Origin of the sequence: Latilactobacillus sakei subsp. sakei DSM 20017 = JCM 1157 (assembly GCF_002370355.1) — a bacterium.
GTDB lineage: Bacteria > Bacillota > Bacilli > Lactobacillales > Lactobacillaceae > Latilactobacillus > Latilactobacillus sakei.
In genome coordinates this window covers 115343-173013 of sequence record NZ_AP017929.1, presented here as the reverse complement: position 1 = coordinate 173013, position 57671 = coordinate 115343, and the positions used below count along the sequence as shown (strand labels likewise).

The 57671-nt window shown below is 41.6% G+C and carries 53 protein-coding genes, 1 tRNA gene, 2 rRNA genes, 1 other RNA gene, 2 pseudogenes and 1 riboswitch (2 of these 60 running past the window's edge); of the genes and pseudogenes, 49 read left to right on the top strand and 10 right to left on the bottom strand.

Annotated features, from left to right (window positions below; all coding sequences use genetic code 11):
• The 3 genes from LEUCM_RS00970 to trxA form a co-directional block, all read left to right on the top strand.
• Positions 1-2487, top strand: a 23S ribosomal RNA gene (locus LEUCM_RS00970); it begins 432 nt to the left of the window's first position.
• 91 nt (positions 2488-2578) lie between these two features.
• Positions 2579-2695: ribosomal RNA gene (gene rrf / locus LEUCM_RS00965) — 5S ribosomal RNA — on the top strand.
• A gap of 70 nt (positions 2696-2765) precedes the next feature.
• Complete coding sequence (trxA, locus tag LEUCM_RS00960) at positions 2766-3101, top strand: thioredoxin (protein ID WP_011374017.1); 336 nt, start codon at positions 2766-2768, stop codon at positions 3099-3101.
• A gap of 50 nt (positions 3102-3151) precedes the next feature.
• Here the strand turns inward: trxA and LEUCM_RS00955 are convergent, their stop codons facing one another.
• Positions 3152-4333, bottom strand: a complete 1182-nt coding sequence (locus LEUCM_RS00955) for a multidrug effflux MFS transporter (RefSeq protein WP_025016429.1) — start codon at positions 4331-4333, stop codon at positions 3152-3154.
• Between the two features lie 233 nt (positions 4334-4566).
• On the opposite strand from LEUCM_RS00955, the gene LEUCM_RS00950 reads away from it, so the two are divergent.
• From LEUCM_RS00950 to LEUCM_RS00925, 6 genes are all read left to right on the top strand, one after another.
• Positions 4567-5325: a threonine/serine exporter family protein gene (locus LEUCM_RS00950; RefSeq protein WP_011374019.1), complete on the top strand. Its 759-nt coding sequence runs from the start codon at positions 4567-4569 to the stop codon at positions 5323-5325.
• Positions 5326-5342: 17 nt separating this feature from the next.
• Entirely contained in the window at positions 5343-5810 is a 468-nt protein-coding gene (locus LEUCM_RS00945; RefSeq protein WP_016264595.1) for a threonine/serine exporter family protein, read from the top strand.
• A 390-nt stretch (positions 5811-6200) separates the two neighbouring features.
• Positions 6201-7598 (top strand): L-cystine transporter, encoded by a 1398-nt coding sequence (locus LEUCM_RS00940; RefSeq protein WP_016264596.1) that lies wholly within the window; start codon positions 6201-6203, stop codon positions 7596-7598.
• Positions 7599-7619: 21 nt separating this feature from the next.
• On the top strand, positions 7620-8954 hold the full coding sequence (locus LEUCM_RS00935) for a CoA-disulfide reductase (RefSeq protein ID WP_016264597.1): 1335 nt from the start codon (positions 7620-7622) through the stop codon (positions 8952-8954).
• Positions 8955-9152: 198 nt separating this feature from the next.
• Positions 9153-10664: a C40 family peptidase gene (locus LEUCM_RS00930; RefSeq protein WP_025016430.1), complete on the top strand. Its 1512-nt coding sequence runs from the start codon at positions 9153-9155 to the stop codon at positions 10662-10664.
• 100 nt (positions 10665-10764) lie between these two features.
• Positions 10765-11376: a hypothetical protein gene (locus tag LEUCM_RS00925; protein WP_035147303.1), complete on the top strand. Its 612-nt coding sequence runs from the start codon at positions 10765-10767 to the stop codon at positions 11374-11376.
• A 92-nt stretch (positions 11377-11468) separates the two neighbouring features.
• Here LEUCM_RS00925 and LEUCM_RS00920 read toward each other — a convergent pair whose 3' ends face one another.
• Positions 11469-12110 (bottom strand): SDR family oxidoreductase, encoded by a 642-nt coding sequence (locus LEUCM_RS00920; RefSeq protein WP_016264600.1) that lies wholly within the window; start codon positions 12108-12110, stop codon positions 11469-11471.
• Positions 12111-12483: 373 nt separating this feature from the next.
• Here LEUCM_RS00920 and sdaAB point away from each other — a divergent pair, with 373 nt between their 5' ends.
• From sdaAB to LEUCM_RS00890, 6 genes are all read left to right on the top strand, one after another.
• Entirely contained in the window at positions 12484-13134 is a 651-nt protein-coding gene (gene sdaAB / locus LEUCM_RS00915) for an L-serine ammonia-lyase, iron-sulfur-dependent subunit beta (protein WP_025016432.1), read from the top strand.
• Between the two features lie 16 nt (positions 13135-13150).
• Positions 13151-14044 (top strand): L-serine ammonia-lyase, iron-sulfur-dependent, subunit alpha, encoded by an 894-nt coding sequence (sdaAA, locus tag LEUCM_RS00910; RefSeq protein ID WP_016264602.1) that lies wholly within the window; start codon positions 13151-13153, stop codon positions 14042-14044.
• Positions 14045-14073: 29 nt separating this feature from the next.
• Positions 14074-16011 carry an OPT family oligopeptide transporter gene (locus LEUCM_RS00905; protein WP_016264603.1) on the top strand — a complete coding sequence of 646 codons (1938 nt, stop codon included), beginning with the start codon at positions 14074-14076 and terminating at the stop codon, positions 16009-16011.
• Positions 15992-16345 carry a PqqD family protein gene (locus tag LEUCM_RS00900; protein WP_016264604.1) on the top strand — a complete coding sequence of 118 codons (354 nt, stop codon included), beginning with the start codon at positions 15992-15994 and terminating at the stop codon, positions 16343-16345. Before LEUCM_RS00905 ends, LEUCM_RS00900 begins: the two co-directional genes overlap by 20 nt.
• A 57-nt stretch (positions 16346-16402) precedes the next feature.
• Positions 16403-17824 (top strand): C69 family dipeptidase, encoded by a 1422-nt coding sequence (locus tag LEUCM_RS00895; RefSeq protein WP_016264605.1) that lies wholly within the window; start codon positions 16403-16405, stop codon positions 17822-17824.
• 74 nt (positions 17825-17898) lie between these two features.
• Complete coding sequence (locus tag LEUCM_RS00890) at positions 17899-18750, top strand: YitT family protein (protein ID WP_016264606.1); 852 nt, start codon at positions 17899-17901, stop codon at positions 18748-18750.
• A gap of 49 nt (positions 18751-18799) precedes the next feature.
• Here the strand turns inward: LEUCM_RS00890 and LEUCM_RS00885 are convergent, their stop codons facing one another.
• Positions 18800-19015, bottom strand: coding sequence for a DUF2187 family protein (locus LEUCM_RS00885; RefSeq protein WP_016264607.1), 216 nt, complete (start codon positions 19013-19015; stop codon positions 18800-18802).
• Positions 19016-19211: 196 nt separating this feature from the next.
• On the opposite strand from LEUCM_RS00885, the gene LEUCM_RS00880 reads away from it, so the two are divergent.
• Both LEUCM_RS00880 and LEUCM_RS00875 read left to right on the top strand, forming a co-directional pair.
• Complete coding sequence (locus LEUCM_RS00880) at positions 19212-20054, top strand: Cof-type HAD-IIB family hydrolase (protein ID WP_016264608.1); 843 nt, start codon at positions 19212-19214, stop codon at positions 20052-20054.
• A gap of 64 nt (positions 20055-20118) precedes the next feature.
• Positions 20119-20191: transfer RNA gene (locus tag LEUCM_RS00875), tRNA-Thr, on the top strand.
• Between the two features lie 70 nt (positions 20192-20261).
• On the opposite strand, the gene helD is transcribed toward LEUCM_RS00875, so the two are convergent.
• On the bottom strand, positions 20262-22559 hold the full coding sequence (gene helD / locus LEUCM_RS00870) for an RNA polymerase recycling motor HelD (protein ID WP_016264609.1): 2298 nt from the start codon (positions 22557-22559) through the stop codon (positions 20262-20264).
• Between the two features lie 356 nt (positions 22560-22915).
• Between helD and trpS the strand changes: the two genes are divergently transcribed.
• The 19 genes from trpS (at position 22916) to LEUCM_RS00775 (ending at position 38919) form a co-directional block, all read left to right on the top strand.
• Entirely contained in the window at positions 22916-23932 is a 1017-nt protein-coding gene (gene trpS, locus LEUCM_RS00865) for a tryptophan--tRNA ligase (RefSeq protein WP_025016433.1), read from the top strand.
• A gap of 153 nt (positions 23933-24085) precedes the next feature.
• A complete protein-coding gene (locus LEUCM_RS00860; protein WP_016264611.1) occupies positions 24086-25453 on the top strand; it encodes an MATE family efflux transporter in 1368 nt (455 codons plus the stop codon).
• The gene (locus tag LEUCM_RS00855) at positions 25446-26243 is read left to right on the top strand and encodes a DNA/RNA non-specific endonuclease (RefSeq protein ID WP_025016434.1); all 798 of its coding nucleotides are present in this window, start codon (positions 25446-25448) and stop codon (positions 26241-26243) included. The genes LEUCM_RS00860 and LEUCM_RS00855 overlap by 8 nt, the downstream gene beginning before the upstream one ends.
• Before the next feature lie 64 nt (positions 26244-26307).
• Entirely contained in the window at positions 26308-26943 is a 636-nt protein-coding gene (locus LEUCM_RS00850; RefSeq protein WP_226474418.1) for a pentapeptide repeat-containing protein, read from the top strand.
• A gap of 86 nt (positions 26944-27029) precedes the next feature.
• Positions 27030-29651 carry a bifunctional lysylphosphatidylglycerol flippase/synthetase MprF gene (mprF, locus tag LEUCM_RS00845; protein WP_025016436.1) on the top strand — a complete coding sequence of 874 codons (2622 nt, stop codon included), beginning with the start codon at positions 27030-27032 and terminating at the stop codon, positions 29649-29651.
• Positions 29652-29660: 9 nt separating this feature from the next.
• Positions 29661-30266, top strand: coding sequence for a class I SAM-dependent methyltransferase (locus tag LEUCM_RS00840; RefSeq protein WP_016264615.1), 606 nt, complete (start codon positions 29661-29663; stop codon positions 30264-30266).
• Between the two features lie 72 nt (positions 30267-30338).
• On the top strand, positions 30339-30683 hold the full coding sequence (locus LEUCM_RS00835; protein WP_016264616.1) for a hypothetical protein: 345 nt from the start codon (positions 30339-30341) through the stop codon (positions 30681-30683).
• 80 nt (positions 30684-30763) lie between these two features.
• Positions 30764-31282, top strand: a complete 519-nt coding sequence (gene tadA / locus LEUCM_RS00830) for a tRNA adenosine(34) deaminase TadA (RefSeq protein ID WP_011374044.1) — start codon at positions 30764-30766, stop codon at positions 31280-31282.
• Between the two features lie 7 nt (positions 31283-31289).
• Positions 31290-31387: signal recognition particle sRNA small type (ffs, locus tag LEUCM_RS00825), an RNA gene on the top strand.
• A gap of 318 nt (positions 31388-31705) precedes the next feature.
• Positions 31706-33424 carry a DNA polymerase III subunit gamma/tau gene (gene dnaX / locus LEUCM_RS00820; RefSeq protein ID WP_025016437.1) on the top strand — a complete coding sequence of 573 codons (1719 nt, stop codon included), beginning with the start codon at positions 31706-31708 and terminating at the stop codon, positions 33422-33424.
• A gap of 26 nt (positions 33425-33450) precedes the next feature.
• A complete protein-coding gene (locus LEUCM_RS00815; RefSeq protein WP_016264619.1) occupies positions 33451-33759 on the top strand; it encodes a YbaB/EbfC family nucleoid-associated protein in 309 nt (102 codons plus the stop codon).
• Positions 33760-33784: 25 nt separating this feature from the next.
• A complete protein-coding gene (recR, locus tag LEUCM_RS00810; protein ID WP_011374047.1) occupies positions 33785-34381 on the top strand; it encodes a recombination mediator RecR in 597 nt (198 codons plus the stop codon).
• Positions 34382-34397: 16 nt separating this feature from the next.
• Complete coding sequence (locus LEUCM_RS00805) at positions 34398-34652, top strand: YaaL family protein (protein WP_011374048.1); 255 nt, start codon at positions 34398-34400, stop codon at positions 34650-34652.
• 143 nt (positions 34653-34795) lie between these two features.
• The gene (gene tmk / locus LEUCM_RS00800) at positions 34796-35440 is read left to right on the top strand and encodes a dTMP kinase (protein WP_025016438.1); all 645 of its coding nucleotides are present in this window, start codon (positions 34796-34798) and stop codon (positions 35438-35440) included.
• A 14-nt stretch (positions 35441-35454) separates the two neighbouring features.
• Positions 35455-35784, top strand: coding sequence for a cyclic di-AMP receptor DarA (gene darA / locus LEUCM_RS00795; protein ID WP_011374050.1), 330 nt, complete (start codon positions 35455-35457; stop codon positions 35782-35784).
• A 3-nt stretch (positions 35785-35787) separates the two neighbouring features.
• A complete protein-coding gene (gene holB, locus LEUCM_RS00790) occupies positions 35788-36780 on the top strand; it encodes a DNA polymerase III subunit delta' (RefSeq protein WP_025016439.1) in 993 nt (330 codons plus the stop codon).
• A gap of 51 nt (positions 36781-36831) precedes the next feature.
• Positions 36832-37185 (top strand): DNA replication initiation control protein YabA, encoded by a 354-nt coding sequence (locus LEUCM_RS00785; protein WP_011374052.1) that lies wholly within the window; start codon positions 36832-36834, stop codon positions 37183-37185.
• 98 nt (positions 37186-37283) lie between these two features.
• On the top strand, positions 37284-38162 hold the full coding sequence (gene rsmI / locus LEUCM_RS00780; protein ID WP_056936483.1) for a 16S rRNA (cytidine(1402)-2'-O)-methyltransferase: 879 nt from the start codon (positions 37284-37286) through the stop codon (positions 38160-38162).
• Between the two features lie 10 nt (positions 38163-38172).
• Positions 38173-38919, top strand: coding sequence for an acyl-[acyl-carrier-protein] thioesterase (locus tag LEUCM_RS00775; protein WP_025016440.1), 747 nt, complete (start codon positions 38173-38175; stop codon positions 38917-38919).
• Positions 38920-39268: 349 nt separating this feature from the next.
• Here LEUCM_RS00775 and LEUCM_RS00765 read toward each other — a convergent pair whose 3' ends face one another.
• Complete coding sequence (locus LEUCM_RS00765) at positions 39269-40243, bottom strand: asparaginase (RefSeq protein WP_011374056.1); 975 nt, start codon at positions 40241-40243, stop codon at positions 39269-39271.
• A gap of 145 nt (positions 40244-40388) precedes the next feature.
• A riboswitch (THF riboswitch) is annotated at positions 40389-40487 on the top strand.
• A 40-nt stretch (positions 40488-40527) separates the two neighbouring features.
• On the opposite strand from LEUCM_RS00765, the gene LEUCM_RS00760 reads away from it, so the two are divergent.
• On the top strand, positions 40528-41064 hold the full coding sequence (locus tag LEUCM_RS00760) for a folate family ECF transporter S component (protein ID WP_011374057.1): 537 nt from the start codon (positions 40528-40530) through the stop codon (positions 41062-41064).
• A 130-nt stretch (positions 41065-41194) separates the two neighbouring features.
• Here the strand turns inward: LEUCM_RS00760 and LEUCM_RS00755 are convergent, their stop codons facing one another.
• Positions 41195-42361 carry a LysM peptidoglycan-binding domain-containing protein gene (locus tag LEUCM_RS00755; RefSeq protein ID WP_016264626.1) on the bottom strand — a complete coding sequence of 389 codons (1167 nt, stop codon included), beginning with the start codon at positions 42359-42361 and terminating at the stop codon, positions 41195-41197.
• Between the two features lie 145 nt (positions 42362-42506).
• On the opposite strand from LEUCM_RS00755, the gene LEUCM_RS00750 reads away from it, so the two are divergent.
• From LEUCM_RS00750 to tsaD, 4 genes are all read left to right on the top strand, one after another.
• Positions 42507-42836, top strand: coding sequence for a helix-turn-helix domain-containing protein (locus tag LEUCM_RS00750; RefSeq protein WP_016264627.1), 330 nt, complete (start codon positions 42507-42509; stop codon positions 42834-42836).
• A gap of 88 nt (positions 42837-42924) precedes the next feature.
• Complete coding sequence (gene tsaB / locus LEUCM_RS00745) at positions 42925-43650, top strand: tRNA (adenosine(37)-N6)-threonylcarbamoyltransferase complex dimerization subunit type 1 TsaB (RefSeq protein ID WP_016264628.1); 726 nt, start codon at positions 42925-42927, stop codon at positions 43648-43650.
• A gap of 61 nt (positions 43651-43711) precedes the next feature.
• Positions 43712-44179, top strand: a complete 468-nt coding sequence (rimI, locus tag LEUCM_RS00740) for a ribosomal protein S18-alanine N-acetyltransferase (RefSeq protein WP_016264629.1) — start codon at positions 43712-43714, stop codon at positions 44177-44179.
• A 10-nt stretch (positions 44180-44189) separates the two neighbouring features.
• A complete protein-coding gene (tsaD, locus tag LEUCM_RS00735) occupies positions 44190-45224 on the top strand; it encodes a tRNA (adenosine(37)-N6)-threonylcarbamoyltransferase complex transferase subunit TsaD (protein WP_016264630.1) in 1035 nt (344 codons plus the stop codon).
• Between the two features lie 324 nt (positions 45225-45548).
• Here tsaD and LEUCM_RS00730 read toward each other — a convergent pair whose 3' ends face one another.
• The gene (locus tag LEUCM_RS00730) at positions 45549-46808 is read right to left on the bottom strand and encodes a chloride channel protein (RefSeq protein ID WP_016264631.1); all 1260 of its coding nucleotides are present in this window, start codon (positions 46806-46808) and stop codon (positions 45549-45551) included.
• A gap of 277 nt (positions 46809-47085) precedes the next feature.
• On the opposite strand from LEUCM_RS00730, the gene LEUCM_RS00725 reads away from it, so the two are divergent.
• Together LEUCM_RS00725 and LEUCM_RS00720 are read left to right on the top strand one after the other, a co-directional pair.
• Positions 47086-47403: a PTS sugar transporter subunit IIB gene (locus LEUCM_RS00725; protein WP_025016444.1), complete on the top strand. Its 318-nt coding sequence runs from the start codon at positions 47086-47088 to the stop codon at positions 47401-47403.
• A gap of 99 nt (positions 47404-47502) precedes the next feature.
• The gene (locus tag LEUCM_RS00720) at positions 47503-47865 is read left to right on the top strand and encodes a YccF domain-containing protein (protein ID WP_011374063.1); all 363 of its coding nucleotides are present in this window, start codon (positions 47503-47505) and stop codon (positions 47863-47865) included.
• A gap of 39 nt (positions 47866-47904) precedes the next feature.
• Here the strand turns inward: LEUCM_RS00720 and LEUCM_RS00715 are convergent, their stop codons facing one another.
• A complete protein-coding gene (locus LEUCM_RS00715) occupies positions 47905-49851 on the bottom strand; it encodes an ABC-F family ATP-binding cassette domain-containing protein (protein ID WP_011374064.1) in 1947 nt (648 codons plus the stop codon).
• Between the two features lie 197 nt (positions 49852-50048).
• Between LEUCM_RS00715 and LEUCM_RS00710 the strand changes: the two genes are divergently transcribed.
• On the top strand, positions 50049-50696 hold the full coding sequence (locus LEUCM_RS00710) for a redox-sensing transcriptional repressor Rex (RefSeq protein ID WP_011374065.1): 648 nt from the start codon (positions 50049-50051) through the stop codon (positions 50694-50696).
• A 48-nt stretch (positions 50697-50744) separates the two neighbouring features.
• Here LEUCM_RS00710 and LEUCM_RS00705 read toward each other — a convergent pair whose 3' ends face one another.
• Positions 50745-51377, bottom strand: coding sequence for a CPBP family intramembrane glutamic endopeptidase (locus LEUCM_RS00705; protein WP_025016445.1), 633 nt, complete (start codon positions 51375-51377; stop codon positions 50745-50747).
• 171 nt (positions 51378-51548) lie between these two features.
• Between LEUCM_RS00705 and groES the strand changes: the two genes are divergently transcribed.
• The 4 genes and pseudogenes from groES to LEUCM_RS00685 form a co-directional block, all read left to right on the top strand.
• On the top strand, positions 51549-51833 hold the full coding sequence (gene groES / locus LEUCM_RS00700) for a co-chaperone GroES (protein WP_011374067.1): 285 nt from the start codon (positions 51549-51551) through the stop codon (positions 51831-51833).
• Positions 51834-51886: 53 nt separating this feature from the next.
• Positions 51887-53512, top strand: a complete 1626-nt coding sequence (groL, locus tag LEUCM_RS00695; protein WP_025016446.1) for a chaperonin GroEL — start codon at positions 51887-51889, stop codon at positions 53510-53512.
• A gap of 753 nt (positions 53513-54265) precedes the next feature.
• Positions 54266-56095 carry a potassium transporter KimA gene (kimA, locus tag LEUCM_RS00690; RefSeq protein ID WP_016264636.1) on the top strand — a complete coding sequence of 610 codons (1830 nt, stop codon included), beginning with the start codon at positions 54266-54268 and terminating at the stop codon, positions 56093-56095.
• A gap of 174 nt (positions 56096-56269) precedes the next feature.
• Positions 56270-56608 (top strand): annotated as a pseudogene (locus LEUCM_RS00685) (YmdB family metallophosphoesterase); the annotation flags it as partial.
• Positions 56609-56623: 15 nt separating this feature from the next.
• Here the strand turns inward: LEUCM_RS00685 and LEUCM_RS00680 are convergent.
• Positions 56624-57553 carry an IS30-like element ISLpl1 family transposase gene (locus LEUCM_RS00680; RefSeq protein WP_085391442.1) on the bottom strand — a complete coding sequence of 310 codons (930 nt, stop codon included), beginning with the start codon at positions 57551-57553 and terminating at the stop codon, positions 56624-56626.
• Between the two features lie 93 nt (positions 57554-57646).
• On the opposite strand from LEUCM_RS00680, the pseudogene LEUCM_RS00675 reads away from it, so the two are divergent.
• Positions 57647-57671: pseudogene (locus LEUCM_RS00675) on the top strand (YmdB family metallophosphoesterase); its annotated part runs 452 nt beyond the window's last position; the annotation flags it as partial.

The following is a 57671-nucleotide window of genomic DNA, read 5'->3' as shown; positions in this document are numbered from 1 at the left end:
AAATTCCGTCGGAATCCGGGAGGACCATCTCCCAAGGCTAAATACTCCCTAGTGACCGATAGTGAACCAGTACCGTGAGGGAAAGGTGAAAAGCACCCCGGAAGGGGAGTGAAATAGATCCTGAAACCATGTGCCTACAATTAGTCAAAGCTCGTTAATGAGTGATGGCGTGCCTTTTGTAGAATGAACCGGCGAGTTACGTTTATATGCGAGGTTAAAGTGAAAAGCTGGAGCCGTAGCGAAAGCGAGTCTGAAATGGGCGAGTGAGTATATAGATGTAGACCCGAAACCAAGTGACCTACCCATGTCCAGGTTGAAGGTGTGGTAAAACACACTGGAGGACCGAACCCACGTCAGTTGAAAATGGCGGGGATGAGGTGTGGGTAGCGGTGAAATTCCAATCGAACTTGGAGATAGCTGGTTCTCTCCGAAATAGCTTTAGGGCTAGCCTCGGAATATTGGATCATGGAGGTAGAGCACTGTTTGGACTAGGGGCCCGTCATGGGTTACTGAATTCAGATAAACTCCGAATACCATTGATTTAGTTCCGGGAGTCAGACTGCGAGTGATAAGATCCGTAGTCGAAAGGGAAACAGCCCAGATCACCAGTTAAGGTCCCAAAATTTATGTTAAGTGGAAAAGGATGTGGCGGTGCACAGACAACTAGGATGTTGGCTCAGAAGCAGCCACCATTTAAAGAGTGCGTAATAGCTCACTAGTCGAGTGCCGCTGCGCCGAAAATGTACCGGGGCTAAACATAATACCGAAACTGTGGGTGGACACGTAAGTGTCCGCGGTAGGAGAGCGTTCTAAGGGCGATGAAGCTAGATCGTAAGGACTAGTGGAGCGCTTAGAAGTGAGAATGCCGGCATGAGTAGCGAAAGATCAGTGAGAATCTGATCCACCGTATGACTAAGGTTTCCTGGGGAAGGCTCGTCCTCCCAGGGTTAGTCGGGACCTAAGGCGAGGCCGAGAGGCGTAGTCGATGGATAACAGGTTGATATTCCTGTACTAGTTTATTTTGTTTGAATGATGGAGGGACGCAGGAAGCTAAGGAATGCACACGACTGGAAATGTGTGTCCAAGCAATAAGTCTTGAGTTGAGTGAAATGCTTGATTCTTTAAGGACAAGTTGTGATGGGGAGCGAAATTAAGTAGCGAAGTTCCTGATGTTACACTGCCAAGAAAAGCTTCTAGTGAGAAATAAACTACCCGTACCGTAAACCGACACAGGTGGTCGAGGAGAATATCCTAAGGTGAGCGAGTGAACTCTCGTTAAGGAACTCGGCAAAATGACCCCGTAACTTCGGGAGAAGGGGTGCTGACCGTCAGGTCAGCCGCAGTGAATAGGCCCAAACAACTGTTTATCAAAAACACAGGTCTCTGCAAAATCGTAAGATGACGTATAGGGGCTGACGCCTGCCCGGTGCTGGAAGGTTAAGAGGATGAGTTAGCGCAAGCGAAGCCCAGAATTGAAGCCCCAGTAAACGGCGGCCGTAACTATAACGGTCCTAAGGTAGCGAAATTCCTTGTCGGGTAAGTTCCGACCCGCACGAAAGGCGTAATGATTTGGGCACTGTCTCAACGAGAGACTCGGTGAAATTATAATACCCGTGAAGATGCGGGTTACCCGCGACAGGACGGAAAGACCCCATGGAGCTTTACTGTAGCTTGATATTGAGTGTTTGTACAGTTTGTACAGGATAGGTAGGAGCCGTAGAAATCGGAACGCTAGTTTCGATTGAGGCGTTGGTGGGATACTACCCTAACTGTATGACCACTCTAACCCGCGCCACTTAGCGTGGCGGGAGACAGTGTCAGGTGGGCAGTTTGACTGGGGCGGTCGCCTCCTAAAGTGTAACGGAGGCGCTCAAAGGTTCTCTCAGAATGGTTGGAAATCATTCGTAGAGTGTAAAGGTATAAGAGAGCTTGACTGTGAGATTGACAAATCGAGCAGGGACGAAAGTCGGACTTAGTGATCCGGTGGTTCCGTATGGAAGGGCCATCGCTCAACGGATAAAAGCTACCCTGGGGATAACAGGCTTATCTCCCCCAAGAGTCCACATCGACGGGGAGGTTTGGCACCTCGATGTCGGCTCATCGCATCCTGGGGCTGTAGTCGGTCCCAAGGGTTGGGCTGTTCGCCCATTAAAGCGGTACGCGAGCTGGGTTCAGAACGTCGTGAGACAGTTCGGTCCCTATCCGTCGCGGGCGCAGGAAATTTGAGAGGAGCTGTCCTTAGTACGAGAGGACCGGGATGGACATACCTCTGGTGTACCAGTTGTGCCGCCAGGCGCATCGCTGGGTAGCTATGTATGGCAGGGATAAACGCTGAAAGCATCTAAGTGTGAAGCCCCCCTCGAGATGAGATTTCCCATTCCTTTATGGAAGTAAGACCCCTGAAAGATGATCAGGTAGATAGGCTAGGAGTGGAAGTACAGCGATGTATGGAGCGGACTAGTACTAATCGGTCGAGGACTTAACCAAAGGTGCAATGTTTGGCTTTTGAAATGAAAATATTACTTATTATGCAGTTTTGAGAGAACGAAGTTCTTCTCAGTGCGAAAACACAAAATAGTGTGGTGGCGATAGCAAGAAGGATACACCTGTTCCCATGTCGAACACAGTAGTTAAGCTTCTTAGCGCCGATAGTAGTTGGTGGGAAACTACCTGCGAGGATAGGACGTTGCCACGCAATTTAAAAAGGTTGAACCTCAGGTTCAGCCTTTTTTGTTAGTTATATTTTAATTAGAAAGGAAAAAATAATGACTCAAACAATTACAGCTAACAATATAGAGGCCTTTGTTGCTGAAAAACCGTTAGTTATTTTAGACTTTTGGGCGGATTGGTGTATGCCTTGTAAAATCATGACACCAATGATTCAAGAATTGCATGCAGCTTCTAATGACGCATTTAAGCTCGGGATGGTGGATGTTGAAGATCAACCTGAATTAGCAGAACGATATGATATTCAATCCGTACCAACCTTATTAATTTTTAAAAAAGGTAAGGCAGCTGAAAAAGTAACTGGTGCTTTCCCTAAAGAAAAATTAAAACGGTATTTAGATAAGAAGATAGCAGAATCTAATCATGAAGGCTAAATAAAAGGCGAGACATCCAAATGGACGTCTCGCCTTTTATTTTGTTAAGCTTAAACAATACGACGGACATAGCGATAAAGTAATAATGCGCTAAATTCGCAGAGTAAGATAAGAACGGCTAATGGGAGGTAAGTGTAACTACCCATGATACCGACAAGTGGTGATAAGAAAATACCAAAGACATACATGCCTAATCCTAAAACGGATGAAGCGATACCGGCTTGCTTGCCCTGTCGTTGAAGTGCTAATGAGGTGACAACGGCATTGATAAGACCAAGGGTTGAAACGACTAGGAATAAACCAATCAATGCCAACCAAAGTTTGTTAGGGCCTAAGCCACTGATTAAAATGCAGAAGCCACCGATGAGCCCACCGATAAGGCCTAACTTTAGTTGTTCTAATTCGGTGAACCGGTTAATCAAAACGGTTGATAATTCTGCCATTAGGATAATCCCAATGCCATTAATCCCGTAGATGAGACTAAAAGTTGACTTCGAAAGTGAAAAGACGTTTTGTAACATAAAACTAGAGCCAGAAATATAACAGAACATTGCACCGTAGACGAGCCCTTGGATAAGTACGAAACAGATAAAAGGACGGTCTTTAAAGACTGTTTGAACATTGAGTCGGGTACTGGTTGCCTTTTGATCGGCTGGGGATAACTTGTGCGTTTCTTTAAATCCGAAAATTAAACCGAGTAATAAGAGCAGGCCGGTACAACCGATGAAACCGAAGATACCTTGCCAGGAAGTATACCGTAATAGTAGACTACCAATTAATGGTGAAATAATTGGGAAAATCCCGTTAACGGCCATCAATAATGCGATAAACTTAGTTAGTTGTTTGCCGTTAAAGAGATCCTTGGCAACGGCCCGGGTGACAACTTGGCCAGCAGAACTTGCAAGTCCTTGGATAAATCTAAGTAAAAAGAATAACCAGATATTATGTGTAACAAGTGATAGAAAACAAGCGATAATAGCCAGTGATGTCCCAATCACCAACGGCTTTTTGCGACCGACGCGATCACTCCAGGCCCCCATGAAAATGGGACCAATTGCCAAACCGGCTAAACACATTGTTAAACTGATCTGAATCATGGAAGCGGAAGTGTGAAAATCAGACTCCATAATTGGAAATGCCGGTAAATACATATCGACTAATAATGGACCATAAGCGCTCAAAGAGCCGAGTAGAACGGATAGCCAGATGATCCTTGATTTTGAATAATGCATGAAAACCCTCCTAGATAAGCTGGAAAAAAGTCCAAAAAAATAGCCCGTCATAAACGTAGCTCTCGCAGTACGTATTCGAATAGGTGCTATAAATGTTGCTTCCCTACTAGATTAACATAGATGGGGAAGAATGAGGGGCTCTATGAGCAATTTTTAATCAGATTTGTTGTTTCTATTTAAGTTTAAACAAGTTATGATGGAGATATTGAGAAAAGAATTGAGTGAGGGTTTGTATGAAAATTGCACAAAAAAATAAAATTCTAGAAACCTGCTTAATTGCGGGGCGCATCATGATCGAAAGTGGTTCTGAAATGTACCGAGTTGAAGATACGATGAATCGAATTGCTTATAATGCCGGTATTCAAAAGAGTGTGGTCTTTACGACACCGACTGGCTTATTTATCGGGATCGAAAATCAACCTTATGTGCAATTGGAATCAGTTGCAGTGCGTACGATTAACTTAGAAAAAGTTGAAAATGTCAATACAGCTTCGCGACAGTTTGCGACAAAGGAGATTACGTTAGATCAGTTGAGTACCCGCTTGAAACAAATTGACCAACATACGCCGTATTTTCCATTATGGATTCAAATTATTGCGGCGGCCTTTGTATCAGCGCTATTAATGATTATTTTTTCCGGTGAATATGACTGGGCTGATTTATTACCAGCGGCTTTAGTGGGGGCATTAGGTTATGCCGTTTTCTCTGAAATAAACCGTTTGACTAGCATTCGGTTTATCGGCGAGTTTTTAGGGGCCGTTTCAATTGGCGTGTCAGCTTACTTATTAACGAAGTGGCACCTAGGGGTCGATCTTGATAACATTATTATCGGGGCCGTGATGCCACTTGTGCCTGGTGTGGCAATTACGAATTCAATTCGAGATATGTTGGCCGGACACTTATTATCCGGAATGGTCCGTGGTGTTGAGGCGCTTTTAAGTGCCTTTGCGATTGGGACTGGGATTGCGTTAATCTTTAGATTTTTAATTTAATGAAGGTGGTGTGACGTATGCCATATTGGCTACAGTTTATTGTCCAAGCGATCTTTAGTTATTTTTCAACGGTCGCCTTTGGAATCTGTATTAATTTACCGCGCCGAGCATTAGTTTGGTGTGGGATTGCTGGCATGCTCGGCTGGCAAGTTTACTGGGTGTTGTTCAATCTTGGTAGTGGTCGGATGATGGCTAATTTATTTGGTGCGTTAGCCGTCGGCATTGTCGGGAGTATTTTGGCCCGTTACAAACGCATGCCCGTTATTATTTTCAATATCCCGGGACTGGTACCATTAGTGCCCGGTGGAACAGCTTATCGGGCGGTTCGGAATCTTGTTTTAGGGAACATCTCACAGGCTGTGACGCAGAGTATTTCAGTCATTATGGTGGCCGGCGCAATTGCAGTTGGCTTTATGTTTGCACAAATTCTAGCGGATATTACAAGAAAAAGAAGTAGTGTGCCAATTTGGCTTTCAAGACACTAAAAAGTATGTTATACTATTGTTATGCGATGAGTCGAGTAAGTCTCGGTAGGCAACTATTCTGCGAAAGCAGCTAGGAGACCCAAAGATACAGGATACCACGATTATTAATTTAATCACTTACCGTATTGTAAGGGTGTTTTCGCCCGCTGTGTTGTGGAGCACATGGTGTTTATTCTTCGGAATACTGTCGAGAAAGATCTTTCCTTTTAGGAAAGGTCTTTTTTTGTGGCTTAAATCGGGTTTTCTGTAAATTTTAGCTTAAAAATTGAAAGAAATAATGTGATTTAATGGCTTATTGCGAATTATTTCAGAAATTAGGGCTTACTTAATGCAAAAAAAGTGGTTTTCGTTTACAATAAGTAAGTATTGAAAAGGAAATGAGGGATAGAGATGACTATTACATATGTTGTGATCAATATTATCATTATGTTGATCATGTTATTTGTTCTAAATAAGATGGCGCGGATTCACGTTAAATTCAGTCGACGGGTTTTCACGGCATTAGGTGTCGGTATTTTGTTTGGTGCTATTTTACAATTAATTTTTAAAACCGACTCACAAGTAGTGAAACAAACGGCTGATTGGATTGGGATTGTCGGGAATGGTTATGTATCATTCTTGAAGATGATCGTGATGCCGTTAGTCATGGTTTCAATCATTCAAGCTATTACCAACTTGGAATCTTCTAAGGGCTTAGGTAAAATGGCCGGAATGGTTATTGGTTTATTAGTTTTCACAACGTTAATTGCTGCAACTGTCGGTTCAGTAACGTCAAACGTGTTTGATTTAAATGCCAGTTCAATTCAATCAGGACAAGTTGAAAAGGCACGTTCAAAAGAATTAGAAACAAAATTAGGGGATGTCCAAGAACAAACCGTCCCTGAAAAGATTGTCAGCTTCATTCCAGAAAATCCATTTATGGATATGACTGGTGCACGACCAACGTCAACATTAGGGGTTGTTATTTTCTCAGCCTTCTTAGGCTTAGCAGCCTTACAATTACGACGGAAGAAACCAGAACAAGCAGAGACGTTTAATAAAATCGTCAATGCCTTTTACGCCGTTATCATGCGAATGGTAACCTTAATCTTGAGAATGACACCGTACGGGGTTTTAGCATTAATGACAACGACGGTGGCCCAAACAGATGTCCAAGGTATCTTGAACTTAGGGAAGTTCGTGATCGCCTCGTACGTCGCTTTAATCATCATGTTTATCGTTCATTTCCTATTGATCACCTTTACGGGCTTAAACCCAATTAATTACATTAAAAAGGTTATTCCAACCTTAATCTTTGCCTTTACCTCACGGACAAGTGCGGGCTCAATTCCAATGAATATTGAAACCCAAACAAAACGTTTAGGGGTCGAAGAAGGCATCGCCAACTTATCAGCTTCATTTGGCGCTTCAATCGGTCAAAACGGCTGTGCTGGTGTTTACCCAGCCATGTTAGCTGTTATGATTGCACCAACGGTTGGGATTAATCCTTGGAGCATCGGCTTCTTGGTTAAATTAATCTTAATCGTGGCTATCAGCTCATTTGGGGTTGCCGGTGTCGGTGGTGGCGCAACATTTGCCGCTTTAATTGTTCTTTCTTCAATGAACTTACCAGTTGGATTAGCCGGTCTTTTAATCTCAATCGAACCATTAATCGATATGGGTCGGACAGCATTGAACGTTAATGGTTCAATGACTGTTGGGGTGTTGACGGCACAATTCTTAGGTAAACTAGATAAGCACAAGTTTAATGACATGACGTTAACAGAAGATTCTGACGATATTGCTTAATTTTAAATTGGAGGGATAACAATGCGAACTATTATTGTAGGTGCAACGGCAGCTGGCACGAGTGCAGCGGCTAAGGCTAAACGAATGAACCCAGAACTAGAAGTTGTAATGTATGAAATGCGGGATTACGTCTCCTTTGGTGCGTGTGGCTTACCATACTTTGTTGGCGAGCATTTTGATAATCCCAACCAAATGATTGCTAGAACGCCTGAAGCCTTTGCTAAACAAGGCATCGACGTGCAATTAGAACATGAAGTCGTTGCGGTTGATTTTGACACACAGATGGTTACTGTTCGTGATTTAAAAACAAAGCAAGCCAAAACAGAGCATTACGATCAATTAATGTTAGCGACTGGGGCAACCGCAGTCATGCCACCGTTTGAAAATGGTCAGTTAGATAATATTTATCATTTACGGACGTTGGCTGATGGTGAAGTACTCCGTCAATTAGGCCAAACACCTGAAATTCAATCCGTAACGGTGATTGGTGCTGGCTTTATTGGCTTAGAAATTGCTGAAGAGTTCCATCAATTAGGTAAAAAGGTACGGGTTATTCAATTAGAAGATCGCGTCTTGCCACTTGCATTTGATCCAGAATTAACGGCTATGATGGCCGCTGATTTACGCGATAATGGTATCGAGTTACGATTATCAGAAGCCGTTCAGTCATTTGAAGGGCAATCGAAGGTAACGGGTGTTGTAACTGATAAAGGCCGCTACGAAACAGACTTGGTCGTTGTCGCAGCTGGGATTCGCCCTAATACGCAATTTATTACGGATGATCGGCTTAAAAAACTTAAAAATGGTGCGATTGTCGTCGATCAAACAGGGCGGACATCAATCGAAAATGTTTTCGCAGCAGGCGATAATGCCACGGTAATTAACAGTGTGACCGGCGAGCCCATGTATTCTGCTTTAGCCACTGGTGCTAACAAGTTAGGTCGCGTTGTGGGCGTTAATTTAGCGGGGCAACAAGCGCAATTACCAGGGATGCTAAATTCAGCCGGGGTCAAGTTAGTGACCCTTGAAGCTGGACGGACAGGATTAACTTCTGCCGAAGCACAAGCAGCTGGCATTGATTATGATACTGTTTTGATCCACGATAAGAATCATACCGATTATTATCCAGGACAATCAGAACTGACGATTAAATTAGTTTATAAAAAAGCAGATCATGTTTTAATTGGTGGTCAAATTATTGGGCAAAAGGATGCAGTTTTGCGGGTTGATGTACTTGCAACTGCCATTCAAGCGCAAATGACAACTGAGCAATTGGGACTGTTAGACCTCGTCTACGCACCGCCATTTGCAAGAACTTGGGATGCATTAAATGTTGCCGGAAACGTAGCACATTAAGAAAAAGGTGCGACAAATTAAATTTTGTCGCATCTTTTTTTGTTGCGTTTCAAAAAGTGTGAAAGCGCGTAAACTTGATTAACGGGGCTAAATTGTGCTAAGATTGCTTTTAGAAATTATTTTTTTTAAAGATATTTAGGATTTACTTACGAATATTAAAAAATGCCAAATATAAAATCACGATTAGGAGATAAGTTAATGAACAACACGAAGAGTTTAATTGCACTTGGTTCAGGTATCTTAGGAGTTGCTGGGATTAGTTTACTCAGTGCAGGTCAAGCCAACGCCGCAACCGCAACGGTCAATTACTCAGCTGGTGCAACGACAGTTTGGACAAGTCCTGAAACCGGCCAAGCAGCTAAAAGATACATTTTTAAAGGGCAATCAGTTAATCTACTCGCTTCACAAAAAGTAGGTGCTGAAACTTGGTATCGGATTGGTAACGGCGAATGGGTGCCAGAACGCTATTTGACGACTGCTAAGGAAACACCTAAGGCACAAACAGATGCTGCTAAAACGATTCGTGTTGCTTTTGCGGATGGTGCAACAACTGTCTGGTCATCACCAACTTATACACAACCTACCGGCCGTTATATGACTTACGGTCAAACTGAAGGCATTGTAAAAACACAAACTGTCTCAGGTGAAGAATGGTACCAATTAGCTAATGGCGGTTGGATTCCTGCTCGTTTTACAGGTGAAGGCCAATTGAAGAGCACACCTGTTGTTAAACAAGCAGCAACACCAACGCAAACAACACCTACTCAAGCACCAGTTCAATCAACGACTGCTGCTAAGGTAGTGACACCAGCTGCTGAAACAGCAACATCAGAAAGTACATCGGTAGCAACACCAGCGCCAGTTGCCTCATCATCAGTTTCAGAAAGTGTTGCTTCAAGTACACCTGTCTCAGAATCAACAGCAGCTCCTGTTGCATCAGAAAGCCAAGCTGAATCTATTTCAGCGCCAGCGGCCTCATCATCTGTCGTTGAAAGTAGTAGTGTAACGTCAGAATCAACAGCGCCGGTTGCTGAAAGTAGTGTGACATCAGAATCAACAGCACAAAGCTCATCTGCATCAGCAGTAGAAGTACCTGCTAAAGAAGCGGTTGAATCAGCACCACAAGCGACACCAATTCAAGCAGAATCTGCGACTGTTTCATCAACGACACCTTCAACACCAGTTGTTGAAAGTAGTACACAACAAACAACACCTAAAGCACCAGCACAACAATCGTCTGTTGCCGAAAGCAAACCAGCTGTTGTTGAAAGTACTAAACCAACAACGCCAACACAAACAACACCTACACCAGCGCCTACAACACCAAAACCTGCAACACCAGCACCAACAACTGGTAATGCACAAGCTGTTATCAATTTAGCAATGGCTCAAATTGGTAAACCTTACGTTTGGGGTGCTCATGGCCCAAGTAGCTTTGATTGTTCTGGTTTGATGGACTATGTCTTCCAAAATGCAGCCGGTCGGAGTATCGGTGGCTGGACAGTTCCTCAAGAAAGTGCCGGTTATTCTGTTTCATTAAGCAGTTTACAACCTGGTGACTTATTATTCTGGGGTGCACAAGGCAGCTCATACCACGTTGCTTTATATATCGGTGGTGGTCAATACGTCCACGCACCACAACCTGGTGAAAATGTTAAAATTGGTTCAATGCAATATTACACACCAAGCTTTGCTAAACGTGTCTTCTAAACACTTAAAAATTAAAACATCTCACGTTCTGTGGGATGTTTTTTGTGTTTTAGATCAAAATAAGCTATGCTAGGTAGAACATCAAAAAAGGACTGATGAAATGAAAATCGGCGTACAAGCATTTATTAATGAAATTCAAGATCAAACTTATTTAACAGATGAATATGAAATAGCAACACCCAACCCATTTGTGGCAGCTGACTTTTTGGCACAGTTGAAACCCGCTGTCAGTAAGGCTGTTGAAAAACAAGCATTGGCTTCTTTTTCAGCGTTGACCACTTATGAAGGCGAACAAGTGAAGGTGACGCTAGAAACTGGCGTTGTGAATTTACCATTACAATACATCAAAAAGGTTAACCAATTTTTAGAATTAGAAGCACAAGCAGAAGTGAATATCTATCTCTATGTGACGTCACCACTAGTGAACCGCTCTGGAATGCGGATTGATCTCATTGGAACTGTTGTTGACTTTGAAGCACAAGCTGATCAAGCATGGGCCAAAGTCGAACAACTATTAACACAGGATCTAGAAGCTGTTGAAGCAGGCGCTAAGTTAGCCAAAGAAGCGCCAGTTGAAGCTCCTAAGACCCCTGCTAAGAAAAAAGCAGCACCTAAGAAGAAAACGGCGGCTAAAAAAACAACGACTAAGAAAAAGGCGACAACCACCAAGAAGAAACCTGCGGCAAAGAAAACAACCACTAAAAAAAAGTGATGCTTAAAGCATCTATTAAAAAAGGGTCTGGGACAAAAGTAAATTTTGTCTCAGACCCTTTTTTGATACTTGAATATTGATGGTACATTTTTTTAATCTGCTTGTTCAATTGCTTGTTGGATTGGTAAGTCACCATTTACAAATGAATACTTGTGGTGAATTGTTTGGGCTGGATTTTCAAGAACGGCTTGAATCATTGCTGCAACATCAGCACGGGCAACTTTCCCGCCAGTTGGTTGCATAGTGAATTGCGCTGTACCGGCATCATTGGTTAATGTGCCGGGTCTGAGGATAGTCCAGTCCAAACCAGAGAATTCAAGCCAGTGATCAGCATAGTATTTAGCGGCATAATAAGGCTTGATGCTTTCTGGCCATTTTGCACGTTCTTCAACAAAGAGGGCACTGACCATTACATAGCGCTTAACATCGGCGATTTTAGCAGCTGCCATACTTCTAACAGCACCGTCTAAATCGACTAGTAGCGTTTGGTCGTCGCCAGTTTTACCACCAGAACCAGCGGTAAAGACGATGGCGTCATGGTCAGCAAAAAGAGGTGCTAATTCTTTTGGTTGTTTCGTTAAGTCAAATGAAACGGGTGTCGCACCTAATGCTGTCATTTCAGATGCTTGTGCATCATTGCGAATACCTGCAGAGACGTTGTGACCTGCTGCAACGAGTTTGGGGATTAGTAATTGACCAATGTTACCATGGGCACCAATAACAAATATTTTCATAATAGAGACTCCTTTACTGATTATCTTAAGATTCATTATAGTAGTTATTATTAGTAAGTGCAAAGTAAAAGGTCCGTGTTATAGCACAATTAGTAAAACAATTATAAACCGTTTTTTCTAATGACATTTATGAGATTTAAATAAGAAATATAGACGATGCATAGACGTTAAATAAACCTTTTTATATAATTAACATGGTGAAGCTTGCCAACCATTTAATAACCTTCTCATAATCACAGAAATATGCTTATTGTAATATAATGAACTGTTATTCAATTTGTGTTATGGTACAGGTATAAGGATTGTGATGTATTTTACAATAACCTAATCTAACAAGCTGTTATTTAATTTTTCTTGAGGAGAGGCGTTTAGAATGACAAACCAATATCGTAGTGTTTTTGATATTATTGGACCGATTATGATTGGGCCTTCTAGTTCACATACTGCAGGTGCAGTTGCTATCGGACACGTTGCCAATCGACTTTTTCATGCGCCAATTAAAAAGGTGATTGTGCGCTATTATGAATCTTTTGCACAGACACACCAAGGACATGGAACCGATTATGCCATTATTAGTGGCGTTTTGGGATTCGATCCCGCGGATCAACGGGTACCAATGGCGGTTGATTTAGCACGACGCCAAGGGATTGAAGTCGAATTTATTGAAGACCCTGGTGACAGTCCAGTCAATCATCCGAATACTGCTGAATTAACACTTATTAATTCGCAAAAATCATTAACGATTTGGGGTTGTTCAATTGGCGGTGGGACGATCGAAATTCGGAAGGTCGATTTAAACGGCATTATCTTCCAACCAGATGGCCCACCACCCATTATTTTCGTCGAATCTGATCAAGAAATTGGGACAGCTTTGGACCACATCTTCAAGGATAATTATCGGGGTGCTCGGATTTCGGTTCGTGTACCAGGTCGGTTCTTGTATAAATTAGAATTACTTGATAAGCCTTATCCAGAACAGGTTGAACAGGTTCGTGGTATGAGTAAAGATATGATTGTATTATAGAAGGCGGTGAAATGTGATGTACACAAAAATTCATGAATTAGTTCAAACAGCGCAAGAACGGCAGTTACCTATTTCGGAATTAATTATTGAGCAAGAAATCCAGATGAGCCATTCTAGTCGAGAAATTATCTGGGCAACGATGGGCAAAAACTTAGATGTGATGCTTGCTGCTGAAGAAAAAGGGGTAACCGGTGAAGGCGTTCAGTCAGCAACTGGAATTACCGGTGGTGAAGCCGTTTTGATGAAACGGTATCGTGAAAAAGGGCAATCACTATCAGGCGATATCATGTTGGAAGCTGTTCAAAATGCCATTGCGACAAATGAAGTCAATGCGTCCATGGGGATTATTTGTGCAACACCAACGGCAGGTTCTGCTGGTACTTTACCAGGTATTTTATCAGTGATTACGAAACAGTTATCACTAGACCGTGATGCGCAAATTCGTTTCTTATTTTGCGCGTCAGCTTTTGGGATGGTCGTTGCTAACGATGCCATGATTGCTGGTGCAACGGGTGGTTGTCAAGCAGAAGTCGGAAGTGCCTCAGCAATGGGTGCGGCCGCAGCAGTCGAAGCAGCTGGTGGAACACCACAACAATCTTCAGAAGCTTTTGCAATGGCTATGTCTAATTTATTAGGCTTGGTTTGTGATCCCGTTGCAGGGTTAGTTGAAGTACCTTGCGTTAAACGGAATGTGATTGGTTCAGTCAACGCTTTAACAAGTGCTGATATGGCACTTGCTGGTTTAGTAAGTAAGATTCCAGCCGATGAAGTCATTAGTGCAATGAAGAGTATTGGTGAAAACCTACCTTCAACGCTAAGAGAAACGGGCTTAGGGGGCCTAGCGGCAACACCAACTGGGATTGCGCTTAAAATGCAAATTTTTGGTCAAGATATGAGTATTGATAAATAAATAGCTTTGCTATTTTAGGAGGAAATTCGATGCAAAAGAAGCTTTCAAAATCAGCATACGGTGGCGTTTCGGGAGAAAAGTATGTCCCGTATGTCAGCCAAGGTAATAAGAAAGTCGGTAATACAGCCATTTTAATTATGGGGAGCTTATTAGCTATTATTTTCGCAGCTTCCACAGCTTATTCAGGAATGAAGGCCGGTTTAACTGTTGCGGCCGGGATTCCGGGTTCAATTATTGGTTCAGGTTTAGTTGGGGCTTTCGCTAAATCAAAAGGGATTTTAGGTAAAAATATCATGCAAGGGATGTCCAGTGGTGGGGAATCAATCGCCAGTGGGATGATCTATGTTTTACCAGCTATTGTTTTAATCGGTGGTCATATTAACTTTATCGAAGGGTTAATTGTTGGGATTTTAGCAATTCTCTTTTCAATTGGGACATCTTCATTAGTGCATAACTACTTAGTTGTTGAAGAACATGGTAACTTGGTTTATCCAGAAGCCATGGCGATTTCAGAAGCGTTAGTTGCTTCTGATACTGGTGGCGATTCTTTGAAATATATGGGAATTGGCTTTGGTATCGGTGGCGTTATTACGATGTTAACAACTTCTGTTTTTGGTGTTGTTAACAACATGATGAACTATGTTGGCTCATCATTTTATAAATGGAAATTAGACGTTGAAGTTAACCCCTTACTAGCTGGGATTGGGTTCATCGTTGGGTTAGAAGTTGCATTAACAATGTTTGCGGGTGCTTTATTATCAAACTTTGCCATTGCACCACTTATCGGTTACTTTACTGATATGGCTGGCAACGGCGCTCACGTTTGGAATAACGCAAGCTTAGCTGTTAACCAAATGACAGTTAACGATTTAGCAAGTTCATACGTTAAATATATTGGTGCTGGGATGATGCTTTGTGGTGGTTTAATTGGTGCCATTAAATTAATCCCAACAATTGTCACATCAATCAAGAAGACATTAAACGCTAAAAACACAACAGGTGAAGATAAAAACACACTTGGCATGGTTTCAATTGTACTTGGTGCTGTTGGGATTTTTGTAATTGGTATTATTATTGCCCAAAACTTCATGATGGGGATTGTCGGTGCATTATTAGCTGTTATCTTAAGTTTATTATTTGTTATCGTATCAGCTCGAATTGCCGGCACAATTGGTTGTTCTAACTTACCTGTATCAGGGATGACAATTGCTTCATTAGTGATTATGACGGTTGTCTTCGTCTTATTCGGTTGGACAAGCAATGCGCATACACAAATCTTATTAATGTTTGGGACTTTCGTTGTGACAGCAATCGCTGTTGGTGGTGGCTACATGCAATCACAAAAAGTAACTTATGTTATCGGTGGTTCTAAATCAGAAATGATGAAATACTTCATGATTTCAGCATTTATCGGTGTTGTTGTTGTTATTGGGACAATCAGTATCTTATCACCACAATTTGTTACAGACAGTGCAACACCTGCTTTTGGTTTGCCACAAGCTAACTTAATCGCAACGTTAACATCAGGGATCATGTCTGGTGAATTACCATGGATTATGATTATCGTTGGGGTTGCAATGGCCATTGTATTATACTTCTTAGAATTACCAATTATGACTGTTGCAATTGGTTTTTACTTACCAATTTCAACAACATCAATCATTTTAATCGGTGCTTTAATTAAAGTGTTCATCGATAAAGTTACTGGTGATGAAGCTGTTAAGAATAACCGAATCCAAAGTGGGATTAGTTTATCTTCAGGGTTAATCGCTGGTGGTTCAATTATCGGCTTAATCGGGATTATCCTCCATGTCACAGGTGTTCTAAAAGACCGCGTGATTTCAGGGTTTGCAAGCAGTAATGAAATGGCATTGATTCTCTTAGTTGTCATGATTGTTGCGATTGCAGCACCATTGATGATGATCAAAAAAGGAGGAGATAGCGAAGATGAGGAAGCAAAAGGCTGAGGTTGATTTAAATCAACTAATCTTTGCTAAAGTACCAGAAGTTAAGTTTCAATTAAAAGCGGGACAGGTAACTATTATTCGTCCTCAGGATCATTGGATTCAACGATTCTTTAGACGGTTACACATCAGAATTCCAGCTGAATCAAAATTGACGCTGGATGATTATGGTAGTTTCGTATTTAGACACGTTAATGGTCAGCGGAGTGTTTATCAGATTGGCCAAGCACTCGCAGCCGAATATGATGAAACAAACGACTATCTATATGAACGATTACTCGTTTATTTAAATCATTTAGAACAAACTGAACATTTAATCAAACGTGTGACGGATTGAGTTAATTAAAGTTGTGAATCATGATTAAAATAGCTTATAGATGAAGGAGTTTTTCAAATGACAGACAGAATCGAGTTATCCGCATGTACTTCAATGATGGTGGGCAAGAATGCGTCAATTGATGGCTCTACGATGATTTCGCGTAATGAAGATCGCTTTTATGCGATCCACCCTAAACGTTTCTTCGTACAACCAGCAGTGCACAATCGGCATGAAACATATGTTTCTAAATATAACGGGTTAACCATGCCATTACCAGAAGAAGGTTATCGTTATACTTCTACCCCTAATGGTGATTTAAGTGATGGTTTGAATGAAGAAGACGGCATTAACGAAAAAAACGTCGCACTTTCTGCAACGGAAAGTGTCTACGCTAACGAACGGGTTTTAGCATACGATCCGTTGATTAAGAATGGTTTAGCAGAAGACTCAATGTGTTCACTCGTATTACCATACATTAACTCAGCACGTGAAGGGGTTAAATTGATGGGCGATATCGTTACGAAATACGGCTCAGCCGAAGGTAATGGTGTTCAATACAGTGACGAAAATGAAGTTTGGTATCAAGAAATTGTGACAGGTCACCACTGGGTAGCTGTTAAGATTCCAGACGACTGTTACGCAGTTGCAGCAAACCAAGTTGCAATTGAAAATATTGATTTTAATGACCCTGATAACTACATGTGGTCAGAAGGCATTCAAGAATTTGTTAGTGAAAATCACTTGAACCCAAGTGAAACAGAATGGAATTTCCGGAAAATTTTTGGGACAGATACGGAAAAAGACCGTCACTATAACACACCACGTGTTTGGTACGCACAACGTTATCTCAATCCAGAAATCAAACAAGAACCAGAATCAAGTGATTTACCATTTATCCGGAAAGCAAACCGCAAATTAAGTGTGGAAGATGTTCAATATGTGTTAAAATCACATTATAACGAAACAGAATACGATCCACTTGGTAATGGGACGGAAGAACAAAAGACGACTTATCGTGCAATTTCGCTTTCACGGACACAAAATTCCCATATTTGTCAGATTAGAAATAATGTGCCTGATGCGGTGAAAGGTGTTCAATGGTTAGGTTTTGGTGTACCGACATTCTGCCCTCACGTACCTTTCTTTACGAATGCAAATGATACGGATGAAACTTATCGTGAATTGCCAGAAAAGATGACCTTAAAGAATGCTTATTGGTTACATGAAGCATTAGCAATGATTGTTGAATCGCATTATGGTGCGTTTAAACAAGCTGATATCGATTATCAAAAAGCATTATCAGAATGGGCAAGAACTATGATTGCTGCAACTGATAAAGCAATTGAAAATCAAACTGACGCCGTAGCCTTTTTGACAGCTCAAAATCATGAGATTGCAACGCATTATAATGAAGCAACAACTGATTTGTTAGCACAGTTAGTCACAGAAGGTACACAATTGTCTAAGTTGACCTTTGTAATGGATAAGAATCTTTAAGAAAATCGGACTTTTAATTAATTTGTCACACTTCCAAGGGGGGAGTGTGACTTTTTTTGATGGAGGTGCTGAGAATGACTGATTTAAAAATGAGTTCCAAGCGGATTGTAATCGCAATGGTGTATGGCTTTTTAGCAGCGGTCAGTGTGAATCTATTCTTGATTCCTGCTAAGACGTATTCAAGTGGTGTGACGGGGGTTGCACAATTATTAACAGCGCTAGTGTCACACCTTGGTGGTTCTTTGAGTGTGGCGGCCTTAGTGTTTATCCTGAATGTGCCGCTGTTAGTATTGGCATGGTTTAAAATCAATCATCAATATGCAATTTTCAGTATTGTTGCGGTTTTTACAAGTGTCATTTTTCTAAAAATCATTCCAGTACCAGTTCAACCTATTTTAACGGAACGCTTTGCGGGTGCTCTGTTTGGCGGGGCATTAATTGGCCTTGGTGTTGGTCTTTGTTTTAGAGCTGGTTTTTCAACTGGGGGAACAGATGTCATTGTAACGCTTGTCGGTCGATTGACAGGTAAACGGGTCGGTGTTGTGAATAACGTCATTAACGGCATGATTATCCTCGCTGCCGGCATTTTCTTTGGTTGGGGTGCTGCTTTATATAGTATCGTTGAAATCTTCGTATCGAGCCTGTTAATGGACTATATTTACACACAACAACAAAAGGTGACAGTAACGATCTTTACAAAGCAGCCAGAGGCATTAAAGAAGCGAATGCGCGAATTTATCCATGGTGCGACCGAATTAGATGGGACGGGCCTATATACGAATCAGGAGACATCTGTGATTATGACGGTCGTTTCTAAATATGATTTAACGGCTTTGAAATTAGTCGTTCAAGATGCAGATCCAAATGCGTTTGTTAATATTCAATCGACGATGAACTTATGGGGTCGTTTTGAAAGTAATGAATAAAAAAAGAGCCGTTTCAACAAGATTAATTGTTGAAACGGCTCTTTTGATACTATTTTGTTTTAGCGGCTTTCAATTGTTTAAGATTAACAACAATCTTGTTGTTTAATTCTGAAACGTTAGCTTTATCAACGGCGTCGAAATCCGTAATTGTGACTAAAGCTGAGTTTTCGTATACCTTTTCGACAGTTCCTGTAAAAGCTGACTCTAGATCTTCGTTGACTTTACCAGTGACGAGATCACCGATATTGAGATTTTCTTTATCCATCGTAAAAACTCCTTTAGACATAATAAAATTACCAAATAAGGTGATAATAAACTATGTCACCTTAAATAGCAAGCCATAACCAAGTAAAAAGAAAATAAATCGGGGACACAATTGTTAATTGCTATTTAATTCCTAAAGTAAATGGGCTAAAATAGAGTTATGTTAGCGATTACAATTACGACTAAAAGGAGTTATTATGGAACCTTACTTAGTTTTTTCAGATATTGATGGGACTTTAGTGATTGATCACCAAATTGTAACGCCATTTACCAAACGGGTTATTCGAACTTTACAGCAGCGTGATGTGATTTTTTATATTGCGACAGGGCGCATGTATAATCTTGGTAAAGTAATTGCACGTCAAATTAATGATGAAGCGCGGATCATCGCTTCTAATGGTGCTGTTTTCGAAAATGAACAGGGAAGCGTTCAACATCATTTAGGTCGCGCGGCCTTAAAAGCGGCTTATGAAATCACGCAATCAGATTCCAGATTATCAGCTCACTTTTTTACAACTGATGCGGCCTATTATACGCGTGAAATCCCACGGTTCGTCGCACGCGATGCGGGGAATCTCACTAGTATGGGGGCTGAAATTAACTATGATTCGGTCGCTGATCTAGATAGTTTGCTGGCAATGAGTGATCAAATTATTAACGGCATCATTGTTTGCCAAGGTGCACCGGCACTATTGGCTACAGTTAAGCAACGCCTTGCTGAGCAAGATGTAATGAGTTTATCATCATCTGGTCCGGATAATATCGAATTAATTCCCAAGGGAATCGATAAAGCGACGGCGATTCGCCAAATTCAAACCTTACATGGGATTGATGCAGATCATACTTTTGTTTTTGGGGACGGTCAAAATGACCTTGGCATGTTGCGAGCTGCTAAGTATAGTGTTGCCATGGGGAATGCTTTGCCTGAAGTCAAAGCGGTCGCAAATTATGTGACGGAAACCAATGTGAATGACGGTGTTGCCAAGTTTTTACAACAACATTTTGAGCTATCATTATCAGATTCAGAAGTTGGTCTTTAGGGACTTGACCCGCTTTTTATTTTTCGATATACTTATATCACGGTCATTAATTAGCCGTGATTATGCTGTTTTAGCTCAGTAGGTAGAGCATCACCATGGTAAGGTGGGGGTCGTCGGTTCAAATCCGATAAACAGCTTAATAATATTTTAGAGTAAAGACTGTTGCAAGTGTGCAACGGTCTTTTTTTGGACAAAAAAAGGAAACGATTAGGCAATCGTTTCCTTGGTTGTTGTAACGTTCTGATAGTATTGATGATCTAAATCAGCAATTAGCGGGCTGAGGGTGTCAATCCCTAACAAAGTTAAGTCATGCATTGCACGCGTCATCAATGTATAGAGTAAGTCAACGTCGCTTGCTTGGCCGAAGGTTGTTGCTGAAATATCGTAGCCAATGACGGCATCGAATTCAAGCCCTTTAGCGAGGTATAGCGGTAATACCAAGACGCCTTTTGGCAATGAGCGGGTGGTCTCGGAGATGAGCGTTACCTGATCATCGGGGGTGAGGCTGGCGAAAAGTTGGCGCGCTGTTTGTTGATCCTTGGTTAAAATGGCGATGGTTGCATGCCGCTTTTGCAGGTGGAAAATTTCCTGCGTCAAGGCATTTAAACTAGCAGCTTTGGTGGCCGTGATAACGCGGGGAAGCCGACCGTCACGACTAAAGGCCTGCAAGGCTGTTTCTTTAGGCAGTAGGGCCTTTGCAAAATTCGTGATTGGGGCAGTCGCGCGATAACTCTTCGTCAAACTGATTTGGTTAGTTTTTAGTTTTGGAAAAGCCGCACAGAGGCGCTCGATGAAATTACCGGCTTGGTAAGTAGCGGTAAAAACATCTTGTGCGTAATCGCCAAGAATCGTGAATTTAGCGTTGGGAAAAGCATGCTGGAGATAGACAAATTGCGCAATGCTATAATCTTGCATTTCATCGATGAATAAGTACTGAATACTGTGATTTTGACCACTATCGGTTAATAAGTCACGAAGATATAAAATAGGGGCTGCGTCACTCAAACCAACGAGATGGCGTTCATTATTTTGGGCAACTGTTTCAATCATTGCAGCCCAAACGGCGGACGGGATTGTCTCAGGACAGGCTGTTCGTAAGAAGTTTTGATATTCAGTATACACATCCAAGAAGTAATCGTTATAAATAGCATCGTATAAATCAGCAAAATAATTTTGAACAATTTCCCGGGCAATAAAAGCTTGCTCTAAATCGCCGGAATCAAATTCGCGATCACCGACAATGGCGCGGTAGTCATCATCGGATAAGGTATCAATTTTTTCAGCGACCCAATCAAGGTGCACTTCTAAATTGATCTGGCGTTTGAGCCGCTTAATTAAGGTGTTCTTAGTAGCAATAAATTTATCACCAGGACGCATGTTATGTGGAAGGTCGAGATAGATTTTATTGATTTGCGCTTTTGTGAAGAAAGGCCGATCTTCAAAGTAGAGGTCATTGAAGGCAAGCGGTTGTGTAGAAACCTGTTTAACGTAGGCCGCAATTTGTTGCATAAAGGGCGCACTTTCCTTAAAGCGACGCATTGCTTGGGTCATTTCTGGGAAACTTGCTTGATCTTTTTCAAAGCGGTCGAAGAGTGTTTCAACTTGGAGTCCCGAGAAACGGTGGCTTAAAAACTCAGCCATTGTCACTTGGCGCATGTTTTTCTCGCCTAAGCTGGGGAGAACGTCAGAAATGTAATGGCTGAATAAACGGTTAGGTGAAAAAAGAACCATCTGGTCGGCTTCTAAGTTGCTACGACTGTGATAGAGTAAGAAGGCAATCCGTTGTAAAACCGCAGAAGTCTTACCACTACCGGCGACGCCTTGAACGATTAGTAAATCGGCAGTCGTATCACGAATAATATCGTTTTGTTCTTTTTGAATTGTTGCGACAATATTTTGCATATATTCGTCGCTTTGTTGGCCGAGGACGGCTTGCAGGAGTTCGTCACCAACCGTTTCGTTTGTATCAAAGAGGTGTTCAATCTGACCGTTTTTAATCTTGAACTGCCGTTTTAAAGTTAAGTCAACTTTAACGGGGCCGTTGGGCGTATCGTAACTGACGGTTCCCAGTGTGCCATTATAATAGATACTAGCGATGGGTGCTCGCCAATCATAAACTAAAAATTGGTCTTGTTCGTTGATAAAAGTGGCGGTTCCGATGTAGAGTGATTCTTCTTCACCGTCTTCATTGATATCAATCCGACCAAAATAGGGGGAGTCAACTAAATCCGTTAGTCGTTTTTGTTGTGTCGTTAGGAGTTTCTCGTTTTCAACGGCAGCTGCGACCAGTTGCTTTTGCTGTTGGACAGCGGCATTGGTTTCCATCCGGTCATCAACTTCGGTAATGTTAACCTTGGTAGTATCACCGTAACGTTGCTCAATATCTTTAGTTTCATTATAGGCGTTGTCCAATTGTTGGTTGATAACCGTTAGCCGTTGATTGACTTGGTCAACCGTTAAATCAACACGAGCTTGTTCTTGTTGTTGCGTTTCTTCTTGTAGCATGGCGACCTCCAGATGTTAGTTGTTATATTATAGTCGTGTTAATGGAAAAAAGCGACCGTTTGACATTCATTTTAAAATCCGTTAGTATGACAGTAATTCAACAAACAGAGTGAAGGATAAGTAGCAACTTTAACTTTTTGCACAGGAAGCGGCGGTACTGAGAAGTCGTCAAAAGCAAGTTGTGAATGGCCCTTTAATCGGGAGCTGGTGATAAGCTAGTTCGGGTAGCGCCCTTATCGCATAAGTGGCACGATTTTTTCGTGCAATTTAGGTGGTACCACGTCTAAGCGTCCTAATTGTGAACAACAATTAGGACGCTTTTTTTAGTTGATAAGTAAAAATTGGAGGATATTATTATGGCAAAAAAAATTATCTTAACCGGCGATCGACCAACTGGTAAACTACACATCGGGCATTACATCGGTTCATTACGTAACCGGGTTGCGATGCAAGACTCAGGCGAATACGAAACATTCATTATGATTGCGGATCAACAAGCCTTAACAGATAATGCGCGCGATCCTGAAAAAATCCGTAATAGCCTCTTCCAAGTGGCTTTGGATTATTTATCAGTGGGCATTGATCCTGCTAAAACAACTGTTTTTGTTCAATCACAAATTCCAGCTTTAAGCGAATTGACGATGCATTACTTGAATCTTGTGACGGTATCGCGTTTACAACGCAATCCAACTGTTAAAGCTGAAATTCAACAAAAGAATTTTGAACAAAGTATTCCAGCTGGCTTCTTAATTTACCCTGTCAGCCAAGCTGCTGATATTACAGCGTTCAAAGCAACAACTGTTCCGGTTGGTGATGATCAAGAACCAATGTTGGAACAAACCCGCGAAATTGTCCGGACGTTCAACAACGTTTACGGTCAAGAAATTTTGGTTGAACCAGAAGGCGTCTTCCCACCAAAAGGTGAAGGTCGTTTACCTGGTTTAGACGGTAACGCCAAGATGAGTAAATCATTGGGCAATGCCATCTACCTATCAGACGACGCTGAAACGCTTGAAAAGAAAGTCATGTCAATGTACACAGATCCATTGCACATCAAAGTAACTGATCCTGGTCACATCGAAGGCAATACAGTCTTTACTTATTTAGATGCCTTTGATGACGACCATGAAAAAGTGGCTGAACTCAAAGCACAATATCAAGCTGGTGGTTTGGGTGATGTGAAAATCAAACGTTACTTAAACGAAGTCTTGCAAGCTAAATTCGCACCAATTCGTGAACGCCGTGCTGAATTCGAAAAGAATCCAGAAGCAGTTTACAAGATGTTAGAAGAAGGTAGCAAGAAGGCTAACGCAGTTGCAGAACAAACACTGAAAGAAGTGCGTGATGCAATGGGTATTAATTATTTTAACTAAATCATCCATTTGGAACCAAGTTGGCTATGCCGACTTGGTTCTTTTTAGTGAGTGCTGATATTTTAAATCTTTTTAAATTTCAAGCAATCAACCCCTTGTATTTTATTGATTTTCAAGTAACCTAAAGAGTAACAAATAGGGAGGAAAGTACATATGCATGATTTAACAAAGGGAAATCCGCTGAAGTTAATTATAATGTTTACGGGACCATTATTGATTGGGAACATCTTCCAGCAACTGTATAGTGTTATTGACACGCTAATCGTAGGTCGGACAATTGGGGTCAATGCGTTGGCAGCAGTGGGCTCTACCGGCGGTTTAAACATGTTAATTATTGGCTTTTGTACTGGGACGACTGCGGGGCTGTCTATCATGACGGCGCAGCGCTATGGCGCCCAAGATTATAAGGGTGTCAAGCGCAGTTTTGCCACGAGCATTGTGATTAGTGCCGTGATTACGCTCATCTTAACGGTTATTAGCGTTATCTTTGCCCGGCATATCTTAGTCATCATGAAGACGCCGGCAAGCATTATCGTTGATGCGCAGAAATTTATCACGATTATTTTTGCGGGGATCTTTGCTTCGATGGCCTTTAACCTGTTATCTAACATTATTCGCGCACTGGGTGATAGTCGGACACCATTATTTTTCCTTGTGATTGGGGTAATCGTCAATATCTTATTTGACTTTATTTTTATTTTGGGATTACACATGGGTGTTGAAGGCGCCGGCTATGCGACAGTTTCTGCGCAAATTATTGCGGCTATTTTATGTCTAGTGTATATCTATCGGCGCATTCCAATCCTTGTGTTGCGTCGTAAGGATTTTAAGATTACTAAAAAGGATATTACGGACCATTTAAAGGTCGGCTTACCGATGGGATTCCAATCATCAATTATTGCGATTGGTTCAATCGTCTTACAAATTATGCTTAATACGTTAGGTGCCAGTGCCGTGGCGGCCTACACCGCAGCTGGTAAGATTGATCAATTAGCAACCCAAGTTGGGAACTCATTTGGGATTGCTTTGGCAACTTACGCTGCGCAAAACTATGGTGCACGCGAATATGGTCGAATTAGTAAAGGGGTCCGTCAAACATTAACGGTCTCGATTATTTTTAGTTTAGTGATGGGCGCGCTAATTATTATCTTCGGTCGGCCATTGGTTAACCTTTTCATCGGCGATCAACAACCGCAAGTTACCGCCTTGGCTCAAATCTACTTCCGCTTTAATAGTAGTAGTTACTTTATCTTGGCAATCTTATTTGCGATTCGCTATACCTTACAAGGTCTGGGGCAAAGTTTTATCCCAACATTGGCGGGGATTGCAGAATTATTTATGCGGATCTTTGCCGGGATTATCTTAGTCCGCATGTTGGGCTTCACCGGTGCCAGCATGGCTAACCCGCTTGCCTGGATTGGCTCATGCTTAGTGCTATTGAGCTCATATTTCAAGACGATGCAACAATTGAAACGACGGGCAGCTAAACAAACCTTAGAAAAGGAGTCACAGGATGTTTAAAAAACGATTCATTGGCGTTGTTGCGCTATTAGCACTTGTATTAGCGGGCTGTCAGGCTGAACAAACAACGACCCATAAACCGACACAAACAACGACGACTCACAAGCAAACAAAAACAACGACCATTTTAGCGAATAAGACGTTTAAAAGTGGTGATAAGCCATATCTGGTTGTTAACCATAACAAACCGACGTTAGATGTGCGCCAATGGCAAACCGAACGGATTAAATATGGGGCGTTAGACGATTTGAATCGGACGACAACCAATACAGCTTATTTATCACATGATACGTTGGGACGTTCCAATACACGTGAACGCCAAAATTGGCGGCCAACCGGCTGGCATAACCAGCCCGTGATGATTGATGGCCACCGAGTAATACCTCAGAATCGTGGTCATCTGATTGCCTATGCAATATCTTTTAACTTCGATGAAGATGGTATTTTTAAGAAGGGACAATTGGGCAGTAGTGACAATCCTAAGAATTTAGCCACCCAAACCGAATTCAGTAACCAGCGGACGATGCAGATTTTTGAAGATCAGGTTCGCCAAGCTTTAATTCGGCATAAAAAAGTGATTTATCAAGTGACGACTGTTTTCCGCGGATCAGAATTGATGCCACGTGGTTATTGGGTACAAGCAATTTCAACAGATAAGACATTGAATTTTAACGCCTATGTTTGGAATGTTGAGCCAAAGATGCAGTTCGATTATGCAACCGGCCGTGGTCGTGTTGATCAAACAATGAAGGTTGCCGATTATTACCCGGGCAATCGTTATACAAAATAGTAATTAAAAAAGATTGGCAACCAAGTTTGACTGCCGATCTTTTTTAATTAGAGGAGAAATGATGATGACAGTAAAAAAAGCACAAGCACCGATTTTAATGGCAACTTTAAGTCCCTACCAGGAAGCATATTTTGAAACGGATGAAGCCTATGAAAATCAGTTAATTACTGAGATGCCGTTAAAAGAAGTCACAATTAATATGGCCTATTTCAAGGGCAGCCACTTTAAAAATGTGCAATTTGAACAGGTGACGTTTGATAATTGTGATTTTCAAGACGTTTTTTTTGAGCATTGCGCGTTATTAAACTGTTCGTTTATCGGCAATACTTTTCAGCGAGTGGCTTTTGAAGGCTGCCAGTTAGTCGGGGCTGATTTTGCCGAAGCTGGTTTGCGGGATGTCCGCTTTGTTGCTTGCAAACTGGATTATGCGGGGTTCAACCAAACACGAATCCGACATGTGGATTTTGAAGAATGCTCGCTACAAGAAGTGGCGTTTGAATATGTCGACTGGCAGTGGTTGACGATGAGCGGTAATGATTTGAACGGGATTGATTTGACGGGGACTAATTTAAAACAGTTTGATTTGAGTCAGAATACTTTTGAAAAGGCAGTTTTCTCACTCGATTTATTGCGTGGCGCAACCGTCAGCTCTGCCCAGACGTTAGTCATTATGAGTGCTTTACGAATTAATGTGCGTTAGATGTAACTAACATAATTGTCATTTTGCTGAGTTTTTCTGTTGGATAGCTTATAATTAAGGTATCTCATTATCAAGAGGAGACTAAAATGAAAAATTTGGGTAGACGCATTTATCAAGGAATCCAGCGCCATTTAACACTATTAAAAGGCCTCTTCATCTTATCAGTCTTAGTATTTGTGATCTTTGAAGTCGGTCGTATTTTTCGAGATCTCAACGGAGAACAATTACGCGCAAGTTTGACCACGCAGAGTCCGGTAACGTTACTAGCGATGCTCGTAATTGGTTTTTTAGCGATATTACCAATGCTCAATTACGACTTTGTCATTGCGGAGTTGTTACCAGAAGAGTATTCGTTTTGGTATAAGGTCAAATCGGGGTGGATTGTTAATACATTTACGAATATCGCCGGCTTTGGGGGCTTTTTAGGTGCTAGTTTACGGGCTAACTTCTATGGTAAAAAAGCCTCACAAAAAGAAATCTTAATTGCAATTTCAAAGATTGCGCTCTTTTTATTAGCTGGTCTTTCGATTTGGTGTTTAATTAGTATCGTCTTAATCTTTGGCTTTGGCATTGGTCAAATTTATGCCAACTATTGGTTATGGTTAGTCGGCGGGGCTTGTTATTTCCCAGTATTACTCGGGAGTACTCGTCTGAAGAACGCGGCATTCTTTAGCGATTTATCCGTTAAACGGATTTTGCGCTTAACGGCAGGCTCATTCTTTGAATGGGGTTTTGCTGGCAGCTTCTTCTTGCTGATCGGTTATTTCTTAGAAATCAAAGGTGACTTATTACAAGTTCTACCATTATTCATGATTGCCAACATCATTGGGGTCATTTCGATGGTGCCTGGTGGTTTAGGGACGTTTGATTTATTCATGATTTTTGGGTTGAGTGCGATTGGTGTTGGCAATGCTGATGCCGTTGTTTGGTTATCATTCTACCGGGTGTTCTACTATATCATGCCATTCTTGGTGGGGGTTGGCTTATTTACCCACGATGCGGGTAGTCGCTTAAATCACTACCTTCAAGGCCTACCACGGCAGATTATGCAAAAAATCGCGCACCACTTTATCGTCTTTTTCCTCTATATTTCGGGGATTATTTTACTATTAGTAGCGACTGTGCCAAACTTTGCGATTACCAATACCGTGATCGGTCAACTTTATCCTTACACGTTCTTTTTCCTAGACCGGGTGACGAATATTATCGTGGCCTTTGTCATGCTAGGGTTAGCACGCGGGGTTGCTAACCGGGTAAAACGGGTTTATTGGCCATTGATGATTTTATTGGTGATTGCGATTGCCAATACCCTATGGCGTGACTTCTCGATTAAGTTGGCTGTTTTCTTGATCCTTGTCTTATTAGCTAGCCTTTTATTGAAACGGGAACTTTATCGTGAAAAGATTGAATTCTCATGGAATGATCGAATCGTCGATGGTGCCATTTTTGTCGGCGTCTTCTTGCTATATAGTTTTGTCGGAATCGCGAACTCACCACACTTGCATCACCGTAAACCAGTACCAACGGCGTTATTATTCCCGTCGGAACGAATTTGGCTTGTCGGGTTTGTTGGCTTGTTAGTGGCAGCGGCAACGTTGTTCATCGTTTTCCGCTATCTAAGTCGTGGTGGGCATAAGATCGCAACACCGTTTGATGAAGCGCGCATTAGCAAGGTGATTTCGGAATACGGCGGCAATGAAGTTAGTCATTTGGCTTATCTAAAAGACAAATCAGTTTACTTCTATCAAGAAGATGGCGAAGATCAAGTCTTCTTGTTATTCCGAAAAAAAGCGGATCGCTTGATTGTGATGGGCGAACCAGTCGGAAATCCAGACAAGTTCATCGATGCGATTGAAGCATTGATGCGCGAAGCCGATTTGATTGATTGTCATTTGGCGTTCTATGAAATCTCCGCTGAGTTAACAATGCAATTACATGAAATTGGGTTTGATTTCATCAAGTTTGGTGAAGAAGGGTACGTGAAGCTGGCTGACTTTACGTTAGTTGGTAAGAAGCGCCGTGCTGAGCGGGCCTTGATGAATAAATTTGAACGTGAAGGTTATCAGTTTGAATTATTGACGCCACCATTTTCAGATGACTTAATGGCTGAATTGAAGGCCGTTTCGGATGATTGGCTTGATGGGCGGGTTGAAAAAGGCTTTTCACTGGGCTTCTTCGATCCTAATTATTTACAACAGGCAGCCATCGCTGTGATTTATGATCCAGAGCATCGGATTGTGGCTTTTGCCAATGATATGCCAACTGGGACGAAAGAAGTTTCAAGTATTGACCTCATGCGCCACAGAAAAGACGCGCCATCTGGTATAATGGATGAAGTTTTCATTAGTCTTTTTGAACACAACAAAGCAGAAGGTTATGAGTACTTCAATTTAGGGATGGCGCCACTGGCCAATGTGGGGACGTCAGAATTCAGTTTTATTGAAGAAAAAATCGCGCATTTGATTTATGAATATGGCTATCACTTCTACGGCTTCCAAGGCTTACGGACGTATAAGAAGAAATATACGACGAAGTGGATTCCTAAATACATTGCTTATCAAAAGCGGACCTCAATTATCTTTACGATGCTCCAAATTCTATTAGTGGTGAACCAAAAAGTGACGGAGACACCACAACGAAAAGGACTCGCAGGTCATTTTATGCGTTTTGTTCAAATCGGCAACTTAACTAACAATCAAGACAAATGAGGTTCTTAAATGACAGATTATTATTATTCAAAAAATCCGGAAGTTGAACACGCTGAGAAAAATTGGACGTTTGAACTACGGGGCTTTAATTTCAAGTTCACGACTGACAATGGTGTGTTTTCCAAAAATACTGTGGATTACGGTTCACGGGCATTGTTAGATGCCGTTGATTTAAGCGAGACGCCAGCAGGTCCCATCTTAGACATGGGTTGTGGTTACGGCCCAATCGGGATGACACTTGCTAAGTTAGCACCTGAGCGTCAAATCGACATGGTCGATGTTAACGAACGCGCGCTTGGCTTAGCACAAAAAAACTGCGATTTGAATCAAATCCAAAATGTTGCAATCTTTGAATCAGCTGAATATCAAAATGTGACGGCGCAATACGCTGCGATTTTGACGAACCCACCAATTCGAGCTGGCAAAGCAGTTGTTCAAAATATTTTGAAGGGTGCCTACGATCACTTGCTACCAGATGGTGAATTAGACGTCGTGATTCAAAAGAAGCAAGGCGCACCTTCAGCTAAGCAATTAATGGCGGATACTTTTGGCAATGTACAAATCATTCATAAGGATAAAGGCTACTATATTTTACAAAGTATTAAGTTAAAATAATGTTGAGCCGATAAGACGTCAAACAGGCTGGGATATGCTAAAATAGGGCTATAGTGTAAGGAGGTTGATACAATGAAAATGAGATATAAGATTCTAATTGGTGTTGGTGTCACAGCGGGGGTCGGTGCAACAGCTGCTTTCGTTGGTTCTAAGGCAATCATCGAGAAAGTTGAACGCTACCGTAAACGCTCGGCAGTTAAAAACTTTGTCAAAGATAAACTACATGGTAATCAAAAGGCATTGGAATTGGTTGATCAACTTTCCGATGCAGACGTGAATAATTTATTAGGGGCGGCTGATAAGCTCAACCAATTAAAGGATAAGCTAGGCGAACAAACCGATAATATTCCAGAAATGATGGAAGACTTACGGCAAACGTTGACGGCTTATGCGACGAAAGTCAAAGAACGGCTATAAAAAACGACTAAGAGTGTTTCTAGGACAAAGATGTCTTTTGTTTTAGGGACACTCTTTTGATTGGTAAAGGGGTTAGTGAATTGGGATATACACAAACTGAGATTGATCAGTGGATGCAAGTTGCAATTGATGAAGCGAATCAGGCACGGATTATTGGTGAAGTGCCGATTGGGGCGGTCATCGTGAAGGATGGCCAGATTATTGGTCGGGGGCACAACATTCGTGAACACGCACAGGATGCAACGTTACACGCGGAGATCATCGCGATTCAAGAAGCTTGTATGGTTGAAAAGAGTTGGCGCCTAGAAGACACGGCGATTTTTGTAACGTTAGAACCCTGTCCGATGTGTGCCGGGGCCATTATCAACAGTCGGATTCCAAACGTTTATTTTGGCGCCAGCGATCCAAAAGCCGGCGTGACCGGTACCTTGATGAATCTTTTGACGGACAAACGGTTTAATCACCAAGCGACAGTGGTGGCTGGTGTGCGCGAAGCTGAATGTGCCGCCTTATTACAGACCTTTTTCAAAAAAATTCGGGAAAATCGACGAAAAAAGAAGAAAAAAACTGGTAATTTTAAACCTAATCGGGTAGAATAAGAGTTGCCGTAAGGCCTTGAGACAATGATGAGCCTACGAATCGTGTCAGGTTCGGAAGAAAGCAGCACTAAGTTTGTTTTATCATGTGTCTTAAGTTTTTTAGAAATTAACCAGGATTAGGTCAATATGACTTAATCCTTTTTTAGTGCCTAGTGTGTTTCAGGTGGTCATGTTGTATAGGATTAGCCTCGTCGCGTGAATAAGCGACGAGGTCGATTGTTTGCGCGGCGCCGCTAACCGTAACAATATGCCTGAAAAAGCACGTTGATTCAGAAGATGCAGGGAGACTGAAGCTAAAATTATTTTTGGAGCAGTCTCTTTTTTAGTGCCCTTAGGCCCTAAAAATACTGTAAAATATGCTAAAATGGAACAAGTAGTTTTTTTAAACAATAGGACGATTAGGTGAAAGGCGGAGGTCATTAAATGAGCTATCAAGCTTTATATCGGGTTTGGCGGCCACAACGGTTCGATGATGTCGTTGGGCAAGAAACAATGACCCAAACATTAAAAAACGCCATCATCACAAAACAAACGAGTCATGCCTATTTATTTACGGGGCCGCGGGGGACTGGGAAAACGTCCGCTGCGAAGATTTTTGCCAAGGCGATTAATTGTCATTATCAAAAAGATGGTGAACCTTGTAATGAATGTGAAACGTGTCGGGCGATTACTGCCGGTGCGTTAAATGATGTGATTGAAATTGATGCGGCTTCAAATAACGGGGTTGAAGAAATTCGGGATATCCGGGATAAAGCGAAGTATGCCCCAACCCAAGCCGATTATAAAATTTATATTATTGATGAAGTCCACATGTTATCCACCGGTGCGTTTAATGCGCTGTTGAAAACATTGGAAGAACCACCAGCCAACGTGGTCTTCATTTTAGCAACGACCGAAGTTCACAAGGTGCCAGCCACGATTATTTCGCGGACCCAACGCTTTAACTTCAAGCGGATTACGGCTGCTGATTTATTCAAACGAATGGCTTACATCTTAGAACAAAAAGAAATGACCTACGATCCAGCTGCGTTAAAAGTGATTGCTAAAGCCGCTGAAGGTGGGATGCGAGATGCACTGAGTATCTTGGATCAGGTCTTATCCTTCAGTGATAACCACGTCACTTTAGAAAACGCGTTGGATGTGACCGGTAGTTTGACGGAAGCTTTATTAGCCGATTATGTGCAAACAATTCATGATCACGCGCCTAAAGCAGCGTTGCAACTATTGCAACAGATATTAGCTGAGGGTAAAGACGCACAACGGTTTGTTGAAGATCTAATTGAATATGTACGTGATTTATTGATGTACCAACAAGCACCCGAATTGGTAATGGCTAATGAAATGGATCTATTGGACGAACACTTCAAACAACTTAGTGATGCCTTGAGTGCTGAACAATTGTATACGGTGATCGATATTTTAAATGAAACGCAACAACAACTACGGTTCACTAATCATCCAGAAATCTATTTGGAAGTTGCAACGGTGCGTTTGACGCAACAACCAGTGGCACCTGCGGCCGTTAGCGCCAATGTTTCAGCCCCAGCGGATAATGAGCAAGTGACCCAATTAAGTCAACAAGTTGCTCAATTACAAGCTGCCTTACAGAAATTAGAAACGGCCGGACCAAGTGCGCCTGTTCAACAGGCAAAACCTAAGCCAGCTAAGAAAATTAGTAAGAAGGTCAACCGGAAGTTGATTTATCCGGTACTTGCGGATGCGACGCGGACTAATTTAGAAAACTTAAAAGAAGTTTGGCCAGATTTATTAAACATGTTAGATGTTACCAAACGAGCGATTATGCGGGTTTCTGAACCGGTAGCAGCGAGTCAAAGTGGCGTCGTTGTCGCTTTTAACTACGAAATTTTATTCGAACGGGCTAATAACGATCAGGATTTATTAACGGTTCTAGAAAACGGGTTAAACCGTTTAACGGGCAATCCGTTTAAAGTGGTCTTAGTACCGCAAGATAATTGGCCAGAAATCCGGAAAGAATATTTGCAAAATCATGCGGTTTCAGGTCATAATAATGAGGACCAACCAACGACGACGACCGAAAAAGCACCGGCGCCTGAAGTTAACGAAGTTGTGCAGCAGGCCCAAGCGTTATTCGGGGATGCAGTCGTTGTTCAAAAAGATTAATTTAAAAATTGAGAGGATGTTTTAAAATGCGCGGAATGGGTAATATGCAAGGTATGATGAAACAAATGCAAAAAATGCAAAAAGAAATGGGTCAAACACAAGACGAATTAAACAGCACTGAATTCGTTGGCAAGGCTGCTAACGATGCTGTTGTTGTGACAATGACTGGTGACAAGAAGATGAAAGATATCGCCATCAAACCAGAAGCTGTTGATCCAGATGACGTTGATATGCTTCAAGATTTAATCATCATGGCAGTTAACGAAGCAATGGTTGATATCGATAAACAAACACAAGCTAAAATGGGCAAGTTCACAAAGGGCCTCCCATTCTAAGGTAACCGAATAAGGAAGTGCACATATGCAATATCCAGAACCAATTGCGAAGTTGATCGAAAGTTATATGAAGTTACCAGGCATTGGTAATAAAACAGCAACGCGATTAGCTTTTTATACGATTGATATGAATGAAGATGACGTGACTAACTTTGCCAAGAATCTGATTTCAGCACGCCGAGACCTTCATTATTGTAGTGTCTGTGGCAATATCACTGATGAAGATCCTTGTGAGATTTGTCGGGATACTGCGCGTAGTCAGGAAATGATTTTGGTGGTCGAACAACCTAAAGATGTGATGTCGATGGAACGGATGAACGATTATCACGGTCTCTATCACGTCTTGCACGGGGTGTTGTCACCAATTGAAGGTAAAGGGCCAGACGATATTAATATTGCTAATTTAATTAAACGACTCCAAAAAACACCAGCTAAAGAAGTCATCATCGCCACCAATGCAACGCCAGAAGGGGAAGCAACGGCGATGTATATTTCACGGCTAATTAAGCCGGCCGGGATTAAAGTCACTCGTTTAGCCCATGGTTTAGCCGTCGGAAGCGATATTGAATATGCGGATGAGATGACTTTATTAAAAGCTGTCGAGGGCCGTCAAGAAATCTAGAAATGGTGGGGTTATAATGTTCGGTAGACGAAAACCAACGCTAAGAGAAGCTGGCGATGAAGCGTTACTTGATTTGATTTATCAAGTGAAAGATAAGTGGCGCTCAGCACAAAAAACGCAAGCAAACGTTAGAGGACTAGATCAAACGTTGGAGATGGAAAGTAAGATTCAACAAGCAAAGTTCGAATTTTTATACCGACAAGCACGTCAGCGCAAGGTGGCCAGTGATGCTGTTTCGCGTGAAGTAGCCAGCCGTAATGCTTTAAGATAACCAAAAAAAGATTGGACCCTTGATAAAAGTGATTTTATCGGGGGACCAATCTTTTTATTAGCGAACTTTTAACCCCTTCCCTTTACCTTGTTTGCTCAATCAAGTAAAATAAGAGTAACTCTATTGATGAAGAAGGTTGTTGTGTGGTAGGCAAATTAATTACGTTTGAAGGACCAGATGGTGCCGGTAAGACCAGTGCACTCGAAGCAGTCGTGGCACGCTTACAAAAAGAAGTGTCCCAAGAAATTGTCGTGACACGTGAACCAGGTGGCAATCCAATCTCTGAACAGATTCGCCAGATTATCCTGGATGTGAAGAATACGGCGATGGATGATCGGACAGAAGCATTATTATACGCAGCAGCTAGAAGACAACATATTGTTGAAAAGATTCAACCGGCACTCGCAGCCGATAAACTCGTGATCTGTGATCGGTTTGTGGATAGTTCAATTGCTTATCAAGGTGCTGGGCGCGGGATTGGGGAAGAGGCAGTGGCGCAAATGAATTTATTTGCTACTGACGGCCTCACGCCAGATTTAACGTTATACTTAGATGTGCCTTCTGAAGTCGGGTTAGCACGGATTAAGCAGCATCGTCAAAATCAATATGACCGTTTGGATCAGGAAAAATTAGCGTTCCATCAAAAAGTGCGCCAATCTTATTTGAAGCTAGCACAAGCGCACCCAGATCGGATTAAAACAATTGATGCCTCACAACCCCTTGAAGCGGTTGTGACACAATGTTTACAAGTCATCGCACAAGCAAATCCGCATTTATTTGAAGTATAAGGGGAGAGATTAAGATGAAATTATTATTAGCAATCGTCCAAGACAAAGACAGTAACTTATTAAGTAGTGAATTAATTGATGCCAATATTCGAGCAACGAAGTTATCAACAACTGGTGGCTTTTTGAAATCTGGCAATACAACGTTTATCGTGGGGATTGAAGACGAACGGGTCCCAGAAGCCTTGAAGATTATTGAAGAAACATGCCAAGCACGCGAACAATTTATGACACCTCCTATCAATATGGATGCCACAATGGACAGTTCAATGTCTTACCCTATTGAAGTACAAGTCGGTGGGGCAACCGTCTTTGTGATGCCAATCGAACAATTCCACCGCTTCTAAACAATGGCCACTTTAACAATTGAACAAATGCAACCCAAGCTTGTCCAGCAGTTTGCCCAGATTATTGCGCGTGGGCAGTTAGCACATGGTTATTTATTAGCCGGTGCACAAGGTGTGGGTAAGATGCAATTGGCACAATGGTTAGCACTACGTCTTTTTTGCCAACAGGTCAATGAAGACAGCCAACCGTGCTATCAATGTCCTGAATGCCAGCGGATTTTAACTGGGAATCATCCCGATGTCGTCGAAATTAAACCAGACGGTAAGAGCATTAAAATTGCTGATATTCGCTATCTGAAGCAAGAAGTTGCTAAGAGTGGGATGGAATCGAGTCAGCGGCTTTTCATTATTGAAGCGGCAGAGACATTGACGGCTAGTGCGGCCAATAGTTTATTGAAATTTTTGGAAGAACCGGCGCCAAACGTCTACGCAATTTTATGTACCAGCAATAAAAATCTGATGTTACCGACGATTTTATCGCGGCTTCAAGTGATTGACTTAGCCAATCTGCCGAAGGAAATGGTGCGTCAACAATTTGAAGAAGCGCAGATTTTACCAGCGCAGGCACAGCTGTTGAGTCACTTGACGAGTGACTTAACGCAGGCCCAACAATTATTGGCCGAAGACTGGCTGATGCAAGTCGTTGCTAAAATCACGAGTTGGGCCCAAAAAGTTGCCCAAAAGGATTTGGAGAGTTTTGTAACGATTCAAACGCAACTACTACCCTTATTGACAGATCGGTCCCAACAAAAGATTGCTTTAAACTTAATCGGTTTGTGGTATCAAGATCTTTTAAACTGCCGGTATGATTTGGCGGGTGATCTTTGTTTTAGTGAGTATCGCACACAGTTAAACACCATTAGTCAACAAATGACCGCGGCGGAGATTGTGGCGCAAACAGAATTCGTTTTAACGGCTCAACGCACGTTTGAACAAAATGTGAGTTGCCAAAACGTCTTAGAGAGTTTAACGTTAAATTTAATCGCAGTAGCATAGCGGATCATAGTTCAAAAATTAGCTTAAAAGGCCATCGGGAGGATGTAAACGTTGAGTAAAACAGACTTATACGAACAATTATTAACTATTGAGCAGCAGGCCAAGTTAACGTTTGACGGCATCACTGAAATGAAGGCAGTTTTATCTAAAGTTCTGGAAGAAAATGCAGAATTAGAGATTGAAAATAAACACCTCAGAGAACACCTTCAGGAATTACAACAAACAACTGAGGAAACTGACACCAAAGATTTATCACAAGGTTTGTCTAAGTCTAAACAAAATTTACAGAATCTGTATGAAGAAGGCTTTCATATCTGTCCTTATTTCTATGGTTCGCGACGTGAAAACGACGAACCATGTGCCTTTTGTAACGACGTTATTTATGGCGAACGGACAGCTGATTAATCATTAAGCAACGCAAACAGGGCGCTGAGGCAAGATTATTTGTCGCGGCGCCCGCTTTTATAAGCTCGAGTCATTACGGCGTGAAGGGATAATTAAACATGCAAACACAATCTAGTTTTAAAACAACCACTCAAGGGACGCTCTATTTGGTGCCAACACCAATCGGTAACTTGGGTGATATGACGTACCGCGCGATTGAGACGTTAAAGGACGTTCAGTTAATTGCGGCTGAAGATACACGCAATACGCAAAAATTATTGAACCACTTTGAAATTGAAACCAAACAAATTAGTTTCCACGAACATAATACGCAACAACGGATTGAAACGTTGATTGAAAAATTAGAAGCGGGGGACGATATTGCCCAAGTTAGTGATGCGGGGATGCCATCGATTAGCGATCCGGGTCATGAATTGGTCAAAGCTTGTATCGAAGCCAATATCGCAGTCGTACCACTACCAGGCGCAAATGCTGGGATTACGGCGTTAATTGCTTCCGGGATTACACCGCAACCCTTTACGTTCTTTGGCTTTTTACCACGCAAAGGCAAAGAGTTAACTGAAACGGTCGCACAACTAGCCTTAAAGCCGGAAACAACTATCTTTTACGAAGCACCTCATCGTTTGAAAAAGACGTTACAAGCGTTGATCAACGGTTTTGGTGGCGAACGTCAAGTGACGTTGGGCCGAGAATTGACGAAGAAGTTTGAGGAATTTATTCGCGGTGATTTACAAGAAGCCTTAACTTGGGCGACCGACAATGAAATGCGCGGTGAATTTGTGATTATCGTAGCGGGCAATCCTACCCCTCAAAATCTAAGTGTGGTGGCCACCGATCCGTCTTTATCACTATCAGAACAAGTCGAAGCCCAGATTCAACAAGGGGCTAGTCCTAATGTTGCCATTAAAACGGTTGCTAAGGCCAATGATTTGAAGAAACAGGTTGTCTATAACGCGTACCACGATTTAACAGAATAGAGGAAATAAGATGGCAGGCAAGCAGTACACAGAGGAATACCGGATTCCGTATTTTGAAACGGATATTAAAGGCGAGTTAACTTTGGCATCTTTAGTCAACGTTTTAATTTTGGCCTCAGAACACCAACTCAATGACCTCAATGTCGGCGAAGAAACCATGCACAGTTTAAATCTTGGCTGGGTTGTCACGCAATATCAAATGACGATTAACCGGATGCCCAAAGTGGATGAAAAGGTGCGGATTGTGACGGAAGCAGAGAGTTATAATCGCTATTTCTGTTATCGGAATTTTTGGTTGTACGATGAAGCGGGCAATGAGTGCGTCTTTGTCCAAAGTATTTTCGTGATGATGTCTTATGAAACGCGCAGTATGGTGCCCGTTGTTCCAGAAATCATGGCACCGTTCGAATCAATGGCGATCAAAGGTAGCAAACGATTCCCACGCATTAAGAAGATAGACTCAGAAAAGGCATCGCAAAAAGAATACCGCGTGCGTTATTTTGATATTGATGGCAATCAACACGTCAATAACGTCCATTATTTTGAATGGATGTTAGACGCCTTGGATTATGATTTCTTGATGGACCACCGGGTAACAAGTGTTAATATCCGTTACGGCCACGAAATTCAATACGGTCAAATGACACAAAGCCAGGTCGAACAAGTGATGGTTGATGACATAATGACCACGCGCCATAAGGTAGCCGTGGGTGACCTAAGCGCAGCAGAAGCCGAAATCGCATGGACTAAAAGATAGGTGTGTCTTTGCCAGTGATTAATTGCTGTAAAGACACATTCCAATCGCATAAATGGGGGAATTCATGTGGTTAAAATAATCAAATTATTTGCTAATCAACATCCATATCTTGCCTATATCGCGTTAATTGTAACTGCGAGTTTAATCGGAATTACCGTTGAATGGCTTATTAATCGGGATTTTGTTAACAACATATGGGGCGCTTTAATGATGATTATAATTGGGGTAATTGGCATTTATTATAAGCAAAAAAAGAAATCATAACAGTAGTTGGAAATATGATTGATAGCACGTAATGAATTAAAAAAGGCGAGGACATGATATTGTCCGCGCCTTTTTAGCTATTTTTTTATGAGACGGCATTGCTGACGAAGTTCACGAGGTCAGCGCCTGTTTTACCAGCACTTAAGCCAACTTGAAGTTTCAAGCGGGCTTTGGGGCCGTTTAAACCTTGGCAGAAAGTAATGCCCATTTTTTTCAATTTAACGCCACCGCCATCGTAGTCGTAGACGTCTTCGGCAATACCGTTGAAACAGCGGGATACGAGCACAACGGGAATATTGCGGTCCAGTAAGGCTTGGATGGCAGGTAGTGTTGCGGGTGGTAAATTCCCAGCACCAAGAGCTTCGATCACAAGGCCTTTAGTAGTTGGTTGATTGATGGCTTCAAACAGCGTCCCATCCATGCCGGCGTAAGCTTTTAATAAGAAGACCGGTTCAACCAATTCTTGAATATCGCAGATTTCAGAACGAATTAATTCTTGGAAGAAATTTGCATCGTGTTTGCTGACCAAACCAATTGGTCCAAAAGTAGGTGTTCTAAAAGTAGCGACATTTGTCGTGTGCGTTTTTGTTACATAACGAGCGGTGTGGATTTCATCGTTCATGACGACTAAAACACCTTTATCATGGGCATCATCAGAAGCTGCTGTCCAAACGGCACTAATTAAGTTATGAAGACCATCTGAGCCGATTTCATTAGAAGAACGCATCGCACCTGTGATGACAATTGGCACGTTGTTAGGCAAGGTCAGGTCTAAGAAGTAGGCAGTTTCTTCAAGTGTATCGGTCCCGTGAGTGATGACCACACCGTCGATACCTGTTGCTTCAGCTTCTTGAATGCGATTCTTGAGTGCTAACATCACGGTTGGTGTAATGTGCGGTGAGGGCAGATTCGCAAATTCTTCACTAATAATTGTGAGTTGGTTATCGAATAATTTTTCAAAACCGGCCATTGGATTTTGACCAGTTGGTGCGACTGCACCGTCTTGATCAGCGGACATGGCGATTGTACCACCAGTGTGCAAGACGAGGATTTTTTTCATAGTTGTCAGTCCCTTTCATAATCAGGCTTAATTAGTTCCAGTATAGCAAATTTTGACCACCTTGAGATGATATATTTTGAAGTGGACAAACTGAATAGTTGTATCCTCAGGGAATCGGTGGTACATTTAGTAAGTTCTAAAAAGATTCGGAGTAGGGATTAAAGCGTTAAGTGCTGGTGGAACGGAATGTGAACACCAGACGAAGAGCAGTAATGCTCGCGGTTTTAGTCCCGTATTCGCCGCAGTGTTATTTGTGGCAACTCCAAAAGGGAGATGCTTTTTTTATGGTTAATCAAGATCGGTTATTTGGTGTGAAGCTAGACACCAGACGCGTTGTATTACTAGCTGTTCTAATCGCTTTACAATTAGTGATTGCTCGCTTTGCGATTTCGCTAACGATTTACAGAATTAGTTTTGGGTTTATCGTTACCGCCTTAATGGGTTGGTGGTTTGGGCCAGTTTGGGCGGGCTTAGCGGCCGTCCTTGGCGATCTCATCAATAGTTTGATGATTGGTGTTCCGGGCGGCTATTTCCCCGGTTTCACGTTATCAGCCTTCTTAGGCGCATTCATTTACGGCTGTTTCTTCTACCGGCAAAAGATTACGTGGTTACGCGTGATTTTAGCGGTATTAACGGTGGTTGTCGTCGTTAATCTTGGCCTAAATTCATGGTGGGTATCGATTTTAAGTCAGACCCCAATCAGTGTCCACTTTGCTACAAGAGCAGTGGGCGAGGCCGCCACAATGGTCATTCATCCGATTGTGATTTACCTCGTGATGCATTTTGAACCAATTGTTCGTTTGAAAGATAGAATTCAATAATTTTAAAGGCTAAGCAGTCAGTTATTTGCTTAGCCTTTTTGTATAGGATAAAATAAAAAACTATATCAAAATAAGCCTCTTAATGAGAATTTATTCTGATATAGTTATGATTAATTTAACAGAAGTTATGTTACATAGCGTTGAACATTAGATATATATTATTTGGCTTATCTTTTTCTAACGTAAGTGATGTAGCTGATTGACCTGCATAACCGTATTCTTTTATATGATAGGCCATATATTCCTCTTCGGTTGATATATTGAAATGTGCATTAAGAACCTCAATAAAACCATATCTGGTTGTTCCTGGATATAATTCCTCCATAGAATTTCCGATAGTGTAGTGATGACGACCATCTTCAGTATAGACATGATCAGTATCTGAATATCCCGAAGTATATTTATCCATATAGCTAACTTTATCGCCAACTTTACCAGTAAAGGTGCCTACTTTATAGAAGGGACGGTGTTCTTGAGAATAGATTATATATACGTTGTATGAAACCTGGTCTGTTGGTTCGGGTTTGTCAATATTGTCATTATCTTGGTTGTTATTGGTATTACCAGTATTTGAGCCGTTATCTTGGTTATTATTGGTATTACCAGCATTTGAACCATTATCTTGGTTGTTATTAGTATTGCCAGTATTTGAACCATTATCTTGGTTGTTATTAGTATTGCCAGTATTTGAACCATTATCTTGGTTGTTATTAGTATTACCAGCGTTTGAGCCATTATTTTGATTGTTATTGGTGTTACCAGTATTTGAGCTGTTATCTTGGTTATTATTGTTACTACTATTGTTTGAATTACTATTTACATTAGTGCTTGGTGCTGTGGTTGTATCGTTAACATCAGGGCTAACTGGTTTTGTAACGATAATTGAGTCATTGTTCTTAACAGGTTGTGAAGAATCGAGATTGTAAGCATTATTATCCTCATTTTTATCCTTAACAATCACAGTGCTATTAACACCATTCCACTTAAAGAGCAATGTGTTACCAGTTTCAATCAAATCAACATTACTAATATGGTTAATTTCAGCAAGACGTTTAATAGAAACGTCAACGCCATTTAATTTGGCTGCTGCACTAATCGTACTTAATGTATCTCCCCATTTGATTGTATATTTATCAATCCCTGTTGTTTTTAAGTCTTGTCGAATGGCTTGGACACTTCTAGGCGTCCAGTTCGTTGCGGCTTCAACAGAGTGACTTGCACCATTAAAAATAGGTGCTACGGTTAGTAAGGTTACTCCAGAAACAAGTAGACTTGTACTAATCTTCGATAATTTCATAATATTCCCTCCAAGTAATAAGATTACGGTATCATTTTAGCATGAAAGAGTAATATATGTAACATTTATATTTAAATAGATATAATAGTCACTTTAATGAGTGGTCTTAGTCTTTTAGTGTTGAACTAAAAGGAACTATGACATAATGATTAAACAAATAGGCAATTTAATCCGTACTAAACGGTTGGACCAAAAAATGACAATTGAACAACTGGCTGAAAAAGCAGAATTGTCAGCCAGTTTTATCGCTAAGTTTGAACGAAATGATCAGAATAATATTTCGATACAAGCACTTGAAAAAATCGTGAATGCTTTAAATATGAAGTTGGGTGATTTATTCATGTACGAGGGTATCAGCGATACAACAACTTTAGAATTAATCGGTTATCTCTCTCAATTGAGTGAGACAGATCAACAAGAATTAAGTGCAGCAATTCTAAAAATGATAAAAATTAGTCAAAAAAATAGTAAATAGGAAAAAAGCTTTGAACCGACCTCTGTCGATTTAATCGCTAATTTATGCTAGAATAACAAGGATTATAAGCAGAAGAAGGATGACATTAATGAAGCTATTGGCAATGGATACCTCGAATCAAGCGGTGAGTGTGGCGCTACTTGAAGACCAACAAATATTAGGCGAAATGACCGTCAATATTCGGCAAACCCACAGTCAAACATTGTTACCAATGATTGATCAACTTTTAAAACAAACCAAGACACCAATTGAAGCAATCGACCGGTTTGTAGTGGCACAAGGACCCGGTTCATATACTGGCTTGCGGATTGCGGTTACAACGGCCAAGTCTTTTGCCTGGACAATGGGTAAGGAACTAGTTGGGATTTCTAGTTTGGCACTTTTAGCGGGGAACGTTCAAGAAACAACCGCTTTGATTGTGCCGCTATTTGATGCGCGCCGGGACAACGTTTTTGCCGGTGTTTATCAATGGCAAGACCAGCACTTACAAAACGTGGTCGCTGATCAACATTTGGCACTAACCGACTTATTAGCACAAGTGGCGTTACTAAATGAACCTGTCTATTTTGTTGGCGGTGACGTACAACAGTTTAACGCACAGATTAAAGCCACTTTAGGTAGTCAGGCCCATTTTGTCGATGCCAACCATAACTTGCCACACGCAGCTGTTCTAGGCCAATTGGGGGCTAATGCTGAACCAGTTGCTGACATCCATGGCTTTGGGCCACATTATCTCAGAAAGACAGAAGCAGAGGTCAACTGGGGTAAAACACATGACGATCAAGGATCGGCAGCTTATGTGGAACAAGTTTAGGGAATACCTACGCCCACGTGTTTGGTTAAAAAAAGAGCTCCCCTACGTTACGCGGCAAGTCATGATTGATGATCAGCCGTTTTACTTGGCGCGTGCCAGCCAGAGCGATATTCCAGCGTTGATTGATATTGAACGCTCGGTCTATGGCGGTAAAACACCTTGGGATCGGTGGGCCTTTGCTAGTGAACTCAGCAAGCGCCGGACATCGATTTATTTAGTATTATGCCAAGGCTCAGAAGTGGTCGCGTTTGTTGGTGCTTGGTTTTCAACTAATGAGGCCCACATCACGAATATTGCGGTCCGTCCTAACTTTCAAAAACGAGGGATTGGCCACTTTTTAGTCCACGAGGTGGTCGCACTTGCGCGGGATTATCCGAGTCAAAAAATTACCCTTGAGGTCCGCACTGGTAACACAGGCGCGCAGTCTGTTTATCGACGGATGGGGTTTAAGGTCGTTAAAACCAGACGCAATTATTATGTTCAGGAAAAAGAAGATGCATTCAGTATGTGCCGCATACTGAGTCAATAGGAGTAACAAAATGACGGAGAAAAAAGAATTAATTTTAGCCTTTGAATCAAGTTGTGATGAAACGAGTGTGGCGGTCATTGAAAATGGTCAACGCATCTTAAGTAATGTCATTGCAACACAGATTAAGAGTCATCAACGTTTTGGCGGGGTAGTCCCAGAAGTGGCTAGCCGCCATCATGTTGAACAAATCACACTTTGTACACAAGAAGCACTGGAACAAGCTGGTGTGACTTATGATGATTTAACAGCGGTCGCCGTCACTTACGGTCCCGGATTAGTTGGCGCTTTATTGATTGGGGTCACAGCCGCTAAGGCAATCGCCTATGCGCATCATTTGCCACTTGTACCGGTTAATCATATGGCCGGGCACATTTATGCGGCCCGCTTTGTTAAACCGTTAGAATACCCTTTGTTAGCCCTATTGGTTTCAGGTGGTCATACAGAATTGGTTTATATGCCTGCTGCGGGTCAATTCGAAATCATCGGTGATACACGGGATGATGCGGCTGGCGAAGCCTACGATAAGATTGGACGGGTATTGGGTGTGCCATATCCAGCTGGTAAGGAAATTGACCGCCTCGCACATATCGGACAGGATACGTTTAATTTTCCACGCGCAATGTTGAAAGAAGATAACTTGGACTTCAGTTTTAGTGGTCTCAAGAGTGCTTTTATCAATACGGTCCACCATGCTGATCAAATCGGTGAAACATTGGACCAAGCGGACTTAGCGGCGAGCTTTCAAGCAAGTGTTGTTGAAGTGTTAGTCACTAAAACCCTTCGCGCAGCACAATCACTAAAGGTTAAACAACTAGTTGTTGCCGGCGGGGTTGCGGCCAACCAAGGCTTGCGAGAAGGCTTAGCGGCTGGGATTGAATCAGCAGGATTAGATCTTGATTTAATCATGCCACCACTACGCTTATGCGGCGATAACGGCGCGATGATTGGCGCTGCTGCCCACATTGCACTTGCGCAAAACACGCTGGCTGATTTAGATTTAAACGCCGTCCCTAGTTTGGACTTTCCGTATCAAAACGAACTTTAAAAGTAAAAAAGAGAGTGTGTCATAAGTTGGGTATGTCCTGAGGATTAACACAGAATGGCGAATGATTGCTGTAAGCAATCATTTGAGATTCAGGGTTAACCGGAAGGATATGACTTATAGAACACGTTTAAAAAAGAGAGTGTGTCATAAGTTGGGTATGTCCTGAGGATTAACACAGAATGGCGAATGATTGCTGTAAGCAATCGTTTGAGATTCAGGGTTAACCGGAAGGATATGACTTATAGAACACGTTTAGACCATCAATATTTAGATAACAAAAAAGGGGGCTGGGACAAAATTTACTTTTGTCTCAGCCCCCTTTTGTTAGGCTTCACTTTGATGTAGTCGCGCACCTTGGCTTTGTTGCTGTTCACGGCGTGCTTGATGATGTTGACGGTATTTTTCTAAGCCTAAGACGATGCCAGTAGCAATAATACCAACCCAAAAGAGATTAGGCGGTAAGAATAAAATAACCATAATCAATCCAGCTACCAGTGGGGCTTCAAGAATGGCACTGCCCATACTGATGGCAATTAACCCAATGACAAAGAGGGAATCAACTTGCGGGAATAACTGGCTAATTGCCATCCCTTGAGCAGTTGAAGCAAACAAAACCGGGAAGATATCCCCGCCAAGCCAACCGGTGTTCAAACAGATTGTTAATAAAATTAGTTTTAATAGGGAGCGGCTCATTAAAAAAAGCATTGATTGATCTTGCCAAATTGTGGTGAATAAATGAAAGTTATGTTGACCGGAAAAGAGAATGTGTGGGAAAAAGAGGCTGGCTAAGAAAATCGCTAGACCACCGATTAAGACGCGGACCTGATCGTTGGTGAGGCGGGCTTGCATAATTTTGCGTAAGCCCACCATGCCGGCCAACCAAAGTTTTCCGAGTAAATAACCTCCGAGCACTAATGGTAAAAACCAATAGAGATCGCGCCCTTGCCAGTGCGATTGGCCAAGCCGAATAATTAATGACGGTTCGCCGGTTAAGATGAAGACGCCGCTAAACCACGCAGTCCCATTTAAAAAGTAAGTTGTGATGAGGGCTTTCTTTTGATAGGTTGCTACTTTGGTGAGTGGGGCGGTTGGTTGTTGATAATGCAATAGATAGCGGTGCGGTGTCGCGAGTACTTTTAATCTCATGCCTATTGATTGTGCACGTAAGTCATCAAAATGCGCGGCGACGTAGCGTTGCTTGTCAGCGAGCCAAATACTGTAGAGGAAGGTTGAGCTAACCAATGTTGCTTCAGGTCCAAGGCTCGTTCCGCTGACCAAAATGACAGCAGAAATCAGCATTTGTAAAAGGACATAGCGATAATTAGCAGTGCCCGTTTGTTTGAGATCAGCCTTAATGACCCCCAAATTTTGTGGGAGGGGCCCAAAATAGTGTCGTGAAATAATGATGACTAAGCCAACCATCACCAGCATAATGGCGTCTAAGAGGCCACCAAAGGTTGCTTTTTGCCAGAAAAGATCAATTAGAGTACTTTGTAAGCTATAAAAAAGGCCGAGCAAGATACCGACGATGGCGCTCAGAATAAGACCATAACCAAATAGATAAAGTGATTTAAATTTAAACATGTTGCCTCCGAAAAAAAGTGTCTAAATGCCATTTAAACATAGTTGACGTAAAAAGTCAGGTTGAAAAAAAGAATATAAAATAACACTAGTTATTAGTTAATTTATTAACAAATAGTCAGTAAAGGGGAATCAGCAATTATTTAAATTAAAAAATAACATTAATTGACAATTATTTAGAAAGCGCTTATACTGAATTTACAGCAGTGATGAAAACGCTTCATTTCACTTTCTGTACAATTCTTTCATTTCAATCTAAAAAAATTAAGGGGTAATTATTATGGCAGAAAAAACAATCATGTTATGTTGTGCGGCAGGTATGTCAACTAGCTTGCTCGTTTCAAAAATGCAAAAGGCAGCAGAAGCACAAGGTGTCGATGCAGAAATCTTCGCAACTGGCGCATCAGATGCAGATAACCAATTAGAAAACAAAAAAATTGATTGCGTCTTATTAGGCCCTCAAGTACGCTTTATGGAAGGTCAATTTAAAGAAAAATTGGCACCTAAAGGCATTGGTGTTGAAGTGATCGATATGAAAGCCTACGGGATGATGGATGGCGAAACCGTCTTGAAACAAGCGTTAGCACTAATCGGTTAATGATTAAAAACAAAGCCCACCTAATTAATTAGGCGGGCTTTTTGATTAGGGTTGGACAAGTCTGTATAATCGGAGAAAAGAGTAGAGGAGGAGTAGCTGATGAGTCTTTTAGGCACAATTATTTGGTGGATTTTCGGTGGCTTAGTGAGCGCAGTTGGTTGGTTTTTAGCCGGCTTAGTGTGGTGTGTCACAATCGTGGGGATTCCAGTTGGCTTACAATGTTTTAAAATTGGTGGTTTGACGTTAATGCCGTTTAACGCACGAGTTGTTTCGAGCGGTGGTGCAGGCTCCTTTTTATTAAATATTGTCTGGTTTATCTTTGGGGGCTTTATTTTATGGGCCAACCATATTTTCTGGGGCTTGTTATTAACAATTACAATTGTCGGCATCCCATTTGCCCATCAACATTTTAAATTAGCAAGTTTATCATTGAGTCCGTTTGGCAAACAAATTGTTGGCTAAAAAAAGCGCGTATCCTACGATACGCGCTTTTTCTGGTTTTTAATTAGTAAATTCTTCTAGTGCCATCGCTTGTTCTTCCCAATCAGCTTCTGTTTGAGCAAGGTCTGCTTGCACTTTTTCTAAATCTTGTTGTAATTCCTGCAAGACCAATGGTTTAGTGATGATATCGGCTTGCGTCATTTTTTCTTGAATGGCAGTTGCTTGTTCTTCGAGTGTTGCCATTTGTTCTTCTAAAGCAGTGACTTCTCGTTCTAACTTCCGTTGAGCCCGTTGTGTTTCCTTGCTGGCTTTATAATTATCTTGAGCAGTAACAGGTTGGTCACTGACTTCAACTGGCACTTCAGCGGCTTGTGCGAAGGCTTCTTCCTCAGCCTTTTTAGCGAGATAGTAGTCGTAATCGCCTAAGTAGCGCTTGCTGCCGGTGGTGGTTGACAGTTCAATGATGCCGGTTGCCACTTGGTTGATGAAATATCGGTCATGGGAGATGAAGAGGACGGTGCCGTCGAATTCGCGTAAGGCTTGTTCTAAAACTTCCTTACTATCGATGTCTAAATGGTTAGTTGGTTCATCCATGATCAAAAAATTATCATGGTTCATGGCTAGTTTAGTTAGTAACAGTCGTGCTTTTTCGCCACCACTTAATTGTGAAACGACTTTCAAAACATCGTCGCCGGTGAATAAGAAGCTGCCCAAAAGTGTGCGGATTTCTTTTTCAGGGGTGGTGCGATGTTCATCCCATAATTCATTAAGAACCGTTTTGTTAGCGTGGAGGTTGCGTTGTTCTTGGTCATAATAACCGATAGAAACATTGCTACCAACACGTTCGTGACCTTTTAAGAATGGAATTTGATGAAGGATACTCTTTAAAAGTGTTGATTTACCAATCCCATTAGGTCCGATAATCGCTAAGCGTTCTTGCTTGTTGACCTCAAAGTTAATCGGTTCGACCATTACTTTGTCGGCTGAGTAACCAACAGCCGCGTCAACGACTTGCAAGACTTCGTTACCACTTGGTTGATCGATATCAAAATGGAAGTGGATTTTAGAGGCGTCGTTGGTTGGGCGTTCTAACTTATCCATCTTTTCAAGTTGACGACGGCGGCTTTGGGCTTGCTTAGTCGTGCTGGCTCGAACTAAGTTTTTGTCGACGAATGTTTGGAGTTTCTCGATTTCGGCTTGTTGTTTCTCATAAGCCTTCCATTCGAGTGATAGGTTGGCTGATTTTTGCGTCAAGAAGTGACTGTAATTGCCGGTGTAGTGCGTTAATGTGTGGCGACTCATATCGTAAACTTCTTTAGTAATCTTGTCTAAGAAGTAACGGTCATGAGAAACGGTTAAAAGTGCACCGGGATAGGTTTGAAGATAATTTTCAAGCCATGTTAAGGTTTGAATGTCCAAATGGTTAGTTGGTTCATCCAAGATTAAGACGTCTTTTTTCTCAAGTAATAGCTTAGCAAGTGCTAAGCGGGACCGTTCGCCACCAGATAGCGTGCTGATTGGTTTGGTGAAAGTTTCTTCTGGGAATTGGAAACCGTGCAATACACCACGAATTTCGGCTTCGTAACCATACCCGTTTGCTTCAGAAAAGTCGTGTTGAATCTGATCGTATTGTTTTAAGAGGGCTTGGTAGTCCTCATCTGAACGATTAGCATCTGGATCGGCAATTGCTTGTTCCAACGTATGCATCTGAGCTTCCATTTGGCGAAGGCCTTCGAAAATCGTTAGCATTTCGTCATAGATGTTCCGTTCAGAACTAAGACCGCTATCTTGGGCTAAGTAGCCAACTTGGACATTTTTACCCAGAATAATTTGACCATCATCGGGCGTCGTAATGCCAGCAATCATCTTCAAAAGTGTTGATTTACCAGCACCGTTAGGGCCAACTAAGGCGACGCGGGCGTGATCTTGCACTTCCAATTGTGCATTTTTAAATAAGTAGTCACCGCCAAAGTGACGGGCGACTTGTTGAACCTGTAATAATATCACAATGTAAAATCCTTTCGATGTCGTGTTTTTAAGGTACCATTTTAAGGAATCGTTAAAGTCCGTTTCAACTATCATAACAGATTTAGGGCAAAGACAGTCAAAATAGTAAATTAATTGCTTTTCACAAGAAAATTCAGTATCATTTCAATATAGTGTAGGGATATTTTCACAAGTAAAAGAATGAACGGAGGTTCCAAATGGCTGAAAATAAAATTCCAAGAGCCACAGCGAAGCGTTTACCTTTATATTATCGTTATCTAAACTTTTTAAACAATTCGGGTAAGACCAAGATTTCGTCAACTGAACTATCTGAAGCTGTTAAAGTCGATAGTGCGACAATTCGCCGTGATTTTTCATATTTCGGTGCGCTCGGTAAACGGGGTTATGGCTATGATGTTGAGTCTCTCTTGAGTTTCTTCAAGAAGACGTTGAATCAAGATCGCTTAACGAATGTTGCTTTGATCGGTATCGGTAATTTAGGACATGCTTTGTTAAATTACAACTTTAGACAAACGAATAATATTCGGATTAGCGCTGCTTTTGATGTTAAACCTGAATTAATTGGCACGATCCAAACAGGTGTGCCGGTTTACTCAATGGACGAAATGGTTGAACAATTGAAGTTACAACAAATTGAAATCGTCATCTTGACGGTCCCAATCGAAGTTGCTCAAAAAGTAACGGATCAACTAGTTGATGCAGGGATTAAGGGCATCATGAACTTTACCCCAATTCGAATTTCTGTACCGAATACGATTCGGATTCAAAATGTTGATTTAGCGAAAGAGTTACAAACGTTAATTTATTTCCTTGATAATTATAATACAGAAGAAGCGTCAAAATAAATAGAGCCTCATTAACCAGCAGTGATGTCGGTTAATGGGCTCTATTTTTTAATGACTGAGATAAAAGAGCGTCACGACGAGATTCATTCCCGCATGACTGATAATCGTTGTATAAATGGAACCCGTTTTGCGATACAGCCAACAAAGGAAAAGGCCGATTGCCGCGTAGATAATTAGATGACTGTCTTGATGAATCACGGCAAATAATAAACTAGAGATGAGTGCGGCTAATACCGAATTTAAGCGGCCGCTAAGACCGCCAAAAATCGCCTTTCGAAAAACGAGTTCTTCCATTGTTGGCGCAGCAATTGTTAGAATAATGATCAACCACGGTTGGGCTTTGAGGGCCGTCATGAGAGTGAGCGTATTGAGTGATTGCGTACTATTTTTAAAGAGTAGATGATCAATTGAACCAGCGATAATTTGGACGATTAACGCGAGTAAAATACCACTAATGCCCCAGATGATGGCTTTCTTAAGCGGCAAGGGGTGTTTCTCAAGACTATTTTTGGGACCCCGATAATTAAAATAGAGTAATAAAAGTGCGCCGAGGCTGTCCGTGATTGTGGTGAATAAATAGAATTGATCCGACAGGCCAAAAAAGCGGACGAGGGCACTCGGGATTAATAAAATGATGAGATAGCTGATAATCAGCCTAAAATTTTGTTGGCTTTGAGTCATGATTACGCTCCTGAAAGTTGATGTGACCATAGCGTAGCGCATTGACTACTAAAATGCAAAAGGGGATAGCAAAATACTTGCAATGTTCTGAAAAAATGCTATGATAAAAAATGTGATTAGCACTTGAGTGTTTAGAGTGCTAAAAAAGAAAAAGTGATGGAGGGATTTTAAGTGTTAAAACCATTAGAAGATCGCGTAGTGATCGCCGTTAAAGACGAAGCAGAACAAACAGTAGGTGGCATTGTCATTGCAAGTAACGCCAAACAAAAACCACAAACTGGTAAAGTCGTTGCCGTTGGTGCCGGCGCAATGACCAGTGACGGTCAGCGAATCCCACTTGATGTCAAAGAAAATGATGAAGTCATTTACGATAAATATGCTGGTTCAGAAGTTGAATACGAAGGCCAACAATATTTGGTATTACACGCAAAAGACATTATCGCCATTATTGAATAATAAACTGAAACGTTTAAAAACAAACTAAAAAATTTTTTTGAGGTGAAATAACTATGGCAAAAGAACTTAAATTTTCAGAAGACGCACGTTCAAAAATGTTAGCAGGTGTTGATCAATTAGCTAACACTGTTAAGACAACATTAGGACCAAAAGGCCGCAACGTTGTTTTGGAAAAAGCTTACGGTTCACCAGAAATCACTAACGATGGTGTGACAATCGCTAAAGCAATCGAATTAGAAGATCATTTTGAAAATATGGGTGCCAAATTAGTTTCTGAAGTTGCTTCAAAAACGAACGACATCGCCGGTGACGGTACAACAACCGCTACTGTTTTAGCCCAAGCAATTATTCGCGAAGGGATGAAGAATGTGACAGCCGGTGCTAACCCAGTTGGTATCCGTCGTGGGATTGAATTAGCGACTAAAGAAGCTGTTAAGAAGTTACACGAAATTTCACACAAAGTTGAAAGCAAAGATGCGATTGCCCAAGTTGCTGCTGTTTCATCAGCTAACGAAGAAACTGGTCGTTTAATTGCTGATGCCATGGAAAAAGTGGGTAACGACGGTGTCATCACAGTTGAAGAATCAAAAGGGATTGATACTGAATTAAGCGTTGTTGAAGGGATGCAATTTGATCGTGGTTACTTGTCACAATACATGGTGACTGACAACGACAAGATGGAAGCTGACTTAGACAACCCATACATTTTGATTACAGATAAGAAGATTTCAAATATTCAAGATGTTTTACCACTTCTACAATCAATCGTGCAAGAAGGTAAAGCCTTATTAATCATTGCCGATGATGTTGATGGCGAAGCATTACCAACACTTGTCTTGAACAAGATTCGTGGGACATTCAACGTGGTTGCTGTTAAGGCCCCTGGTTTTGGCGATCGTCGTAAGGAACAATTAGAAGACATTGCGACATTAACAGGTGCCACAGTGATTACAAGTGACCTTGGTCTAGAATTGAAAGAAACAACAATCGATCAATTAGGGACAGCTGGTAAGGTAACTGTTACAAAAGACGATACAACAATCGTTGAAGGTGCTGGTAGCAAATCAGCTATCGCAGAACGTGTTGAAAACATCAAGAAACAAATTGCTGAAACAACATCAGACTTTGACCGTGAAAAATTACAAGAACGCTTAGCTAAATTAGCTGGTGGTGTTGCAGTGATCAAGGTTGGTGCTGCCACAGAAACAGAATTGAAAGAACAAAAATATCGGATTGAAGATGCCTTAAATGCAACGCGTGCAGCTGTTGAAGAAGGCTACGTTGCCGGTGGTGGGACAGCATTAATCGATGTCATCGAAAGTGTTGCCACTCTTGAAGAAGAAGGCGACGTTCAAACAGGGATTAACATTGTGCTTCGTGCATTAGAAGAACCTGTTCGTCAAATCGCAACAAACGCTGGTCTTGAAGGCTCAGTCATTGTTGAAAAAGTAAAATCACAACCTGTTGAAGTTGGCTACAATGCAGCAAACGGCAACTGGGAAAATATGATTGAAGCGGGTATCTTAGATCCAACTAAGGTAACACGCTCAGCATTACAAAACGCAGCTAGTGTTGCTGCTCTAATGTTAACAACTGAAGCAGTGGTTGCTGACAAACCAGAAGACAACCCAGCACCAGCAGCAGGCATGGACCCATCAGCAATGGGTGGCATGATGTAATTAAAGAAGTGTGACTCGAGTTGGTCAGGCTTTGAGGATTAACAGTAAAACGGGCATTATGGCGGTCTTTGCCATGATGCCCGTTTTGCAGTTAACCGGAAAAGGCTGCTCGAAGAGCACGTTAATAAAAGAAGTGCGTTTGAAACGGGTTGATTCTGAGCATTAACCTAAAAATGAGCGTTATGGCGGGTCTTGCCATAACGCTCATTTTGTAGTTAGGCGCAGGAATCAGTTTCAAAAAGCACGTTAAAGAAAGAAGTGTGTTTGGTTGCGGGTAGCAACTGAGCATTAATACAAAATTGGCAGTAATCTTGGGCTTAGGATTACTGCCAATTTTAGATTAAGCGGAGGTTGTTGCAACCAAAAAACACGTTAAAGCAGTACGTCCAACCAAGGCCATCCCCAGCATTTTACTGGGGATGGCCTTTTTTTCTGTCGTTTTCAAAATTAACGCTGGTTATTATCATTTTTTAGCTTATAATGAATGCAAGGCGCCCGTCGAAATAGATTTTATTTAGCTAATCGACGCTATAACTAACGGTCAATGATGGTTAGAATAGATAGGTACCTAAGTTAAATTCTTGTAGTATTTTAGTGTCAGATATAGTAGAATACCTTTTGTTCGAAAAAACAGCAATTATTTTTAAGTAGGATATTATATTCAAAAGTCACCGTGTGAAATGGTAACAGGCGATTATCACATGAGGGCTTTTTATGTATAGAAATACGATTAATTAAAGGAGTTATATTGCAATGCAACAACTAAAACGGATTTTCATCGGGAAACCATTAAAGTCTTCCGATGAAGGTAACCAGAAATTAGGGCGCTTCAAGGCCTTGGCAATGTTGTCTTCTGATGCTTTGTCATCAGTTGCATACGGAACCGAAGAAATCGTTGTTGTTTTAACAACGCTTTCTGCAGCAGCAATTTGGTATTCAATTCCAATTGCAGCGTTCGTATTGGTGTTATTGATTTCTTTAACCCTTTCTTATCGGCAAGTTATCCACGCCTATCCAGGTGGTGGTGGCGCCTATGTCGTTTCAAGTGAAAACTTGGGTAAGAATGCGGGTTTAGTCGCAGGTGGTTCACTGCTTGTGGATTACATGTTAACAGTTGCGGTTAGTATTTCGGCTGGTGCTGAGGCGATTACCTCGGCAATTCCGGCAATGTACGGGCACCAGGTAGGGATTTCCTTTGTCATCGTGATTATTTTAATGGCGATGAATCTCCGTGGGATGCGCGAATCAGCGTCGTTCTTAATGGTGCCAGTTTACTTATTCGTCTTGATGATGACCTTGATGATTATCGTCGGATGTTACAAAATTTTCACAGGTGCGATTCCATTCCACGCAACAGCAACAGTTGGGGCCGTTGTACCAGGGATTTCAATGGCATTGATCTTTAGAGCTTTCTCATCTGGTTCATCTTCATTAACCGGGGTTGAAGCAATCAGTAATGCGGTACCGTTCTTCAAGAAACCACGGGCCACAAATGCTGCTGAAACATTGGCAATCATGGCCGCTATCTTAGGGTTCTTCTTTGCCGGCATCACATTCTTGAACTACTGGTACGGCATTGTGCCAATGGAAAAAGTAACGGTCTTATCACAAGTTGCACAACATACTTTTGGTAAAGGGTTCTTCTTCTATATCGTTCAATTCGCAACGGCCTTCATTTTAGCTGTTGCCGCTAATACTGGTTTCTCAGCATTCCCAGTGTTGGCTTATAACTTAGCAAAAGATAAATATATGCCACATATGTATATGGATCGTGGCGATCGTTTGGGTTACTCAAACGGGATTATCACATTGGCAATCGGTTCAATGGCGTTGATCTTCATCTTTAACGGTGACACATCACGTTTGATTCCGTTATACGCCGTTGGGGTGTTCATTCCATTTACGCTTTCTCAATCAGGGATGTTGCGTAAGTGGTGGGTTGAACGGCCTAAGAATTGGTTTGGCAAATCAATCGCTAACTTTGTTGGTGCCTTGATTTCATTTGCCATTTTAATTATCTTATTCGTTTATCGTTTACCTGATATCTGGCCATTCTTCATCATCATGCCAATTATGATCTGGATTTTCTATAAGATTCATGATCACTATAAGAAGGTTGCACGTCAATTACGAGTAAGTGCCAACGAAGCTGTCTTACATGATTATGATGGCTCAACCGTTATTGTCTTGGTCAGCAACGTGACTCAAGTTACCCGCGGGGCGCTTGATTACGCACAATCAATCGGTGATTACGTCATTGCAATGCACGTGTCGACAGATGAAAATCCGGAAAAAGAACGTGAAATTCAAGCTGAATTTAAGGCTGATTTCCCGAACGTCCGCTTTGTCGATGTGCATTCATCATACCGTTCAATTCAAAAACCAATTGTTCGTTTTGTGGATATTGTTAGCAAGAATGCCCAAAAACGAAACTTCACGACAACGGTCTTGGTACCACAATTTGTGCCAAGAAAACCATGGCAAAATATTTTGCATAACCAATCAAGTTTACGCTTAAGAACAGCTTTTGCCAGCCGTGAAAACATCATTATCTCAACATACAGTTACCACTTGAAACATTAGAAGTGCTTTTGGTTGCGGTTAGCAACTGAGCATTAACAAAAAACTTGCCCTAGACTGTTTTAGTTTAGTGCAAGTTTTTTTGTTTCATTAAGCACCGGCAAAACTTTTTATTCATGGTAAAAATTGCTACAATAGAAGCTATTAAAGTTAGTACACAACATTAAGGGGCGCGACATGCGAATATTATTTATTGGTGACACAGTTGGCACAATGGGACAAAAAATGGTGAACGAGTATTTACCACTTTTGAAACAACAATATAAACCACAGGTTACCATAATCAATGGCGAAAATATCGCTGATGGCAAGGGAATGACACAAAAGGATTACAAGAACTTATTGCAAGCCGGTGCGGATGCCATTACGATGGGCAATCATACTTGGAACAAACGGGATATTTTGGACTTCATTGATGATGCCAAAAAGTTAGTGCGACCAGCTAATTTTCCTACGGGAACACCAGGTCAAGGTATGACGATGATTAACGTCAATCAGGCTAAATTAGCTGTCATTAGGTAGATTGCAAATTTAATCCGAATTTTTGGACAAATTTGTCAGCATAACCTGATACGGTGTTTGCCAGTCGAGTATTTTAAGCGGTCGCTGGTTAATTTGGAGTAACGTCGTCGTTAAATCTTGAGCACTAATGTGCTCAAAACGAGTCCCTTTAGGATAAAAATAACGTAAATTCCGATTAAAGCGTTCATTACTACCACGTTCAGCTGGCGTATAAGCATGGCAGTAATAGGTCTTAATACCATATTGTGATTCAAGTGATACTAGCCCACTAAACTCAGTGCCACGGTCCACAGTAAAGCTGTGCACCGGACCATTAAAAGTGGTTAGGAACTTAGTTAGTGCTTCATTAACAGTCGCTGTCGTCCGATCTTTTAACCGGTATGCCCAAAGGAACCGTGATTTGCGATCGATTAAAGTTAATAAAACTGCCTTACTATGCCCACGAGGACCAACGACTGTATCTAGTTCAAAATCGCCGATGCGATTACGTTGATTAATCATCATGGGACGCTGTTCAATTGATCGCCCCAAAGATTGATTATATTTGGATCGTTGGTCAACGTTACGCCGTTGGCGTACGCCATGTTCAGGTAGATCATTCAAGGAGAAACAAATTCTCCCCTGATTTAGCCAATTATAAATAGATTTAGTAGCTAGTTTAAATTCGTGAGCAATCATTCCTGGTGACCAGCTTAGACGTAAATGGTTGAGAATTTTTTGCTTTAACTCATCGCTCAGCTTAGTTTTCCGACCACATCGTGATCGCTTGTATTCGGCATCTGTTTGTGCTAATTCAGCCTGATAAGGTTGACATCGAGATAATTCATAAGAAATTGTTGACGGTGATCGGTTCAGCCGAACGCCCATTTGGATATTGGACAGCCCTAGTTCACAAAAGGTTTCGATTTTAATTCGTTCGGAATAGGTTATACTAGACAAAAGATCAGCTCCTAAAAGATGGGTTTGTGGTAAACACCATTTTAAAGGAAGCTGATCTTTTTTGTCCGAACAGCGTTCGGATTAATTTTACAATCTACCATTAATCTACAAGGCCGAG

Excerpts from the sequence above, each read along its gene's own strand:
- darA (WP_011374050.1), top strand. The coding sequence starts at position 35,455 with ATGAAATTATTATTAGCAATCGTCCAAGACAAAGACAGTAACTTATTA.
- tsaD (WP_016264630.1), top strand. The coding sequence starts at position 44,190 with ATGACGGAGAAAAAAGAATTAATTTTAGCCTTTGAATCAAGTTGTGAT.
- tsaB (WP_016264628.1), top strand. The coding sequence starts at position 42,925 with ATGAAGCTATTGGCAATGGATACCTCGAATCAAGCGGTGAGTGTGGCG.
- trxA (WP_011374017.1), top strand. The coding sequence starts at position 2,766 with ATGACTCAAACAATTACAGCTAACAATATAGAGGCCTTTGTTGCTGAA.
- LEUCM_RS00950 (WP_011374019.1), top strand. The coding sequence starts at position 4,567 with ATGAAAATTGCACAAAAAAATAAAATTCTAGAAACCTGCTTAATTGCG.
- helD (WP_016264609.1), bottom strand. The coding sequence starts at position 22,559 with ATGCTACAAGAAGAAACGCAACAACAAGAACAAGCTCGTGTTGATTTA.
- LEUCM_RS00930 (WP_025016430.1), top strand. The coding sequence starts at position 9,153 with ATGAACAACACGAAGAGTTTAATTGCACTTGGTTCAGGTATCTTAGGA.
- LEUCM_RS00720 (WP_011374063.1), top strand. The coding sequence starts at position 47,503 with ATGAGTCTTTTAGGCACAATTATTTGGTGGATTTTCGGTGGCTTAGTG.
- LEUCM_RS00725 (WP_025016444.1), top strand. The coding sequence starts at position 47,086 with ATGGCAGAAAAAACAATCATGTTATGTTGTGCGGCAGGTATGTCAACT.
- LEUCM_RS00850 (WP_226474418.1), top strand. The coding sequence starts at position 26,308 with ATGACAGTAAAAAAAGCACAAGCACCGATTTTAATGGCAACTTTAAGT.
- LEUCM_RS00940 (WP_016264596.1), top strand. The coding sequence starts at position 6,201 with ATGACTATTACATATGTTGTGATCAATATTATCATTATGTTGATCATG.
- LEUCM_RS00905 (WP_016264603.1), top strand. The coding sequence starts at position 14,074 with ATGCAAAAGAAGCTTTCAAAATCAGCATACGGTGGCGTTTCGGGAGAA.
- LEUCM_RS00750 (WP_016264627.1), top strand. The coding sequence starts at position 42,507 with ATGATTAAACAAATAGGCAATTTAATCCGTACTAAACGGTTGGACCAA.
- LEUCM_RS00880 (WP_016264608.1), top strand. The coding sequence starts at position 19,212 with ATGGAACCTTACTTAGTTTTTTCAGATATTGATGGGACTTTAGTGATT.
- LEUCM_RS00755 (WP_016264626.1), bottom strand. The coding sequence starts at position 42,361 with ATGAAATTATCGAAGATTAGTACAAGTCTACTTGTTTCTGGAGTAACC.
- LEUCM_RS00895 (WP_016264605.1), top strand. The coding sequence starts at position 16,403 with ATGACAGACAGAATCGAGTTATCCGCATGTACTTCAATGATGGTGGGC.
- rsmI (WP_056936483.1), top strand. The coding sequence starts at position 37,284 with ATGCAAACACAATCTAGTTTTAAAACAACCACTCAAGGGACGCTCTAT.
- LEUCM_RS00945 (WP_016264595.1), top strand. The coding sequence starts at position 5,343 with ATGCCATATTGGCTACAGTTTATTGTCCAAGCGATCTTTAGTTATTTT.
- LEUCM_RS00855 (WP_025016434.1), top strand. The coding sequence starts at position 25,446 with ATGTTTAAAAAACGATTCATTGGCGTTGTTGCGCTATTAGCACTTGTA.
- LEUCM_RS00890 (WP_016264606.1), top strand. The coding sequence starts at position 17,899 with ATGACTGATTTAAAAATGAGTTCCAAGCGGATTGTAATCGCAATGGTG.
- recR (WP_011374047.1), top strand. The coding sequence starts at position 33,785 with ATGCAATATCCAGAACCAATTGCGAAGTTGATCGAAAGTTATATGAAG.
- LEUCM_RS00760 (WP_011374057.1), top strand. The coding sequence starts at position 40,528 with ATGGTTAATCAAGATCGGTTATTTGGTGTGAAGCTAGACACCAGACGC.
- LEUCM_RS00710 (WP_011374065.1), top strand. The coding sequence starts at position 50,049 with ATGGCTGAAAATAAAATTCCAAGAGCCACAGCGAAGCGTTTACCTTTA.
- LEUCM_RS00840 (WP_016264615.1), top strand. The coding sequence starts at position 29,661 with ATGACAGATTATTATTATTCAAAAAATCCGGAAGTTGAACACGCTGAG.
- LEUCM_RS00835 (WP_016264616.1), top strand. The coding sequence starts at position 30,339 with ATGAAAATGAGATATAAGATTCTAATTGGTGTTGGTGTCACAGCGGGG.
- rimI (WP_016264629.1), top strand. The coding sequence starts at position 43,712 with ATGATTGATGATCAGCCGTTTTACTTGGCGCGTGCCAGCCAGAGCGAT.
- LEUCM_RS00705 (WP_025016445.1), bottom strand. The coding sequence starts at position 51,377 with ATGACTCAAAGCCAACAAAATTTTAGGCTGATTATCAGCTATCTCATC.
- LEUCM_RS00885 (WP_016264607.1), bottom strand. The coding sequence starts at position 19,015 with ATGGATAAAGAAAATCTCAATATCGGTGATCTCGTCACTGGTAAAGTC.
- LEUCM_RS00955 (WP_025016429.1), bottom strand. The coding sequence starts at position 4,333 with ATGCATTATTCAAAATCAAGGATCATCTGGCTATCCGTTCTACTCGGC.
- LEUCM_RS00730 (WP_016264631.1), bottom strand. The coding sequence starts at position 46,808 with ATGTTTAAATTTAAATCACTTTATCTATTTGGTTATGGTCTTATTCTG.
- LEUCM_RS00775 (WP_025016440.1), top strand. The coding sequence starts at position 38,173 with ATGGCAGGCAAGCAGTACACAGAGGAATACCGGATTCCGTATTTTGAA.
- LEUCM_RS00925 (WP_035147303.1), top strand. The coding sequence starts at position 10,765 with ATGAAAATCGGCGTACAAGCATTTATTAATGAAATTCAAGATCAAACT.
- kimA (WP_016264636.1), top strand. The coding sequence starts at position 54,266 with ATGCAACAACTAAAACGGATTTTCATCGGGAAACCATTAAAGTCTTCC.
- LEUCM_RS00935 (WP_016264597.1), top strand. The coding sequence starts at position 7,620 with ATGCGAACTATTATTGTAGGTGCAACGGCAGCTGGCACGAGTGCAGCG.
- mprF (WP_025016436.1), top strand. The coding sequence starts at position 27,030 with ATGAAAAATTTGGGTAGACGCATTTATCAAGGAATCCAGCGCCATTTA.
- LEUCM_RS00860 (WP_016264611.1), top strand. The coding sequence starts at position 24,086 with ATGCATGATTTAACAAAGGGAAATCCGCTGAAGTTAATTATAATGTTT.
- dnaX (WP_025016437.1), top strand. The coding sequence starts at position 31,706 with ATGAGCTATCAAGCTTTATATCGGGTTTGGCGGCCACAACGGTTCGAT.
- LEUCM_RS00765 (WP_011374056.1), bottom strand. The coding sequence starts at position 40,243 with ATGAAAAAAATCCTCGTCTTGCACACTGGTGGTACAATCGCCATGTCC.
- groL (WP_025016446.1), top strand. The coding sequence starts at position 51,887 with ATGGCAAAAGAACTTAAATTTTCAGAAGACGCACGTTCAAAAATGTTA.
- sdaAB (WP_025016432.1), top strand. The coding sequence starts at position 12,484 with ATGACAAACCAATATCGTAGTGTTTTTGATATTATTGGACCGATTATG.
- LEUCM_RS00815 (WP_016264619.1), top strand. The coding sequence starts at position 33,451 with ATGCGCGGAATGGGTAATATGCAAGGTATGATGAAACAAATGCAAAAA.
- LEUCM_RS00805 (WP_011374048.1), top strand. The coding sequence starts at position 34,398 with ATGTTCGGTAGACGAAAACCAACGCTAAGAGAAGCTGGCGATGAAGCG.
- LEUCM_RS00920 (WP_016264600.1), bottom strand. The coding sequence starts at position 12,110 with ATGAAAATATTTGTTATTGGTGCCCATGGTAACATTGGTCAATTACTA.
- holB (WP_025016439.1), top strand. The coding sequence starts at position 35,788 with ATGGCCACTTTAACAATTGAACAAATGCAACCCAAGCTTGTCCAGCAG.
- sdaAA (WP_016264602.1), top strand. The coding sequence starts at position 13,151 with ATGTACACAAAAATTCATGAATTAGTTCAAACAGCGCAAGAACGGCAG.
- trpS (WP_025016433.1), top strand. The coding sequence starts at position 22,916 with ATGGCAAAAAAAATTATCTTAACCGGCGATCGACCAACTGGTAAACTA.
- LEUCM_RS00900 (WP_016264604.1), top strand. The coding sequence starts at position 15,992 with ATGAGGAAGCAAAAGGCTGAGGTTGATTTAAATCAACTAATCTTTGCT.